51 protein-coding genes (2 of these 51 running past the window's edge) are annotated in these 56,819 nt (G+C 65.3%); 26 read left to right on the top strand and 25 right to left on the bottom strand.

From position 1 onward, the window contains the following. Both DX905_RS10165 and DX905_RS10160 read left to right on the top strand, forming a co-directional pair. Positions 1–2,690, top strand: the 3' portion of a protein-coding gene (locus DX905_RS10165) for an efflux RND transporter permease subunit (RefSeq protein ID WP_116091248.1). 496 nt of this gene lie to the left of the window's left edge; only the last 2,690 of its 3,186 coding nucleotides appear in the window; its start codon lies beyond the left edge, outside the window; it ends in the stop codon at positions 2,688–2,690. Beyond that, positions 2,687–4,153 carry an efflux transporter outer membrane subunit gene (locus DX905_RS10160; protein WP_116091247.1) on the top strand — a complete coding sequence of 489 codons (1,467 nt, stop codon included), beginning with the start codon at positions 2,687–2,689 and terminating at the stop codon, positions 4,151–4,153. The genes DX905_RS10165 and DX905_RS10160 overlap by 4 nt, the downstream gene beginning before the upstream one ends. Before the next feature lie 3 nt (positions 4,154–4,156). On the opposite strand, the gene DX905_RS10155 is transcribed toward DX905_RS10160, so the two are convergent. Beyond that, complete coding sequence (locus DX905_RS10155; protein WP_116091246.1) at positions 4,157–5,974, bottom strand: sensor domain-containing diguanylate cyclase; 1,818 nt, start codon at positions 5,972–5,974, stop codon at positions 4,157–4,159. 67 nt (positions 5,975–6,041) lie between these two features. Further along, a complete protein-coding gene (gene ppc, locus DX905_RS10150) occupies positions 6,042–8,711 on the bottom strand; it encodes a phosphoenolpyruvate carboxylase (RefSeq protein ID WP_116091245.1) in 2,670 nt (889 codons plus the stop codon). A gap of 109 nt (positions 8,712–8,820) precedes the next feature. On the opposite strand from ppc, the gene DX905_RS10145 reads away from it, so the two are divergent. Continuing rightward, complete coding sequence (locus tag DX905_RS10145) at positions 8,821–9,264, top strand: type II 3-dehydroquinate dehydratase (protein WP_116091244.1); 444 nt, start codon at positions 8,821–8,823, stop codon at positions 9,262–9,264. Positions 9,265–9,333: 69 nt separating this feature from the next. Here the strand turns inward: DX905_RS10145 and DX905_RS10140 are convergent, their stop codons facing one another. Further along, the gene (locus DX905_RS10140) at positions 9,334–12,318 is read right to left on the bottom strand and encodes a TonB-dependent receptor plug domain-containing protein (protein ID WP_116091243.1); all 2,985 of its coding nucleotides are present in this window, start codon (positions 12,316–12,318) and stop codon (positions 9,334–9,336) included. Between the two features lie 234 nt (positions 12,319–12,552). On the opposite strand from DX905_RS10140, the gene DX905_RS10135 reads away from it, so the two are divergent. Beyond that, positions 12,553–13,110, top strand: coding sequence for a gluconokinase (locus DX905_RS10135; RefSeq protein ID WP_240320811.1), 558 nt, complete (start codon positions 12,553–12,555; stop codon positions 13,108–13,110). Positions 13,111–13,126: 16 nt separating this feature from the next. On the opposite strand, the gene DX905_RS10130 is transcribed toward DX905_RS10135, so the two are convergent. Then, positions 13,127–13,816: a FadR/GntR family transcriptional regulator gene (locus DX905_RS10130; protein WP_116091241.1), complete on the bottom strand. Its 690-nt coding sequence runs from the start codon at positions 13,814–13,816 to the stop codon at positions 13,127–13,129. A 340-nt stretch (positions 13,817–14,156) separates the two neighbouring features. On the opposite strand from DX905_RS10130, the gene DX905_RS10125 reads away from it, so the two are divergent. After that, a complete protein-coding gene (locus DX905_RS10125) occupies positions 14,157–14,441 on the top strand; it encodes a helix-turn-helix domain-containing protein (RefSeq protein ID WP_275896067.1) in 285 nt (94 codons plus the stop codon). Positions 14,442–14,483: 42 nt separating this feature from the next. On the opposite strand, the gene DX905_RS10120 is transcribed toward DX905_RS10125, so the two are convergent. Next, positions 14,484–17,504, bottom strand: a complete 3,021-nt coding sequence (locus tag DX905_RS10120) for a glycosyl hydrolase family 28-related protein (RefSeq protein ID WP_240320810.1) — start codon at positions 17,502–17,504, stop codon at positions 14,484–14,486. Between the two features lie 122 nt (positions 17,505–17,626). Here DX905_RS10120 and DX905_RS10115 point away from each other — a divergent pair, with 122 nt between their 5' ends. The 3 genes from DX905_RS10115 to DX905_RS10105 are packed head-to-tail and all read left to right on the top strand — an operon-like array spanning position 17,627 to position 19,966. Beyond that, positions 17,627–18,487 carry an alpha/beta hydrolase gene (locus tag DX905_RS10115; RefSeq protein ID WP_162875553.1) on the top strand — a complete coding sequence of 287 codons (861 nt, stop codon included), beginning with the start codon at positions 17,627–17,629 and terminating at the stop codon, positions 18,485–18,487. A 53-nt stretch (positions 18,488–18,540) separates the two neighbouring features. Further along, on the top strand, positions 18,541–19,527 hold the full coding sequence (locus tag DX905_RS10110) for an Mrp/NBP35 family ATP-binding protein (protein ID WP_116091239.1): 987 nt from the start codon (positions 18,541–18,543) through the stop codon (positions 19,525–19,527). Positions 19,528–19,531: 4 nt separating this feature from the next. Further along, positions 19,532–19,966 carry a CoA-binding protein gene (locus DX905_RS10105; RefSeq protein ID WP_116091238.1) on the top strand — a complete coding sequence of 145 codons (435 nt, stop codon included), beginning with the start codon at positions 19,532–19,534 and terminating at the stop codon, positions 19,964–19,966. 187 nt (positions 19,967–20,153) lie between these two features. Here the strand turns inward: DX905_RS10105 and DX905_RS10100 are convergent, their stop codons facing one another. Genes DX905_RS10100 through DX905_RS10090 form a run of 3 tightly spaced genes read right to left on the bottom strand, consistent with a single transcriptional unit; the run spans position 20,154 to position 22,731 of the window. Further along, positions 20,154–20,939: a 3'(2'),5'-bisphosphate nucleotidase CysQ gene (locus DX905_RS10100; protein WP_116091237.1), complete on the bottom strand. Its 786-nt coding sequence runs from the start codon at positions 20,937–20,939 to the stop codon at positions 20,154–20,156. After that, entirely contained in the window at positions 20,932–22,278 is a 1,347-nt protein-coding gene (locus tag DX905_RS10095) for a TldD/PmbA family protein (protein WP_116091236.1), read from the bottom strand. The genes DX905_RS10100 and DX905_RS10095 overlap by 8 nt, the downstream gene beginning before the upstream one ends. Positions 22,279–22,287: 9 nt before the next feature. Then, entirely contained in the window at positions 22,288–22,731 is a 444-nt protein-coding gene (locus DX905_RS10090) for a winged helix-turn-helix transcriptional regulator (RefSeq protein ID WP_240320809.1), read from the bottom strand. Positions 22,732–22,811: 80 nt separating this feature from the next. On the opposite strand from DX905_RS10090, the gene DX905_RS10085 reads away from it, so the two are divergent. Further along, on the top strand, positions 22,812–23,378 hold the full coding sequence (locus tag DX905_RS10085; RefSeq protein ID WP_116091234.1) for an FMN-dependent NADH-azoreductase: 567 nt from the start codon (positions 22,812–22,814) through the stop codon (positions 23,376–23,378). A gap of 59 nt (positions 23,379–23,437) precedes the next feature. Here the strand turns inward: DX905_RS10085 and ubiA are convergent, their stop codons facing one another. Then, the gene (gene ubiA, locus DX905_RS10080; RefSeq protein ID WP_116091233.1) at positions 23,438–24,352 is read right to left on the bottom strand and encodes a 4-hydroxybenzoate octaprenyltransferase; all 915 of its coding nucleotides are present in this window, start codon (positions 24,350–24,352) and stop codon (positions 23,438–23,440) included. A 99-nt stretch (positions 24,353–24,451) separates the two neighbouring features. Between ubiA and DX905_RS10075 the strand changes: the two genes are divergently transcribed. From DX905_RS10075 to DX905_RS10060, 4 genes are all read left to right on the top strand, one after another. Further along, on the top strand, positions 24,452–24,874 hold the full coding sequence (locus DX905_RS10075) for an EF-hand domain-containing protein (protein ID WP_162875552.1): 423 nt from the start codon (positions 24,452–24,454) through the stop codon (positions 24,872–24,874). Between the two features lie 110 nt (positions 24,875–24,984). Then, positions 24,985–25,725 carry a 16S rRNA (uracil(1498)-N(3))-methyltransferase gene (locus DX905_RS10070; RefSeq protein WP_116091231.1) on the top strand — a complete coding sequence of 247 codons (741 nt, stop codon included), beginning with the start codon at positions 24,985–24,987 and terminating at the stop codon, positions 25,723–25,725. Between the two features lie 61 nt (positions 25,726–25,786). Beyond that, positions 25,787–27,160, top strand: a complete 1,374-nt coding sequence (locus tag DX905_RS10065; protein ID WP_116091230.1) for a glutamate--cysteine ligase — start codon at positions 25,787–25,789, stop codon at positions 27,158–27,160. 1 nt (position 27,161) lies between these two features. Then, positions 27,162–27,734, top strand: a complete 573-nt coding sequence (locus DX905_RS10060) for a dienelactone hydrolase family protein (protein ID WP_116091229.1) — start codon at positions 27,162–27,164, stop codon at positions 27,732–27,734. Between the two features lie 50 nt (positions 27,735–27,784). Here DX905_RS10060 and DX905_RS10055 read toward each other — a convergent pair whose 3' ends face one another. After that, the gene (locus tag DX905_RS10055) at positions 27,785–28,525 is read right to left on the bottom strand and encodes a Bax inhibitor-1/YccA family protein (protein ID WP_116092470.1); all 741 of its coding nucleotides are present in this window, start codon (positions 28,523–28,525) and stop codon (positions 27,785–27,787) included. 113 nt (positions 28,526–28,638) lie between these two features. On the opposite strand from DX905_RS10055, the gene thpR reads away from it, so the two are divergent. Then, on the top strand, positions 28,639–29,172 hold the full coding sequence (gene thpR, locus DX905_RS10050; RefSeq protein ID WP_116091228.1) for an RNA 2',3'-cyclic phosphodiesterase: 534 nt from the start codon (positions 28,639–28,641) through the stop codon (positions 29,170–29,172). A gap of 101 nt (positions 29,173–29,273) precedes the next feature. On the opposite strand, the gene DX905_RS10045 is transcribed toward thpR, so the two are convergent. The 5 genes from DX905_RS10045 to DX905_RS10025 all read right to left on the bottom strand — a co-directional run bounded on the left by DX905_RS10045 (position 29,274) and on the right by DX905_RS10025 (position 35,897). Then, on the bottom strand, positions 29,274–30,392 hold the full coding sequence (locus DX905_RS10045; protein ID WP_116092469.1) for an OmpA family protein: 1,119 nt from the start codon (positions 30,390–30,392) through the stop codon (positions 29,274–29,276). A 349-nt stretch (positions 30,393–30,741) separates the two neighbouring features. Then, a complete protein-coding gene (locus tag DX905_RS10040; protein WP_116091227.1) occupies positions 30,742–31,518 on the bottom strand; it encodes a TorF family putative porin in 777 nt (258 codons plus the stop codon). A 219-nt stretch (positions 31,519–31,737) separates the two neighbouring features. Then, positions 31,738–32,919: a cystathionine beta-lyase gene (metC, locus tag DX905_RS10035; RefSeq protein ID WP_116091226.1), complete on the bottom strand. Its 1,182-nt coding sequence runs from the start codon at positions 32,917–32,919 to the stop codon at positions 31,738–31,740. Positions 32,920–32,928: 9 nt separating this feature from the next. After that, the gene (locus DX905_RS10030; protein ID WP_240320808.1) at positions 32,929–34,470 is read right to left on the bottom strand and encodes a cryptochrome/photolyase family protein; all 1,542 of its coding nucleotides are present in this window, start codon (positions 34,468–34,470) and stop codon (positions 32,929–32,931) included. Between the two features lie 50 nt (positions 34,471–34,520). After that, positions 34,521–35,897 carry a methyltransferase domain-containing protein gene (locus tag DX905_RS10025; RefSeq protein ID WP_162875551.1) on the bottom strand — a complete coding sequence of 459 codons (1,377 nt, stop codon included), beginning with the start codon at positions 35,895–35,897 and terminating at the stop codon, positions 34,521–34,523. Positions 35,898–35,997: 100 nt separating this feature from the next. Here DX905_RS10025 and queF point away from each other — a divergent pair, with 100 nt between their 5' ends. Both queF and DX905_RS10015 read left to right on the top strand, forming a co-directional pair. Continuing rightward, positions 35,998–36,444, top strand: a complete 447-nt coding sequence (gene queF, locus DX905_RS10020) for a preQ(1) synthase (protein WP_116091223.1) — start codon at positions 35,998–36,000, stop codon at positions 36,442–36,444. Between the two features lie 22 nt (positions 36,445–36,466). Further along, entirely contained in the window at positions 36,467–36,835 is a 369-nt protein-coding gene (locus DX905_RS10015; protein ID WP_116091222.1) for a hypothetical protein, read from the top strand. On the opposite strand, the gene DX905_RS10010 is transcribed toward DX905_RS10015, so the two are convergent. The 4 genes from DX905_RS10010 to DX905_RS09995 all read right to left on the bottom strand — a co-directional run bounded on the left by DX905_RS10010 (position 36,807) and on the right by DX905_RS09995 (position 41,299). Then, on the bottom strand, positions 36,807–37,250 hold the full coding sequence (locus DX905_RS10010; RefSeq protein WP_116091221.1) for a hypothetical protein: 444 nt from the start codon (positions 37,248–37,250) through the stop codon (positions 36,807–36,809). The two genes, DX905_RS10015 and DX905_RS10010, sit on opposite strands and share 29 nt — an antisense overlap. Continuing rightward, positions 37,247–38,194: an isopenicillin N synthase family dioxygenase gene (locus DX905_RS10005; RefSeq protein WP_116091220.1), complete on the bottom strand. Its 948-nt coding sequence runs from the start codon at positions 38,192–38,194 to the stop codon at positions 37,247–37,249. Before DX905_RS10005 ends, DX905_RS10010 begins: the two co-directional genes overlap by 4 nt. A gap of 225 nt (positions 38,195–38,419) precedes the next feature. Further along, complete coding sequence (locus DX905_RS10000; RefSeq protein ID WP_116092468.1) at positions 38,420–40,051, bottom strand: helicase HerA-like domain-containing protein; 1,632 nt, start codon at positions 40,049–40,051, stop codon at positions 38,420–38,422. A gap of 27 nt (positions 40,052–40,078) precedes the next feature. Beyond that, positions 40,079–41,299: a PQQ-dependent sugar dehydrogenase gene (locus tag DX905_RS09995; RefSeq protein ID WP_116091219.1), complete on the bottom strand. Its 1,221-nt coding sequence runs from the start codon at positions 41,297–41,299 to the stop codon at positions 40,079–40,081. Positions 41,300–41,505: 206 nt separating this feature from the next. On the opposite strand from DX905_RS09995, the gene rimP reads away from it, so the two are divergent. The 7 genes from rimP (at position 41,506) to DX905_RS16055 (ending at position 48,026) form a co-directional block, all read left to right on the top strand. Further along, positions 41,506–42,030 carry a ribosome maturation protein RimP gene (gene rimP, locus DX905_RS09990; protein WP_116091218.1) on the top strand — a complete coding sequence of 175 codons (525 nt, stop codon included), beginning with the start codon at positions 41,506–41,508 and terminating at the stop codon, positions 42,028–42,030. Positions 42,031–42,039: 9 nt separating this feature from the next. Beyond that, positions 42,040–43,662 carry a transcription termination factor NusA gene (gene nusA / locus DX905_RS09985; protein WP_116091217.1) on the top strand — a complete coding sequence of 541 codons (1,623 nt, stop codon included), beginning with the start codon at positions 42,040–42,042 and terminating at the stop codon, positions 43,660–43,662. Beyond that, positions 43,662–43,892: a tautomerase family protein gene (locus DX905_RS09980; protein WP_116091216.1), complete on the top strand. Its 231-nt coding sequence runs from the start codon at positions 43,662–43,664 to the stop codon at positions 43,890–43,892. The genes nusA and DX905_RS09980 overlap by 1 nt, the downstream gene beginning before the upstream one ends. 79 nt (positions 43,893–43,971) lie before the next feature. Next, the gene (locus DX905_RS09975; RefSeq protein WP_240320950.1) at positions 43,972–44,634 is read left to right on the top strand and encodes an RNA-binding protein; all 663 of its coding nucleotides are present in this window, start codon (positions 43,972–43,974) and stop codon (positions 44,632–44,634) included. A gap of 65 nt (positions 44,635–44,699) precedes the next feature. Next, positions 44,700–47,249 (top strand): translation initiation factor IF-2, encoded by a 2,550-nt coding sequence (gene infB, locus DX905_RS09970; protein ID WP_116091214.1) that lies wholly within the window; start codon positions 44,700–44,702, stop codon positions 47,247–47,249. Positions 47,250–47,305: 56 nt separating this feature from the next. Further along, entirely contained in the window at positions 47,306–47,704 is a 399-nt protein-coding gene (rbfA, locus tag DX905_RS09965) for a 30S ribosome-binding factor RbfA (RefSeq protein ID WP_116091213.1), read from the top strand. 145 nt (positions 47,705–47,849) lie between these two features. Next, positions 47,850–48,026, top strand: a complete 177-nt coding sequence (locus DX905_RS16055) for a hypothetical protein (RefSeq protein ID WP_162875550.1) — start codon at positions 47,850–47,852, stop codon at positions 48,024–48,026. A gap of 861 nt (positions 48,027–48,887) precedes the next feature. Here DX905_RS16055 and DX905_RS09955 read toward each other — a convergent pair. Then, positions 48,888–49,103 (bottom strand): hypothetical protein, encoded by a 216-nt coding sequence (locus tag DX905_RS09955; protein WP_116091211.1) that lies wholly within the window; start codon positions 49,101–49,103, stop codon positions 48,888–48,890. Positions 49,104–49,214: 111 nt separating this feature from the next. Between DX905_RS09955 and DX905_RS09950 the strand changes: the two genes are divergently transcribed. Continuing rightward, positions 49,215–50,507: a homoserine dehydrogenase gene (locus DX905_RS09950; protein ID WP_116091210.1), complete on the top strand. Its 1,293-nt coding sequence runs from the start codon at positions 49,215–49,217 to the stop codon at positions 50,505–50,507. Positions 50,508–50,511: 4 nt separating this feature from the next. On the opposite strand, the gene DX905_RS09945 is transcribed toward DX905_RS09950, so the two are convergent. Next, complete coding sequence (locus DX905_RS09945) at positions 50,512–50,967, bottom strand: hypothetical protein (RefSeq protein ID WP_116091209.1); 456 nt, start codon at positions 50,965–50,967, stop codon at positions 50,512–50,514. A 182-nt stretch (positions 50,968–51,149) separates the two neighbouring features. Here DX905_RS09945 and glpX point away from each other — a divergent pair, with 182 nt between their 5' ends. Then, entirely contained in the window at positions 51,150–52,124 is a 975-nt protein-coding gene (gene glpX, locus DX905_RS09940) for a class II fructose-bisphosphatase (RefSeq protein ID WP_116091208.1), read from the top strand. 305 nt (positions 52,125–52,429) lie between these two features. Beyond that, entirely contained in the window at positions 52,430–52,624 is a 195-nt protein-coding gene (locus tag DX905_RS09935) for a hypothetical protein (RefSeq protein ID WP_116091207.1), read from the top strand. A gap of 7 nt (positions 52,625–52,631) precedes the next feature. Here DX905_RS09935 and DX905_RS09930 read toward each other — a convergent pair whose 3' ends face one another. The 4 genes in view from DX905_RS09930 to DX905_RS09915 are tightly spaced (at most 53 nt apart) and all read right to left on the bottom strand, a layout consistent with a single transcriptional unit that may run on beyond the window. Next, a complete protein-coding gene (locus DX905_RS09930) occupies positions 52,632–53,906 on the bottom strand; it encodes a dipeptidase (protein WP_116091206.1) in 1,275 nt (424 codons plus the stop codon). Positions 53,907–53,959: 53 nt separating this feature from the next. Next, positions 53,960–54,688, bottom strand: coding sequence for a metallophosphoesterase family protein (locus DX905_RS09925; protein WP_116091205.1), 729 nt, complete (start codon positions 54,686–54,688; stop codon positions 53,960–53,962). A gap of 16 nt (positions 54,689–54,704) precedes the next feature. After that, positions 54,705–55,727 carry a glycosyltransferase family 4 protein gene (locus tag DX905_RS09920; RefSeq protein ID WP_116091204.1) on the bottom strand — a complete coding sequence of 341 codons (1,023 nt, stop codon included), beginning with the start codon at positions 55,725–55,727 and terminating at the stop codon, positions 54,705–54,707. Beyond that, positions 55,727–56,819, bottom strand: partial view of an alpha-amylase family glycosyl hydrolase gene (locus DX905_RS09915; protein WP_116091203.1) — the 3' portion only. It continues 479 nt past the right edge of the window; the window shows 1,093 of its 1,572 coding nt (coding positions 480–1,572); its start codon lies beyond the right edge, outside the window — the gene reads right to left on this strand; its stop codon occupies positions 55,727–55,729. Before DX905_RS09915 ends, DX905_RS09920 begins: the two co-directional genes overlap by 1 nt.

The following is a 56,819-nucleotide window of genomic DNA, read 5'->3' as shown; positions in this document are numbered from 1 at the left end:
CGATCGGCCGCGTCCCCGGGGTGGGCGACGTCAACGTCTTCGGCACGCAATATGCGATGCGGATCTGGCTCGATCCCTACAAGCTTTCCAGCTTCCAGCTGATGCCAAGCGATGTCACGGCGGCATTGCAGGCGCAAAATACGCAAATCTCCGCGGGTCAGGTCGGCCAGCAGCCCATGCCGTCGAGCCAGATGCTCAACGCGATCGTCACCTCGCGGTCGCGGCTGACGTCGGTCGACGAATTCCGCAAGATCGTGGTCAAGGCGCAGCCGAACGGCTCCAACGTTCTGCTGGAAGACGTCGCCCGGGTCGAGCTCGGCGCTGAGAATTACAACAGCCTCAGCCGGCTGAACGGCCATCCAGGCGCGGGCATCGCGGTCTCGCTCGGGCCGGGGGCGGATGCGCTGAAGACATCCGAACTGGTGCGCAACCTGATCACGCAAAGCGCCAAGGCTTTCCCGGAGGGCTACACCTACGCCTTCCCGCTCGACAGCACGGCCTTCATCAAATTGTCGGTGCACGACGTGGTGATGACGCTGATCGAGGCGATCATCCTGGTCGTGATCGTGATGTTCCTGTTCCTGCAGAGCTGGCGCGCGACCCTTATCCCGGCGATCGCGGTGCCGGTCGTGCTGCTCGGCACGTTCGGCGTGCTGGCGGCGTTCGGTTTTTCGATCAACACGCTCACTTTGTTCGGCATGGTGCTCGCGATCGGCCTGCTGGTCGACGACGCGATCGTCGTGGTCGAGAATGTCGAGCGCGTGATGGAAGAGGAACCCGACATCTCGCCGCGCGATGCGACGGTGAAATCGATGAGCGAGATCAACGTCGCGCTGATCGCGATCGCGCTCGTCCTCTCGGCGGTGTTCCTGCCGATGGCTTTCTTCGGCGGATCGACCGGCGTCATCTATCGCCAATTCTCGATCACGATCGTGTCGTCGATGGTGTTGTCGGTGCTGGTCGCGCTGATCCTGTCGCCGGCACTGGCCGCAACCCTGCTCAAGCGGCCGGACAAGGAAGGCCGCGCCAACGGCAATGTCATAGTGCGCAAGGCGCATGATTATGGCGACCGGTTCAACGCCTGGTTTGCGCGCACGTCGGAACGCTATCGGGCCGCGGTGGCGTGGCTGGTGGACCGCATGCTCGCTGCGATGCTCGTGTTCGGCGCGATCCTGGCCTTGCTGGTCGTGCTGTTCATCAGGCTGCCGACCAGTTTCCTGCCGACCGAGGACCAGGGTTTCGCGCAGCTGCAATATACGCTGCCGCCGGGCGCGACCCAGGACAGGACCCTGCAAGTCGCCAAGGCGATCGAGGCTTATTTCACCGGCCCGGAGAAGGCGGAGACTGCGGCGATCTTCACCGTGATCGGCTCCAATCAGTCGGGCAACGGCCAGAATGTCGGCCGCGGCTTCCTCGCGCTGAAGCCGTGGGACGACCGCAAGGGCGCGGAGCATAGCGCGCAGGCGATCACGCGGCGCGCGACCCAGAAACTCGGCGCGCAATTGCGCGATGCCGAATTCTTCGCGCTCAATCCCCCGCCGGTGCGCGGACTGGGCCAGTCCACCGGCTTCACCATGGAGCTTCTCAATACCGGTGGGATCAGCCGCCTTGAATTCCAGGATCGCCTGAACCGGTTGATGGCCGACGCGCGCTCCGATCCCGGCCTCGCGTCGGTGCGCATGAACAGCCTGCCGGATCAGCCTTCGCTGTCGATCGACATCGATTCCGAAAAGGTCGGCGCGCTCGGCATCAGCCAGAGCGATGTCGATGCGACGCTGTCGACCGCTTGGGGTGGCAATTACGTCAACGACTTCGTCGACCGTGGCCGCGTGAAGCGGGTCTATGTCCAGGGCGACGCGCCCTTCCGCGCACGGCCCGAGGATATCGGCCAATGGTATGTGCGCAATGCGGCCGGCACCATGTCCCCTTTCTCGTCCTTCGCGCATGAAGCATGGGGCACCACACCCAATGTTTTGACGCGCTTCAACGGATCGCCGTCGTTCGAAATTCAGGGCCAGGCGGCGCCGGGCAAAAGCTCTGGAGACGCGATGGACCGTATTGCCGAGCTTGCCGGTAAATTGCCCGGAGTATCGGTCGCGTGGGCGGGGATTTCCTATCAGGAGCGGCTTTCCGGCGGACAGGCGCCGATCCTCTACGGTCTGTCGCTGCTGGTTGTATTCCTATGCCTCGCCGCCCTTTACGAAAGCTGGTCGATCCCACTGGCGGTGATGCTGGTCATGCCGCTGGGTCTGATCGGAGCCGTGCTGGCAGTGACCATCCGCGGCCTGGAGAACGATATCTATTTCCAGGTCGGCCTGCTGACGACGATGGGCCTCTCGGCCAAGAATGCGATCCTGATCGTCGAATTCGCAGAGCAGGCCGAGAAACAGGGAAAGAAGCCGCTGGACGCCGCGCTCGAAGCGGCCCGGGTTCGTTTGCGGCCGATCCTGATGACCAGTCTGGCGTTCATCTTCGGCGTGCTCCCGCTCGCCATCTCGACCGGGGCAGGCGCACGCAGCCGCGTCGAAATCGGCACGGCGGTGATCGGCGGCATGCTCACGGCGACAATGCTGGCGATCTTCTACATCCCGTTATTCTTCGTCCTCGTCCGCAAACTGTTTCGCGGCCGCCACAAGGAAGCAGCGGATGGCACCGACGGCGACGGTGCCCCGCAGCGGAAGCCGGCATGAAGCGCGCTGCCGCTCTCCTTGCGCTGAGCGCGCTCACGGCCTGCAGCATGGATCCGCATTATGTGCGGCCGACGCCGGCCGTGCCGCAAAGCTGGCCGGCCGGCCACGCCTATCTGCGCCAGACGGAGGCGGCGCTGCCGAGCGTGAGCTATCGCGACATATTCCGCGATCCGCGGCTGCAAGCGATCATCGAGCAAGCATTGGTCAACAACCAGGACTTGCGGGTGGCGCTGGCCAATATCGAATCGGCGCGTGCGCTGTACCGCGTCCAGCGCGCGACGATCCTGCCCGAGGTCGACGCCAGCGCCGGCGTCACCACCCGCCGTGGGACGAGCCAGGGCAATGGTGCGACAGGCGGCACGGGCAGCGGCGAAACGGGCAGCGGCAATGCCCGCCGCACCACCAGCTATGAACTCCAGGCCGGCACCACCGCGTGGGAGATCGACCTGTTCGGCCGGCTGCGCAGCCTCTCCCGCTCGGCCTTCAACCAATATCTGGCGACGGACGCGGCCGCTCGCGCGACCCGGCTGACGCTGGTCGCCGATGTCGCCGACGCCTGGCTGACCCTTGCGGCCGATCGCAGCCTGCTGCTGATCGCCGAAGACACTGCGAACAGTGCGCAGACGACCGTCCGCCTTACGCAATTGCGGCTCGATGGCGGGGTCGCGCCGCGCACCGACTTACGCCAGGCGCAAACCGTGCTTGCCACCGCCCAAGCGGATCGCGCCCGCCAGATGACTTTGGTGGCGCAGGACATGAATGCGCTGCAATTGCTGGTCGGCGCGCCGGTGGCGGAAACGCTGCTGCCCGCCGCGATCGAGGATGCCGACGGCAATTTGGCGGAGCTGCCGGCGGGGCTGGATTCCACGATCCTGCTGCGCCGTCCCGACGTGGTCGAGGCCGAATATCAGCTGCGCGCAGCCAACGCCCGCATCGGTGCCGCGCGTGCGGCATTCTTCCCGCGCATCTCGCTCACTGCCATCGCCGGCCTCGCCAGCACGGCTTTGTCAGGCCTGTTCACGGGCGGGGCGTTCAGCTGGACAGTGGCGCCATCGGCGAGCCTGCCGATTTTTGATGGCGGCGCCAATGCCGGCAATTTGGCTTACGCACGGGCGCAACGCGACGTTTACGTCGCGACCTATCAACGGGCGATCCAGACGGCCTTCCGCGAAGCCTCCGACGCCCTCGCCCGGCGTGGCACGATCCAGGCTGAGATGCAGGCCGACCAGCTTAACGTCACGGCCGCGCAGGATACGCTCAACCTGGAAAGCGCGCGCTACCGCGAGGGCGTCGACCCTTACCTGAACACGCTCGACGCGCAGCGCACCTTCTATGCCGCGCGCCAGACGGTCGTGAACGTGCGGCTGACCAAGGCACAGAATTTGGTCGATCTCTATCGGACATTGGGCGGAGATCAGTTGGTCGAGGCGCTGCCGCCGAAAAGCACCCCGTCGCGGCCTTAACGGTCAGGCGGCCACGCGCACCCGGTTACGGCCCTCACCTTTGGCTGCATAGAGCGCCATGTCGGCGTCCATGAGCAGACTCGCGGCATCGCTATGGGATTCCCGCATCGAAATCCCGACGCTCACGGTTACCTTCGGTAACGAATCGTCCCCATCGGCGGCCGCCTCCATCGCCTCCCGCAGCCGTTCGGCAACCAAGGTCGCTTCTTCGCGCGCAGCGCCAGGCATGAGAATACCAAATTCCTCGCCGCCAAGCCTGCCGACCATGTCGCCGCCACGCACTACCGCTGCTGCTCGTGCGGCGATCAGCTGCAGCACGCGATCTCCGACGGCATGGCCATAACAATCGTTGACCAGCTTGAAATGGTCGACGTCGAAAATGGCGACGGCGAGCGGCCACCCAAATTCCATCGCGCCTGCAATTTCGCGTTCCAGCTGGCTCATGAAGGCGCGACGATTGGCGATTCCGGTCAGTTCGTCGGTCGAGGCCAGGAGGGTGGCCTCGCGGGCGCGCTGCTCGGCACGGCGCTTGGCGGTGATGACATGCTCCTCGATTCGCTTGCGATCGTCGATGTCGCGCAGCGTGCCGGTCGCGCCGGCGATACGGCCGTCCTGGTCATGCAAGCCCTGGATGAACAATTCGACCCAGCGGAGCCCCTCCCGCATCTCCATGCGCACGATCCGGCGCGTGGACTGATCCTCGCCGCGCAAGACCGCAGCGGTACGTTCGGCCAGGCCGGCGCGTGCGTTCGGCTCGACCAGCTCCAGCCACGAGCGGCCCAGGCTTGTCGCGATCGGTCGCCCGGTCAGCGCTTCCCACGCCGGATTGAGATAGGTCCAGCGCGCGTGGCTATCGATGCGGAAGATGACTTCGCCGATATTCTCCACCACCGAGCGGAAATGCTCGGCGAAAGCGCGCGTCTCTTCCGCCCGCAGATCGCGTTCGGCCAGGATCGCCGCGACCGGCAATGCCGTCAGCAGCTGGGTCGCGATGAAGGTCTGCAACAGCAATACCTGGTCGCCGGGCCGCTGCAGCAGATGGGCAATCGAACCATGGCCCGCTGCCGTCGCGCATGCCGCAATGATCGCGACAATGGCGACGCCGGCCACCGCCCCGAGGGCGCGCAGGCGGAAGGTCGCGAGCAGCACGCAGGGAGCAACGATGAAGGTGGAGGGCACCCCCCTTTGAAAGAAAACGTAGATTGTCGCCGCCGCAATCAATCCCAATAGTGCCACCAGCTCGGCGCCGGCCGCGATCGAGATGTCACGCATGCGGCGCCCACGTACGATGTCCGCGATCACCACAATCGCCGGCGTGACGACGAGCTGACTCAACACGCCCGAGACATACCAGCTTTGCCAGGCGTCCCAGAAAGGCACCCGATGTCCCAGCCACAAGCCGAGCGCACCGAGGGTCGAAGAAACCATCGCGGCAGTCGCGCAGGCCATCACGAACGAGAAGAAATCGCCGACGCGGTCGACCAGCCCCGGGCCGAGGCGGATACGCTGAAGCAGAGCGAAGACCAGCAGGCTCTCGACGACATTGGCAACGCTCAGCGTGAGCGTGATCAATGCCGGATCATCGCGGAACAGGTGAAGCAGGATGCCCCCTGCCAGCTGGCCCACGGCGATGGCGAGCACCGCCGGACGATCGCGGCCGGCGAGGATCAGCAGGGCGAGCACGATCGCGTTGCTGGGCCACAACGCCTCCAGCCCGCTGCTCTGCAACGCAACCAGATGGCTACCATAGGCGCCGATCAGAAAGAGCGCCGCCGTTCCTGCACCCAGCAGGACACCGTGCAGCACCTTCGGTTTATCCACGCCTAGTTCAGCCCCTCGTTGATGGCCGACAATTTAACGCGTGTTAGAACCGATTAGGTCCCAATCTTCAACCGCTGTTGCGCAGGCCGGTAGCAATGGCGTTGATCGAAAGCTGGATGCCTTCGCGTACGCGATCGTCCTGCTCGCCGCCGCGCCAACGGCGGATCAATTCGATCTGCAACAGGTTGAGCGGTTCGATATAAGGCAGCCGCAATCGCACCGAGGCATCGAGCTGCGGCGTCCGTTCGAGCAAGCGCGATTGACCGGTCACGCCGAGCAGCCCCTCGCAGGTCTGCGTCCAACCGTGGCGAATGCGTTCGAAGATGGCGTCGCCTGCCGCGCGGTCCTCAACCAGGACGAGATAACGGCTCGCCAGCCCCATGTCCGACTTGGCCAATACCATTTCGAGGTTGGCGAGCGTTGCCTGGAAGAACGGCCAGCCCTGCGCCATGTCCCGAAGCAGGCCCTTGTCGGCGAAGCTGTCGAGCGCCGCACCTACCCCGTACCAGCCTGGCAGCATCACCCGCGACTGCGCCCAGCTGAATACCCAGGGGATAGCGCGCAAATCCTCGATCCGATCGGATTTGGTGCGGCTCGCCGGCCGCGAACCGATCTTCAGCGTCGCAATCTCGGCAATCGGGGTGAACTGGCGGAAGAAAGTACGGAAGCCCTCCGTCTCGTAAACCAGCGCGCGGTAATTCTTGAAGGCCGCCGCCGACAATTGCGACATGGCGTCAGCAAATCGGGCGCGGTCCGCCTCGGCGATCTCGCTCTGTTCGAGGCTCGCCAGCAACGTCGCGGCGGTCATCGCTTCGAGGTTGATGAGCGCGGCATCGCGAGTGCCATATTTGGCCGCGATCACTTCGCCCTGCTCGGTGATGCGGATGCGGCCGTGCACCGTGCCCGCAGGCTGCGCGCGGATCGCGGCAAAGGCGGAGCCGCCGCCGCGCCCGACCGCGCCGCCGCGCCCGTGGAACAATTGCATCGCCGCGCCAGCCTGATCGAACACCGGCTTGAGTGCGCGGCTCGCCTGATGCAGCGACCAGACCGAGGTCAGGTAGCCGCCATCCTTGTTGGAGTCCGAATAGCCGACCATCACCTCCTGATAGCCGCGCGTCGTGGTCAGCGCGGCGATTTCCGGCAGCGCGAAATAATCGCGCATCACACCCGGCCCGCGCTCGAGATCCTCGATGGTCTCGAACAACGGCACGACCATCACGTCGCAGCTCGGCTCGCCACCGGGGCGGTAGAGGCCCGCTTCCTTGAGCAGGATCATGACCTCCAACAGGTCGGAGACGGTCGCGGCCTTGGAGATGATGTAGGCGGTGATGGCCTGGCAGCCATATTGCCGGTGCGCTTTGGCCGCCGCATGCACGATGGCGAGCTCGGAGCGAGTCTCGTCGCCATAATCGGCATAGGCGCTGGCGAGCGGCCGCATCGTCGCCAATTCGGCGCGCAGGACCGCGACACGGGCAGGCTCGTCGAGCGCGAGATAGTCGGCCTCGACATCGGCGACCTTGAGCAGTTCGGCGACGACGCGTTCGTGCACATCGGCATTCTGGCGCAGATCGAGCGTGGCGAGATGGAAGCCGAACGTCTCGACCGCACGGATCAGGCGACCCAGCGCCCCGCCTGACGACAAGGCCCCGCCCCCGCCTTGGGCCAGCGCGCGCGCCAACACGCGCAGGTCGGCACGGAGCGCGGATGCATCGGCATAAGGCTCGGCGGCAACGCGTGCCGGTCGCGGCGGCGCGTGGCCGGCAACCCACTCATAGGTCGCCGCGACCCGGGCATAGATGCCCGTCATAGCGCGGCGATACGGCTCGTCGGATCGGGCCGGGCTTTCGTCATGGCCAGCGGCAGCGAGCGCTTCGACTTCCGGCGTCGTCGCCATCAATTCGGTGGAGATCGACAATTCCCCACCGATCGCATGCAGCAGCGAGAGATAATGGCCGAGCACGGTTTCCGCATTGCGGCGCGTCGCCAATTCGAGCGATTCGGCGGTGACGTTGGGATTGCCGTCGCGATCGCCGCCGATCCATGACCCCGCGCGCAGGAAGCTTTTGGGCCGCTTGCCGAGCACGCGCTCCCAACGCGCATAAAGCGCGGGCATCACCGGCAGGAAGATATCGCGCAGATAGGAGAGCGCCGTCTCGACCTCGTCGGCGACGTAGAGCCGCTCGCGCCGGAGCGGGCGCGTCTGCCATAAAAGGGCAATCTGACGGTAGATGGCCTGTTCCACCAGATCGCCTTCGGGCGTCTCCTCAGCACCCTGGTCGCGCAACTGCATCAGCTCGGCGATGCGGTTGCGATGATCGATCATGCTCTTGCGCCGGACCTCGGTCGGGTGGGCGGTCAGCACCGGCACGATCAGCCCATTGTCCAGAACGGCCGCGATCCCGGCGTCGTCCGCGCCCTGCCCGCGCAATTTCTCGACCGCGGCGGCAAGGTCCGCACCCGGTTCGGCCGTCACGCCCTGGCGATCCTCGGCGAGATTGGCGAGCATCGAGAACAGCATGAAGCCGCGGGTGAAGGCGAGCATCTCCTCCAGACTGAGCGCGTCCAGCCCCGGATCGACGTCGCCGCCGACGCCGCGGGCGCGATCGACCGAGGTCGAGCGGATATATTCAATCCGCCGATACAGCGCCTCGCCGCCATAGGCGCGGATCACGTCGCCCAGCAGGCGGCCGAGGAAGCGGATATCGGGATCCTGGGCGACGGGCGGAACGGCGTTCATCGCGCGCCTTGCTGCACCGCAACGTGCAGAGCGTCAACCTCTCTCATCGGGCATGCACCTTGCGCGAAAGCAGCAAACGCAGCAAGGAAATGTCCCGAGGGGAGACGCTATGGCCAAGCCTGTGCTGTTCGTGCTGAACGGGCCCAATCTGGAATTGCTGGGCGAACGCGAGCCGGAGATTTACGGCAGCACCACGCTTGCCGATGTCGAGGCGATGTGCCGTGCCGAGGCCGATAGTGCCGGCTTCGAATTGCGCTTCCATCAGACCAACGCCGAGCATGAGATGATCGGCTGGCTGCATGAGGCGCGCAAGGGAGCCGCCGGGATCGTCATAAATCCGGCCGCGTTCAGCTATGCCGGCTATCCGATATTCGACGCGCTCAAGATGTGCGCCTGCCCGATTGTCGAGGTGCACATTTCCAACATCCACCGCCGCGACGAAGCGTGGCGGGCGCATTCGCTGATGACGGCGGCGGCGACCGGAATGATTACCGGCCTCGGCGTCCATGGCTATGCGCTGGCGATCCGCCATCTGGCGCAGCTCGCAGGGTAAGAAAACGCCCCCCGGCAGAAGCCGGGAGGCGCAGGTGGGACTCCCCAAAAAGAGCGGGGAGGGTGAACGTCAGAAGTTGAAGCGCAACCCTACGCGGTAGAAGCGGCCCAGAAGGTCATAGAGGGCCGGGTTCACGTCGAGACCGGTGTTGGTCGCCGGAGACGGTGTCGGATCGCGGTTCAGCAGGTTGTCGATCTTGAAATAGGCTTCGAGCTTCGGCGTCAGCTTGTACGACCCGCCGACGTCGAAATAGAGCGCGCCCTGCATGTGATTATAGTCGATCGTCGGATGCTGCGACGTCGAGATCGGGCAAGTGCCGGGGCTGCATTCGACATAATCGGTCGTGGTCCCGCCATAACGTCCGTTGCTGAACCAGCGCTCCTGCAGGCTGAGACTGAACTTGTCGTTATCCCACGCCTGGATGGCGAGTATTTTCCACTTCGGCGTCGCGCCGCTATTCTGACCCGCACTATCGATCGGGATGGTGTTCGGCAGGCCCGGATCCGTGATGAAGTGGCGGACATTGGTCGCCAGGGCGCGCAGCGTGAAATTGCCCGGCAGGCCCATCGTGTCGAGGGACATGCGATAGCTGCCCTCGATGTCGAAGCCGCTGGTCTTGATCGAGGCGAGATTGAACGACTGGACGTTGACGAAGCCACGGCTGCCGTCGGTCGGGAACAGCACGAACGTGTCGCAGAACTGGTTGATATCCTTACAGAACTGGACCTGCTGTTGCGCCGAGAGCGAGGAGATCACCCCCTTCACCTTGATATGGTAATAATCGAAGGACAGGCTCAGGCCGGGAGCCCATTGCGGCCGCGAATATACGATGCCGAGTTCGGTATTACGCGCGATTTCAGGCTTGAGGTTCGGATTGCCGAGCGTGATCTGGTTGACGGTCCCGCTGGACGGCTGCCCGTTTTGCGGGGTCGCGAACGGATTGGTGAAGTTCGGCTGCGTCGTCGTCGTCGGCGCGGCGAACAGCTCCGAAAGATTGGGAGCGCGGACGTCGCGCGACGTCACCGCACGAAGACGGATACCGTCGATCGGCGTGTCCCAGGTGCCGCCCACCTTCCACGTATAGACCGTGCCGGAGGTGCTGTACTTCGTCCAGCGGCCGGCCGCGTTGAGGTTGGCCTTGCCCAGCGTGTCGGAGTTCAGGAGCGGCAGGTTCACTTCGAGGAACGCCTCGGTCACATGATATTGGCCGCGGCCCGCATGGTAATTGCCGGCATACCAATTGTTCCCGAGCGGCGCGTTGAGGACCGGATCGGCCGGATAGTCGGCGTCATAGGGGGTCTCGGTGGTGGCGCCATTGCCGTAAGGGTCGGCCGTCACATGATACCATTCGCGGCGATATTCACCGCCGAAGGCGACCGAAACCGGGCCGGCCCAAAGCGAGAAAGGCTCGCCGCTGAAGCTCAGGCTGGCCACGTCCTGCTTCTGGCGCGAATGCTGGAAGGGACCGTTCTCGGGCGCGACATAGGCCAGCGCGGCAGCGCTCGGCGTCTGCCCGCCGAAGGGGTTGAGCGGTGCGCAACCGGCGGCGCGAGCGACCGCATTGCCGCAAACGATCTTGCCGTTGAGCGATACGGCGTTGACCGCTTCGCGATAGCGCTGGTTCAGGATGATGTCGCGAACATGCAGGTTCGTGACGTTCTCACCATGCTCGTAATAAGCATCGTAAGTCCAGCTCGTGCCGCCAACGTTGAACTTGCCGTCCGCGCCGATCACGCCACGATATTGCGTGCGCGTCGGATGGACCGAAATGTTCGGCAGGATGGCGTTGCTGAGGCCGTAGCCAAAGGACGTGATGCCGTTCGCGGCGCACGCCGCCGTGATGGACGCGGGCAGATAGGGATTGCTGCACGCGATCGTGAGATTGGGAATCTGAGCGCCGGGGTTTGGCTGATTGCTGGTCTTGACCCGCGCGACGTTGAAGGTCGCATAGATCTCATTGTTGGGAGTGAGGTCGAAACCGACGCGCGTATAGCCGTCCATGCGTTGCAGCCGCGACTGGAGCGACGTGCCGATACCGACGTTACCCGAAACGTCGCCACCGACGCAGAAGCCGCCACTGGAATAACAGCCGGTTACCGCGCCGGCTGCGTTCTTCGCCGGGACACCCTGCACGCCATAGCCGTTGCCGCCATATTGAAACTGGAATGGATTGCCATTCTGGTCGAAGGCGGTGCCTTGCAGCGGGCCATTATTGATCAGGCCGTATTTGGTATATTGATAGGCTTGGGCGTGATCGACCCGCCGATATTGCGGCGAGCCGTCATTGGTGATGCCGCGGTTGACCAAGGTCGCGGTCTTGTACCAGTTGCGGCTGTCCGGCGCGTCTTCGCCGAAGCCGCCGGGGCCGACGCCCTGCTCATGATCATATTCGCCGCTGACCTGGATGTGCAGGCGATCGTCCAGGAGGGACACACCCGCGGCCGCCTGCAGCAGATATTGCTTGTCGTCGCCATAAGTGGTGACGCCGCCCGAGGCATTGGCCTTGAAGCCTTCGAATTTCTTGTTGGTGATGAAGTTGACGACGCCGCCGACCGCATCGGACCCATAGGAGGCGGAGGCGCCCCCGGTCACCACGTCGACGCGCTCGATCAGCAATTGCGGCAACAGGCTGATGTCCGGAACGCCGGTCACGTTGGCGGGCACGATACGCTGGCCGTCGATCAGGGTCAGGGTGCGAATCGTACCGAGGCCACGCAGCGAGAATGAGCTCAGGCCCTGCTGCCCGCTCGACGTGCTGAAGGTGTTGACGCTGGCGCCGGTCGAGCCTTGCAGCGACGGCAGTTGCGTGATGGTGGTGAAGATGTTCGGCTCGGCGTTGCGCGCAATATCGGCTGCGCCCAGAACCTGGGTCGGGGTCGGTGCGCTGAAGCCGCTCGAGCGGATGCGCGATCCCGTGACGATGACTTCGCCGACCGCCGCTGCGTCGGGTGCGGCCTGGATGCCGGCTGCCGCATCAGCCTGTTGCGCGACGGCCGGTGCCGCCAGCGTCAGCGCGACGATCGCCGCCGCGCTGGCCGAAAGCATCGCCCGCATTCCGACAGACGATGCCAGTCCTGTGTTCCGAAACCCCATCACAACCTCCCATTTGGCCCATCCGCCCGCCGGACGCTGGAACCGTTTTCTCTGACTCTTGCTTACGGCGGCACGGCGCGCAGAACGACCGCGACCATGGTCGTAATAGGCAGCGCCGCCCGGGTGCCGGATATGGCGAGGCACCCGCGGAGCCGTCCGGCCCTCCGGCAAGTGCAGGCTGGAGAGAGGAAGCTGATGCGGCAGCGAGGAGAGCAATTGTCCGCACAAGCGATCGTCATCATGGGCGTGAGCGGCTGCGGGAAATCGACCCTTGCGTCCCTGCTCGCGCAGCAACTCGCCTGTCCCTTCCTAGAGGGGGATGCGTTTCATTCGGACGCGAACGTGGCGAAGATGCGCGGTGGGGAGCCGCTCACCGATGCTGATCGCTGGCCGTGGCTGGACATGCTGGGCGGAGCGATCGCCGCCGCCGTGCAGGCCGAAGGCGTGGCCATTGCCGCCTGTTCGGCGCTGAAGCACGTCTATCGCGATCGGCTGCGTGCGGCGATTGGCCGGCCGACAGCCTTCGTCCTTCTGGAGACGGAGCGGGAGGAATTGCTCCGGCGGCTGAACAGCCGCCCTGCCCATTACATGCCGGGCAGCCTGCTCGACAGTCAGCTCGCCATTCTCGAAAGGCCGGACAGCAGCGAGCAGTCGCTCACGCTCGACAGCATGCTGCCGCCTTCCGAACTGGCGCGGCGAACGTTGGAATGGCTCGCGATCGGCCGGACGACTGCGGAGCGCAAATCCGCCTGACGGCGTGAAAAAACTGCTACGGCATCAGCCGCTTGCGGCCCTGACTAAGATGCCAGCGCATCGCGAGCGCCGCCCCGTCGCCATCGCCGGCGCGGATCGCCTCCACGATCATTTCGTGCTCGCGCATCATTTCCTGAATGGCCTCGGGCGGGCGCGAGCGTGAGATATCCACGCCGGCGCGGAGGATCTTCTCCACCTCGTCGTGCAGATGGTCGAACGTTGCCAGGAAAGCGGGATTGGCCGTCGCCTTCACGATCGCGCGATGCAGTGCCCAATCCTCGACATGGGCCGGTTCGGAGGAGAGCAGGTTTCTGCGCAGGTCCGCCAGTGCGTGACTGATTTCCGCCATCTGATCGGGTGACCGGCGCAACGCCGCCAGGCGGGCAGTCTCTGCCTCCAGCACGAAGCGGACTTCATAGGTGCCGAGCGTGGCGGACAATTCCGCCATGCTCATATGCGCGCCCCAGCGTTCGGACGGCCGGCTCTTGACGTAAGAACCGGCGCCACGACGAGCCTCGGTGATACCGTCGGCGGCCAGGCGGACCAGCGCCTCACGCACGATCGAGCGGGAGATACCGAACAAATCCGCCAGCCGCGATTCCGAGGGTAGGCGATCGGCGACCTGAAGTTGGTCGCGATTTATGATTTCGACGATGCCGGCATAGGCGCGATCCGCCAGCGTTCCTTCATTCGCCGCTATTCTCATGGCCAAAGATTGGCGCCCCCTCGCCAGCAACGACTAGCCCAAAGCAGGTCTAATCGCCAGTCCGACGGCGCAATCTGCGCCTGATCTGCCCCACTGACCGGATCGTCCGCGACCCGAGGCTGTCCAACAGGTTCTACGGCCATATCGGTTAAAATAGGCAGAAACGACCATTGACGAACGTTTTTCCTGCAATTAGCGTAAAAACCTGTCCAACTGATTTTAGCGGCTCCTTGCGGAGAATAGCTGGAACAGTCGCCAGGGTTTGGCCGCGCGAGACGCCGTTGGCATCATCTCGATCGGTCGCGGAGCGCATGCGTTCTGAACCGACGAGGGGGTGTTCATGGGTATCATTTCGCGAATCGAGGCATCGCCACTCCATTCGACGATCGGGCAGGCGCCGGCCGCGCTTGCCGACCTCACACCGACGCAGATGAAGGTTCTGCACGGCGTTCACTCGGGGTTGCTCAACAAGCAGATCGCCTTCGATCTCGGCATCGCGGAGGCGACCGTGAAGGCGCACATGACTGCGTTGATGCGCAAGCTGAACGTGCGTAACCGGACGCAGGTGGCGATCGCGGCGCAGGCCGCCTTCTGGTCGCAACAGGCGCACGAGGCCGCCGCTTAATCCCACGAAAAGCGGCCCTGGCGACGAACGCCAGGCGATCGGTCAGATCTTCACGGAATAAAGCGCATGGTGCGCGAGGATGAAGAGCGTGCGCTTGTCCGTGCCGCCGAACAGCAGCTGGAGCGGACGTTCCGGAACGTCGATGCGGCCGACCTCCTTACCGTCAGGCGCATAGACGAAAATCTGTCCGTTCGCGACATAGACGCGTCCGTCTGGCCCAACCGCGACGCTCTCGCCGCCGCGATTGGCGAAGGGCTTGAGATCGGTGACGGCACCGCCGAGGCCAACCACGCCGCTATAGGTCTTGCCCTCGGAGCCGTTGCTCAGGAACACGCGCTCGCCGGGCCCGGCAGTGACGAACCCGTAAGTGTCGAGCGTATCGGAAAAGCGCCATCCGATGAAATTGGCCGGCCCCTGCTGGTAGACGCGGAAGGCGGGCAGGACGAGGCTGCCATCGGGCGTGACATATTCGTGGCTTTTGGCGACGCCCATGTCGCGCGCGAACATTTCGGCCAGCGTGGTGAAGCGATAGCTGGCGGGATCGATCTGATCCCTGAACTCGCCATTGTTCCAGATGTTGCCGGGCAGCGCGATGCGCGCGTCGGCATGCTGCGCGACTGGCGTCGGCTCGATGCGCGTGATCGCGGCGCCGGGCGAACCGGGCCTGAAGGTGTAGACGGTCGCCGCCGCGCCTTCCGATGACAGCACGACGACGTTGCCCGATTTGTCGATCGCCAGGTTGACCGGGTCGAGCGCATTGTCGCGTTCGATCGACAGGCCCTTGCCCTCTTCCCAGCCGTAAATGGTCTGGAAGCGGCGATCGACGAAATAGAGCTTGCCGGCCGCATCGACCGCCGCACCCGCGATCGAATAGAAGCCGCTCTCCAGCTGTGCGACTGCGGGCCCCGCATAAGCCGGAGGCGCCGCCGGCCCGGCGGGAATGTCGAGCCGGGCGAATTCGCGGTCGCGCACGTCGATCTTGCGCGTCACGTCGCGGATCGCATTCTCGTAGGGATATTTGCTTGCGCGCAGATAGGTGCCGCAGCCCAGCGTGTCGCAGAAAGAGAAGCCGCTCTCGGCGTTGATATGCACGTTGCGGAAGCGGATCTCGCCCGAATTGATCAGTCGCACCGCATTCGCCGCAGGCTTGAGCGAGCGGGTGACGCGATAGCCGTGATAATTGGCGAACAGGATGTTGCGCGAATTGCGCACGTCGAGCGAGACCGTGTCCTGGCTTTCGCCGGCCTCTTCCTCGGTCTGCGGCGCCAGGAATTCCCAATTCTCGACATTGTCGAGCACGATCTCCGAGCGGAGATGATGCTCCGCCGACAATTCGTAGACGCGGCCGGGCGTCTTGGTGTTGGTGACCGCGAAACCGGATTGCGCGTAGGTGCTCGGGCTCCACACATCGGTGAAGGTGCCGCCGCCGCCATCGGTGACCCAGAAGCTGGGATATTGCGCGTCCCAGCGCTTGGCCGGATCGGCATCGGCCGAGTGATTGGCGTTGTAGGGATCGAAGCGTGTACCGTCGGCGAGATTGGTGCCGTGCCCGCCCTGCGCCTTCACATCCTGCACCAGCGAATCCTCGCCCGCACGCCACAGCAAGGCGGTCGCGCGCGGATTGATGCCGCCGGTGTTGAGCCCGAGGCCGGACACGATCGCGTCGCCGCCGCGCGCGCTTTCCACCAGCGCCTTGGGGCCGCCGATGCCGGCATAATTCGGACTGCCATCGGGCAGCACGATCTGGGTGAGGCTGGGGTGAAGCCCGATCAGGACGGTGTCGGGCTTGAGCTTGAGGGAATCGGTGGCGACGTACCGGCCGACCGGGAAATAGACGATGCGGTGCGTGTCGATCGCGCGCTGGATGGCGACCGTGTCGTCGCTGGCATTGTCCCCCTTGGCGCCGGCGTCGCGCACGTTGAACCAGCCGTTGACCGGCGGCAGCAGACGTATTGCGCGCTTGCCCGCCTGCGGCATTGTCGTGAGCTTGGCCGCCTGCATATCGGTGACGTACGTCCCCTGCTGACCGAGCCCGGGCAGGGTCAGGCCGTAGGTGAATGCCTTGACCCGGTAGATCGCGCCGGGGGCGGTCGCCGTCTTGCCGCTATCGCGGTAGCGGGCGAAGGTCGGGACGTTCCTGGCCAGCGCATTGTCGAAGCCGATCTGGGTATAGATATTGTCTTCGTTGCTGATGATGACGGCGGCGTTGGCGATATTCTCGAACCGTACGTCCTTGCCCCACAGCCAGTCACCATAGCCCTTGTCGATGTCGATCCCGACTGGGCTGTTGCGGATGGCGACATTGACCAGCGTCAGTCCCGCTTCATGTTCGCGGATCGCCGCATCGCGCTGGCCGTCGAACGTCGAATCGATGAGGGTGAATTGCCAGGCGGGCGAGGTCTTCTCGGCGAGGATGCCGTAGCGGCCGCCGAAGAAACGCAGATCCTCCGCCTCGTTGCCGACTTGATAGATGCCCGCCAGGCCGGAGCCGATGTGGAAATCGATGTGGCTGAGATAGGCATGCTGCGCGGTATGGAAGCGGACCGCGGTCGCGCCGGCATTGCCGCTGCCGATCTCGAAATCGACATTGCTCATCGCCGAGTAGAAGGTGCCCGAATTGGCATCGGCGATCTTGTCGTTGAACGGCACGCTTCCCAGCGGCGGCACGGGCACGCGGAACGGCCGCCCGCCGGGCAAGGTCTGGCCGGGCCGAAAGCCGGTGAAGATCACCATCGTGGCGATCCCCTTGTCGAAGCCGGGCGTGTCGTCGGCCAGCACGAATACCGGCCGGGTCTTGCCGACGCCGAACAGCCGCACGCCGGGCCACATGTAGAGCGTTCGGCTGACGCGGTAGCGGCCGGAGGGGAGGAAGACGATGCCCTCCCCGCTTTTACTGGAGGCGGCGGCGTCGATCGCGGCCTGGATGGCGGCGCTCGCATCGCTGCGGCCGTCGCTCGCGGCCCGTACCATGATCGCGCTCGGCTCGGCCGGGGCGGTCACGAAAGCGGAAGGGGACGCCGCCGAGGCGGCAACCGACAGGCAGGGCAGAGCAGCCGTTGCCATCAACCAGGATCCAATGCGCATTCCAAATCCTACCCCGCCGCGCGGCGACCGAAACCCGCGACCAAGGTCGTATGGCGGAGTGCGGCAATGCCGCAATAGGGAGGCGATGAGGGAGTCCGTCCATGCGCATGCCTTTGGCGATCGGCCTGCTGTTGCTGCTGTGTGCGCAGCCGGCCGCCGCAGCGGATCCGGCAGTCATGCCGATCTGGAGCCATGGTGCTCCCGGTGCCGAGGCGCGGGTTCATGAACCGGAAGTCGTCGAGAATAGCTATGTCAGGAGCGTCCATAACCCGAACCTGACCGTCTTCCCCGCCGACCCGGCCCACGCCAACGGCGCCGCAATAATCGTGATACCCGGCGGCGGGCATCGCATGCTGGTGTTCGTCAACGAGGGCATCATGCCCGCACGCACGCTGAACCGCTTCGGTGTGACGGTGTTCGTCCTCAAATATCGCCTCGCGCGCGAGGCCGGCTCGACCTACTCGATCGAAGGCGATGCCGCCGCCGACGCTCGCCGCGCGGTCCGCTGGGTCAGGGCCCATGCGGCGGATTATGGCGTGGACCCGCAGCGTATCGGGCTCATGGGCTTTTCGGCCGGCGGAGAGTTGGTGTCGCTGGTCGCGGACAATCCTGAGCCGCCCCGCGGCTGGACGCCCGACGCGATCGACCGGCAAAGCGCGCGGCCCGATTTCCAGATCCTCATCTATCCCGGGCCGTTAGCAATCCCCGGCAAGGCGGTGGCAGGAGCGCCGCCCGCCTTCATCGCTGCCGGCACGCTCGACCAATGCTGCGCGCCGCCGGCGCTGTCGCTGTACAGCCAGTTGCGTGAGGCCAAGGTGTCGGCCGAGCTGCACCTGTTCGCGAGCACCGATCATGGCTTCAACGTCGCGATGCATAATGAGCGGATATCGATCCAGCATTGGCCCGATCGGCTGTTCGATTGGCTGAGCGACGAAGGCTGGCTGCTGCCGCGCAGGCGCTGAGCCGCGCCGCGCGGCGGCTTTCGCCGCCGACGATCACGCTCTAGGGCCAGTCTATGGCCGCACTCAATCCTCTCGCCGCCGCGCTCGACCGCGTGATCGATCCCATTTCCGGCAAAGGCCTGATCGCCGCAGGCCGCGCGTCGGCGCCGCGCCAGGCCGGCGGGACGATCGATGCGGTGATCGACGTGAGCGGGCTGGATGCGGCGGCACGCGACGCGATCGAGCAGCATGCCCGCGCCGAGCTGCTCGCCTTGGCTGGCGTCGAGGCGGTGCGCGTCCTGCTTACCGCCGAACGCTCGGTCCGGGCGCGCCTGATCGCGGTGGCGAGCGGCAAGGGCGGGGTCGGTAAATCGACTGTTGCCGCCAACCTGGCGATCGCCTTGCTCGCGCGTGGCGTGAAGGTCGGGCTGGTCGACGCCGATATTTACGGGCCGTCGCAACCGCGCCTGCTCGACGCGGACGTCAAGCCCGAAGCCTATGACGGCAAGCTCGTGCCGGTGCAGACCCGCTCCGGCGTCCCGATGCTCTCGCTCGGGCAATTGGTTGCGCCCGGCCAGGCGGTGGCGTGGCGCGGGCCGATGGCGGGCAAGGCACTCGATCAACTGGTCGACGCGCATTGGGGCGCGGCCGAAGTGCTGATCGTCGACATGCCGCCCGGCACCGGCGACGTGCAATTGTCGATGATCCAGAAGCATAAGCCGGCCGCCGCGGTGATCGTCTCGACGCCGCAGGATCTCGCGCTGATCGATGCCGAGCGCGCGATCGATCTGTTCACCAAGGCCAATGTCCCGATCATCGGGCTGGTCGAGAATATGGCGGGCTATGCCTGCCCCAAGTGCGGCGAGATTTCCGATCCGTTCGGGCAGGGCGGCGCGGAGGCGGAGGCGGCGCGGCTGGGGCTCCCCTTCATCGGCCGAATCCCCCTGTCGATCGCGATCCGCAAGGCGTCCGACGCGGGGCTGCCCGATGCAACGCCGTTCGAAGCCATTGCCGATGCCGTTGTGCGCTGGCTGAACCCTTCCTCCGCTGCATCGTTCTAGCGTCATGCCGCTGACCGTCGACGCCGACATCGCCCAGCTCCTGACGGAGACCCGCACGATCGCACTGGTCGGCGCATCCGACCGGCCCGACCGTCCAAGCTATCGCGTGATGCGCGTGTTGCAGGATTGGGGCTATCGCGTGCTGCCCGTGAACCCGCAGATCACCGGCGAGCATGTCCATGGCGAATATGTCTGGCGCGAGTTGAGCCAGATCGGGGAGCCGATCGACATGGTCGATATCTTCCGCCGGCCGCTGGCCGCGGGTGAGGCCGTGGACGAAGCGATCGCGGCCGGCGCCAAATCGGTATGGCTGCAGATCGGGGTGATCAACGAGGAAGCCGCCGCCCGCGCCGAAGCCGCCGGGTTGAAGGTGGTGATGAACCGCTGCCCGGCGATCGATCTGCCGCGTCTAGGCGTGCCGAAGATCGCGCGCGCCTGAGACGCGCTCCTGGTTAACAGGGAATGCGATATTCCCTGTTATTGCCCAAACGGGTGGGAACAGGGGAAGGTTGGGCCGCTATTTGCCGCAGCGCCCTTCCCACCGTCATTGCGAGGGACGAAACGTGCCGCGGCAATCCAGGCCCGGACGGGATTGCTCGGCTTCGCTCGCAATGACATCTCACCAATTAACGGGGCTTGGTGCTCGCGGCGCTCGCGCGTTCGGCAAGCCGCGCCACCGCGGCGGTGTGGATGGCGGGCGCGCTCGCCAGTACGCCGAACGCCTCGGCATGTTCGCTATTATATTGGATCGGCATGCCGAGCGCGTTGGTGACGACCGCCCCCGCTTCCTGCGCGATCAGCGCGGCGGCGGCGATGTCCCATTCATTGCCCCAGCGCAGGCTCGCGCACAGATCGGCCTCGTCGGCGGCGACCATGGCGATGCGCAGTGCAATCGAATTGGCACGGGGCACCGCGATCAGATCCTCGTCGATGCGCGGCAAGGTATCGGCCGGCACGCGCGAGCCGGGCAGTTCAAGCCGCATCGAGGTGCGCAATGCCACCCCATTGCGGGTCGCCCCCGCCCCGGCCGAGGCAAGCCAATGTTCGCCCCGCGCCGGCGCATCGAGCACGCCGATCACCGGCACGCCATCCTCGACCAACGCGACCGAGACGCACCACCCCGGGCGTCCGCGCAGATAATCGCGCGTGCCGTCGATCGGATCGACCACCCACAGGCGCCTGTTACCGAGGCGCGCATCGGTGTCGGCGGTTTCTTCCGACAGCCAGCCGGCGGTGGGGTCGATCGCGTTCAGTCGCAGCTTGAGCAATTCGTCGACGGCCAGATCGATCTCGCAGACGGGGCTGCCGGCGGCCTTTTCCCAGCGACGGAAGTCTGTCTCCCAGCGATCGAAGGCGAGCCTGCCAGCTTCGGCGGCGGCGGCGGCGACCGCATCGATCAGCCCGTCAGGCACCGGCGATCGTCATCCCGTCGATCCGCAAGGTCGGTACGTCGATCGCACGGCGGAAGACCAGATCGTCGGCCGGCGTCAGCGCGAGGAACATGTTGGCAAGATTGCCGGCGATGGTGATCTCCGCGACCGGCTCGGCCAATTGACCGTCGCGGATCGCAAAGCCGGAGGCGCCGCGGCTGTAATCGCCGGTGATGCCATTGACGCCCTGGCCGATCAGCTCGGTCACGAACACGCCGAGCTTGATGTCGGCGATGAGGTCCGACGGCGTGACGGTGCCCGCCTCGAGGAACATGTTGCTGGTACCGGCGCCGGGCGCGCCGCTGCCGCCGCGCGTGGCGTGCCCGGTCGGTTGCTCGCCCAGCTGACGCGCCGATGCACTGTCGAGCAGCCAGGTCTGGAGCACGCCGTCGGCGACGACGTCGATCGGCAGGGTCGGCAAGCCTTCGCCATCGAAGGCGCGGCTGCGCAGCCCCCGCAGGCGGTGCGGATCGTCGCGGATGGTGATGCCGGGCGCGAACACGCGCTCGCCCCGCTTGTCGAGCAGGAAGCTGGTCTTGCGCGCGATGGCGGCGCCGGTGATCGCGCCGGCGAGATGGCCGATCAGGCTGGCGCCGACACGCGGATCGAACACGACCGGCATGGGGCCGGACGCGAGCTTGCCCGGGTTCAGCCGCTTGACCGCACGTTCGCCCGCGCGGCGGCCGATGGCGCCCGCATCCTCCAGGTCGCTGACATGGCGGGTGGAATGATAGGCATAGTCGCGCTGCATGCCGGCGCCCTCGCCCGCGATCACGCTGGCCGAACAGCCATAGCCGGACGTCACGAAGCCTCGCGCGAAGCCGGTCGAGGTCGCGAGCGCCATCAGCGTACGGCCCGCGCTCGCCCCCGCGCCTTCGCTGTTGGTGACGCCTGCGACCGCGCGCGCGGCGTCTTCGGCGGCAAGTGCGCGCTCCTTGAGCGCGGCCGGCGCGGGATCGGCGCCATCGTCGCCGTCGATCGGCACCGCCTCGCCCGTCAGCAGGCGGTCTTCAGGCGCCAGCCCGGCATATTCGTCTTCGGGTGCCTCGCGCGCCATCGCCACGGCGCGCTCGATCAGCGCCCCCAGCCCTTCGTGGGAGAGATCGGACGCGGAGACGCTCGCCGATCTTTTGCCGACGAACAGGCGCAGACCAATTTCTTCGCCATCGGAACGACCGACATCCTCGAGCGCGCCCAGGCGCACTTGCACCTCGGTCGAGGCATTACGGAAATAGACGGCATCGGCGGCATCGGCGCCGGCGCGCCTGGCGGCGGCGACGAGATCGGCGACGCGAGTTTCGGCATCAGGGATAGAGAACATCGTCCGCACTTAGGCACGAAGCGAGGTAAACGGAAGCGCATCATCCGCGCCATCGCGTGCATCGAATTCGTGCCGTGCCGCCTCGATCGCATCGAAATTCTGCTCCGCCCATTGGCCGAGCGCGATGACGTGCGCACGCAGCGACTCGCCGAGATCGGTCAGCGCATATTCGACCTTGGGCGGGATGGTCGGGTAGATCGTGCGGCTGATCAGACCCTCGCGTTCGAGCCCGCGCAGGTTGAGCGTGAGCATGCGCTGCGAGATGCCTTCGACCAGCCGCTTCAGCTCGTTGAACCGCTGCGGCCCGCGCGCCAGCATCATCACGATCAGGATGCTCCATTTATCGCCGATCCGCTGCAGGATCGGGGTGATGCTGCGGCAGCGCACATTGTGCGGTGCCATCGCCTCCAGCGGAGCATTGGCGAAGGTTACATCCGTGTGCGCGGGTGACAAAATAGTGCCTCCTTGCGAGCCCGATTCAGTGGTTACATATCGTGCCCCGGTTACAAAGTGATACCGGAAAGGCTTCCTATATGAAACTGCTCCATCTCGATTCAAGCATCACGGGCGAGGATTCGGTCAGCCGCCAGCTTACGGCGGGCATCGTCGATCACCTGCGCGCCGCCGACCCCTCGCTTGAGGTGAGCTACCGCGATCTGGTGGCGGATCCGATCGCGCACCTGACGATGGGGCTGCTGCCGGCGGCTTCGCCCGATAGCCGCGCCGTGCTCGACCAGTTCCTCGCCAGCGACGTGGTCGTGATCGGCGCGCCCATGTATAATTTCACGCTGCCGAGCCAGCTCAAGGCCTGGCTCGACCGTATCCTGATCCGGGGCGAGACCTTCGCCTACGGGCCCGAAGGCCCGGTTGGCCTGGCGGCGGGCAAGCGCGCCATCATCGCGCTGTCGCGCGGCGGTGTGTATAGCGGGGGCGCGCCCTATGCGCAGTATGAGCATGCCGAAACCTATTTGAAGGCGGTGTTCGGCTTCATCGGCATCACGCCCGAAATCGTCGTCGCCGAGGGGCTCGCGGTCGGCCCCGAACAGCGCGCCGAAGCGGTGGACAGCGCCAATGCCACGATCGATCGGCTGGCGGCTTAGGTAAGGTCGCCATGATGGATTGCCGCGGCGCGTCCCGCGCCTCGTAATGACGGCACCGTCTAGGACGCGGTGCCGACCACCAGGCAGGCGAGGAAGATGAGCAGGCCGGCGAAGCGGTTGGAGCGGAAGCGCATCAGCGCGTCCGCTCCGTTCCCGCGTTGCAGACCTGCCACCTGCCACAGCAGATGGCCCGCGGCGGGCAGCAGGGCGACCAGCGCCAGCGGCTCGGGACGCACGCTCCAGATCGCTGCCGCCCACAGCAGCACCGCCACCAGATAGAAGCCCGCCACGCCTGCTCGTGCGTGCGTACCGAGCGCGCGCGCGGAGGATTTGACGCCGACGAGCATGTCATCCTCGACATCCTGCAGCGCGTAGATCGTGTCGTAGCCGATGACCCAGGCGATCGATCCCGCATAGAGCCACAGCATCGGCGCCTCGATCCGCCCCGCCGCCGCCGGCCACCCGACCAGAGCCGCCCAGGAAAAGACGATGCCGAGCCACGCCTGCGGCCACCAGGTGATACGCTTCATGAAGGGATAGGCGGCGACCGGCGCGAGGCTCGCCAGCGCGACGATCTGCGCGAGGCGGTCCAGCTGGAACAGCACGACCAGGCCGATCAGGCACAAGCCGATCAGCCAACCCCAGGCCAGCCGCAACGAAACGCGTCCACTGGCGAGCGGGCGCTCGCGCGTCCGCGCGACGCGCGCGTCGAGATCGCGATCGACGATATCGTTATAGACGCAGCCGGCGCCGCGCATCGCCACCGCGCCGAGGAAGAACCACAAGATCAGCTCCCAACGGGCAAAGGCCCGGCCGGACAGCGCGATCGCCCATGCGCCCGGCCAGAAGAGCAGCCACGCGCCGATCGGGCGATCGAAGCGCGCAAGCTGGACGAGGTCGCGGCCACGCTGCGGCAGCGCCCCGAGCAATCCGCGATGCTCGCTGTCGGGAACGATATCGGTCGGTCCGGTCATGGCATTGCCCTGCCCCAATCGCCGAGGCGGCGAAAGCCGTTCATCGCCGGTTTCGCCTCCTCCCTCTATGGGCGCCACGCTCTCAAGAGGATGCAGCCCATGAACCGCTTGCTCGTCGCCGCTTTGCCGATGCTGATCGTTACCCCCGTCCTTGCCCAGGAAAGCGGGGGCAATCCACGTCCCAGCTGGAATGCGTCGCAGACCAAGGCCGAAGCCGAGCAGCGCGCCAGCATGATCTTCGGCCAGCTCGATCGCAATCAGGACGGGGCGATCACGCAGGACGAGATCGACACTTTCACCAAAGCGATGGGCGACAATCCGCGCGTCGTCGGCCGCGTGACCAAGATGTTCAGCAGCGCCGACACCAATCACGATGGCAAGGTCTCGGCCGACGAGGCCAAGGCGCAGGCCGACGCGGCGTTCGATCTGGTCGACACCAACCATGATGGCGTCCTCACGCCGGAAGAGCGCCAGGCGGCACGGAATGCCGCGGGCGCCAGCGCGACACCGCAAGCGCAATAAGCCCATCGCCATGCCGGCGCAGGCTGGCATCTCAGGCGGATTGCGGCTTCCGCCTGAGGCCGAGCTTTCGCCAGGGTGACGTGGTCAGGCGAAGGCCGTAGACACGCATCATGCCCGCCACCCCCGCCTGGCCGCCCGCGAGCACGCCGCGGCTGTTCGTCGATCAGACGCTGAGCGCCGGGCTGACGCTCGCGCTCGACGGGGCGCAGGCCAATTATCTCGGCAACGTCATGCGGCTGAAGGCGGGCGATCCGGTGCGCCTGTTCGACGACCGAACCGGCGAGTGGCTGGCAGAGGTCAGCGACAGCGCCAAGCGCCGCGTGACGTTGCGCCTGACCGGGAAGTTGCGCGCGCGCGAAAGCGTGCCCGATCTGTGGCTGCTGTTCGCGCCGATCAAGAAAGGGCCGATCGACTGGCTGGTCGAGAAGGCGACCGAGCTCGGCGCGGCGCGGCTGCAGCCGGTCATCACCCAGCGCACGATCGTCGACCGGCTCAACCTCGACCGCCTGCGCGCCAACATCATCGAGGCGAGCGAGCAATGCGACCGCACCGCCTTGCCGGAACTGGCCGAACCGGTGAAGCTGACGGCGTTGCTCCGCGATTGGGATGCCGGGCGGGCTTTGATCTTCGCCGACGAGACCGGCGGATCGCCCTTTGCCCAGGTCGCCAGGCCCGGGCCGGCGGCGATCCTGATCGGGCCGGAGGGCGGCTTCACGCCGGGCGAGCGCGATGCGATCCGGGCGACACCGGGGGCGATCGGCGCCTCGCTGGGGCCGCGCATCCTGCGGGCGGAGACGGCGGCGGCGGCAGCGATCGCGGCATGGATGACGATGGCGGGCGACTGGCGCTAGCTTCCGGGCGCGTGCAGACACCGCTGGTATCCGCCTGACAGCATCGCTATCTGCGCCGGCGATGACGACGCGCACGGCAGAGGCCGGTCCCGACCCCCTGATCGAAAGCCGCGCCGATTTGATCGGCGTGTTCGCCGGCGGCGAGAAGCCCAAGGACAAATGGCGGATCGGCACCGAGCATGAGAAATTCGTCTATGCGCTCGGCGATCACCACGCCCCCTCCTATGAGGAAAAAGGCGGCATCCATGCGCTGCTGATCGGCCTCACCAAGTTCGGCTGGGAGCCGATCACCGAGGGCGACAATATCATCGCGCTGGCCGGGCCGGACGGTAATGTCAGCCTCGAGCCGGCCGGACAGTTCGAACTGTCCGGCGCGCCGCTCGACAATCTCCACCAGACCTGCGCCGAAACCGGCCGCCACCTCAAGCAGGTCAAGGAGATTGGCGACAAGCTCGGCATGGGCTTTCTCGGCATGGGCTTCTGGCCCGACAAGACCCGCGCCGACCTGCCGGTCATGCCCAAGGGCCGCTACGAAATCATGCTGCGCCACATGCCGCGCGTCGGCCAGCTCGGGCTCGACATGATGCTGCGCACCTGCACCATCCAGACCAACCTCGATTATGCGAGCGAGGCGGACATGGTGAAGAAGTTCCGGGTCAGCCTGGCGCTGCAGCCGCTGGCCACCGCTTTGTTCGCCAATTCGCCTTTCACCGAAGGCAAGCCCAACGGCTTCCTGTCCTATCGCAGCCACATCTGGACCGACACCGATCCGCACCGCACCGGCATGCTGCCGTTCGTGTTCGAAGACGGCTTCGGCTATGAGCGCTACGCCGATTATATGCTCGACGTGCCGATGTATTTCGCCTTCCGCAACGGCGGCTATGTCGATGCATCCGGCCTGTCGTTCCGCGACTTCCTCGACGGCAAGCTTTCGGTCCTCCCCGGCGAGAAGCCGCGCATAGCCGATTGGGTGGATCATTTGTCGACCGCCTTTCCCGAGGTGCGGCTCAAGAGCTTCCTGGAAATGCGCGGCGCCGACGGCGGCCCGTGGAATACGATCTGTGCGCTGCCCGCTTTCTGGGTCGGCCTGCTCTATGACGACGATGCGCTCGATGCCGCCTGGCAGGAGGTGAAGCATTGGACGATCGAGGACCATCATCGCATCCGCGCCGAAGTGCCGACGCTCGGCCTGGCGGCGCGCGGTCCGCGCGGTCGCACCTTCCAGCAACTGGGCGGCGAGATCCTCGAGATCGCGCACAAGGGGCTGGCGGCGCGCAAGCGGCTCAACGCGGCGGGGGATGACGAAACCGGATTTCTCGAGCCGCTGCGCGAGATCGTCGCGACCGGCAAGGTGCCGGCCCAGCGCCTGCTCGATCGCTATCATGGCGCGTGGAATGGCGATATCAGCCGCATCTATGACGAGATGAGCTTCTAGCATGCACGCGCGCCGCGCTTTCGTCCTGCAGACGATCGCGCTGGCGGCCTTCCCGGCGGCCGCGGCCAAACGCCCCCCGCCACCGAAAACGGCGAATATCCGTTGGCCCGGCCCGGGCCATGCCCTGCACGGCTATATGGCCATTCCAGGCGGCGCCCGTGGCGCGCAGCCCGCAGTGCTGGTGGTCCATGATGCGGGCGGCGCCGACGCCTTCACGCGCAGCCTCACCGATGCGCTGGCGCTGGCCGGGTTCGTCGCCTGCGCGCCCCACCAATTGGCATCGCTGGAGGAGGCGGTGGCGACGGTACGGTGGCTCGCCACCAACGCCTATGCGACTGGCCGGGTCGGCGCGATCGGCCTGGGCTGGGGCGGTGCGCTGGTCGAGCGTGTCGCCGCGGCCCCGCAAACGCAGCTGTCCGCGGCGATCACATTCGGCGCATCGGAGGCCGCAAGCGCCGGTGCGTCTGTGCCGTCGCTCCGGCTGAATGCGATCGGCCAGTTGAGCGGCGAGAGCTATGCGCAGACCTTGTCGCAGGCGATCGCCTTCCTCGACCGGCATTTGCGCGGCTCATAAAAAAAGGCCCCGCCGAAGCGGGGCCTTCCATGCAGTGTCTGCAGCGTCGCTCAGCGGCGGTCGCCGAACAGGCGCAGCAGGAACAGGAACATGTTGATGAAGTCGAGGTAGAGCGTCAGCGCGCCCATGATCACCGACTTGCCGGCGAAATCCGAGCCCTGCACCGCGAAGTACATGCCCTTGATCCGCTGCGTATCGTAGGCGGTCAGGCCCGCGAACAGCAGCACGCCGAGGATGCTGATCACCAGCGCCAGCCCGTTGGACTGGAAGAACAGGTTGAGCAGGCTCGCGACGAGGATGCCGACCACGCCCATGATCAGGAAGCTGCCGAAGCCCGACAGATCCTTCTTGGTGGTATAGCCCCACAGGCTGAGGCCGGCGAAGGCCGCCGCGCTGGCGAAGAAGGTCTGCGCCACCGACGTGCCGGTATAGACCAGCAGCAGGGTCGACAGCGACAGGCCCATCAGCACCGCATAAGCCCAGAACAGCGCCTTGGCGCCGGTCTCGCTGATGCGGTTGATGCCGAAGCTGAGCGCGAACACCACGCCGAGCGGCGCGAGCATCACGATCCAGCCGAGGCCCGACGGACGGCCCTGCGGCGAAAATAGCAGCGCCATATAGGGGCTGTTGGCGAACAGCAGGGCGACGATGCCCGTCAGCAGCACGCCCGACGCCATGTAATTGTAAACCGAAAGCATGTAGGACCTGAGACCCGCGTCGTAGGACGCGGTCCGCGTGCCGACCGTTGCGGTCGCAGCGCCGTTCGCCCAGGGGTCGGACCAGTTTGCCATCTCGAAATAGCTCCTCAAGCGCCACATTGGCGCGCGGCGAATATCGGCGCTGTATCGGACCTTTTCAAGCGAAAGCGGTCGCGATTTGTCGCATCCCCGCCTAAGGGCGCACCATGCACCGCCTGTTCGTCGCGCTGAGGCCGCCTTATGCGATGCGCGCGCAGTTGATCGGGCTGATGGGCGGGGTGCAGAATGCGCGCTGGCAAAGCGACGATCAGCTCCATCTGACGCTGCGGTTCATCGGCGAAGTGGATGGCCGCAAAGCGGACGACATCGCGCTGGCGCTGCATGCGATCGATCGCCCGCGGCCGACGATCGCGCTGGCGGGTGCGGGCAGTTTCGATCGGCGCGGGCAGGTCCATACTTTGTGGGCGGGGGTCGCCGCCGACGACGCGCTCAAGCTGTTGCACGACCGGGTCGAACGGGCGCTGGCGCGCGCCGGCGTCGCCCCGGACGAGCGTGCCTATAAGCCGCATATCACCATGGCGCGCCTCTCGCGCGATGCCGGCCCGGTCGAGCCCTTCGTCGCGCGGGCGGCGGGACTGACGAGCCCCCCGGCCACGATCGACGCCTTCATCCTGTTTGAAAGCAGCCTGGGCAGCGAAGGCGCCGCCTATCACGCGGTCGCGCGCTACCCGCTGACCTGAGACGCGGGGGGCCGACGCTCTCCGCCGGCGATACGTGAAACACAAAGAAAAAGGGCCGGCCATTGCTGGCCGACCCCAATTCTTTGCAGAAGAGACTTTCCTTACTGACCCGAATTCGGGCCGAAGGTGATCTCCACGCGACGGTTCTGCGGTTCGCGAACACCGTCGGCGGTCTGGACGAGAAGCTTGGTCTCGCCGAATGCCGAAGTGGTCATCGCACCGTCCGGCACGCCCTTGCCAGCAAGGTATGCCTTCACCGAGTCAGCGCGACGCTGCGACAGACCCTGGTTGTAGTTCGCCGAACCCGACGTGTCGGTGTAGCCGGCGAGCATGACCTGGGCGGAGCCCGTCGTGCTGTAGGCCTGAGCCGCATTGTCGAGGATCGAAGCCGCTTCAGGCGTGATATCCGACTTGTTCCAGTCGAAGAACACGATGAACGGTCCAGGCGTCACTGCCGGCGGAGGCGGCGGCGGCGGCGGGGGCGGAGGAGGCGGCGGCGGGGGCGGAGGCGGCGGCGGCGGCGGCGGAGCTGCCGGTTCGCCGAAATTGTACACTAGGCTCGCCAGCAAGCTGTTCGAGCGATAGCGCGCCGTGGACTGGCCACCAGCCAAAGCATTGGCGGTGCTGCCGCGAACCCGAACGCCGAAGGCGTTGAAGAAGCGGTACTTGACGCCGACATCGACGTGGTCGTTGACCGGGAACAGCAGGCCGGCGATGCCCTGGAAGGCAAAGCGGGAGTCGCTGCCGTCGAGGAACCAATTGCCGCCGTTCAGGCGATAGATGCCGTAGTGAACGCGGGCGATACCCGCACCACCGCCGACATAACCCTGGACACCATCATCGTCGCCGAAGTTCAGGAGCGCGTTGCCCATGAAGCTCAGGACCGACGTGTTGCCGCTGGCGGAGCTCTTATACGTGCCAGGAGGCGACAGGTTCAGCGTCGTCGTCGTCTGGTGCGACTTCACCTCGGTATGCTTGTAACCGACCTCGGCTTCGAGGCGGAGCATGCCCAGGTCATAGCCGACAATCGCGTCGACATCGAACAGACCGTTCTTATGACGGGCAGTATCGGCATTATCGACCGCGCCAATATTGATATGGGTCTTCTCGACGATGATGCCACCGCCTTCAATACCAACATACCAAGCCTTGTCTTTTGACAAAGCGGGCGATGCGAGCGCCGAAGATGCCAGTATGGCCATCATGGCTAATTTACGCATTTGTATCCCCTTTTCCTTCATAGGAGCGTGCAAGGTACTCAAAACCCCTAAACACTGCCCTGGTTCTACGCAAGCGCGCAAAAATGTGGACTGTTGCCGAAATGTCTCGGATTAGAACTCGTGAGTATCGGACGCTCCAACCGCTCTGACGTGCGGGTAAACTCCAAAAACACCATTCGGTTTCAACCGTCGTAAATTTTTTGCGCCAACTTGGTTTTTTCTTCCGCGATGCGGCATGGCGTAGGTGGGGACGGAATGCTGCAGCGCCAGAGGCTGGCGACGCAAAAAGGCCGGGTGCGACCCAAAGGTCACACCCGGCCCCGTTGAGAATTTCCGGAACGCTCTGCGATCAGAAGGCGACGGCGATGGCGCCGACGACGCCGCCCTTCACCTCGTTGCGGCCATTGACCGTGAATTCGCCCTTCTTGAAGTCGGTATCGACATAAGCGAGGCTGAAGGTGATCGCCTTCCAGGTATAGGCCGCGGTCACGCTCCAGTCGGTGTAATTCTTGAGGCCGTTGGTCAGATAGGACCGGCCCCAGCTTTCGCCGAGATGGCCGGTGACCGTCACGCCGGTACCGGGAATGCCGCCGGAGAGCTCTCCATAGGTGTAGAGGCTGTCCTCCTTGGCCTTGTTGCCGCAACGGGGATCATAGGAGCAGGACTGACCCTTCTGCTTCCAGGCATAATTGAGCCCCACCTTGGCGCCGACCGGCCCGAACGTGTGCGAAGCATTGAGATAGGGTTCGAAGAAGTCGGTGTTGGCACCGCCCGAACCGGGATAATAATAATAAAGCAGGCCGCCATCGATGGTCGTGCCGTCGACGGTGGTTTTGTAGCCGCCGTACAGATCGATTTCCTGGTCGCTGCCGGCCGCGACATAATCGTCGATCGAGCTGCCCCAGGTGCCGACGTAGAAGCCGGACGAATGGCTGACGCCGATCGTGCCCTGCAGCGCGAAGCGCTTGTTGGTCTGCGATACGCCGCGGAAACGATAGTCGCTGGTCAAAGCGGCGCCGCCGGTTACGGTGAATTCGCTGGCAGGAGCGGCGGCGTCTTGGGCCAGTGCAGGTGCGGCCACCGCGACCGCGGCAAAGAGAGAGAGCCCGACTAGGGTGGTGCGCATGGAAAGTCCTTCTCGCGATTGCGTCAAGTTCCACTGCGCGCCGGCTGCGCCCGCTCCTCTGCCTCTCTTGCGAGAGCGGGGGGGCTACTGACCGGCCCGGGATTAGTGGCCGATTGTGCTGCAAAGCACAATGATAAAGAGGCCGATCGCGCCACTGCGCCGGCTTCCTGTTGCGCCATGGCAACAGCGCGCGCAACATCCCTGCTGGACGACGTAAGCTTATTGCGCCGCTTGCGCGAAAGCCTGTTCCAGGTCCGCGATGAGATCGGCGGGGTCTTCGAGGCCGATCTGCAGCCGCACCATCTTGCCGGGTGACTGCCATGGCACGGCGGAGCGGATCCGTTCGGGATCGATCGGCAAAGCAAGGCTTTCGAAGCCGCCCCACGAGAAACCAATGCCGAAATGCCGCAGCGCATCAATCAGTCTCGTGCGCGCTGCATCATCGCCGTCGATCGCGAGTGCGAACAGGCCGGCGGGGCCGACGAAGTCACGCTGAAACAAGGCAAATTGGGGACTGTCGGGCAGCGCCGGATGAAGTATTGCAGTCACGCGCGGATGCTGTCGCAGCCAGCGCGCCACCTCGAGCGAAGCCGCACCGTGCTGCGCGAGGCGGACGCCCATCGTGCGCAGCCCGCGGCTGACAAGAAAGCTATCATCCGGGCTGACGCACTGACCCATGACCTGCGCGGTCTTGCGCACGCGTTCGAACAGCCCCGGCACGGCCGTCGCCGACCCCATCATCACGTCCGAATGGCCCGCGACATATTTGGTGCAGGACAGGATCGAGATATCGACGCCGCGCGAGATGGCAGGGAACAGCAAGGGCGTCGCCCAGGTATTGTCGATCAGGCTGACCGCGCCGCGTGCCCGGGCGGCGGCGCAGATCGCCGGCACGTCCTGCACCTCGAACGTCAGACTGCCCGGGCTTTCGAGGAACACGGCCTTGGTGCGCGGGCCGAACAGGGCATCGATATCGGCACCGCTGACCAACGGATCATAATAGCGCGTGGTGATGCCGAGCCGCTTGAGCATGCCATCGCAGAACACCCGCGTCGGCTCATAGGTGGAATCGGTCATCAGCAATTCGTCGCCGGGCTCCAGCACCGCCAGCAAGGCGGTGGTGATCGCGGCCGTGCCCGACGCATGTAGCGTGGTGCCGGCGGCGCCGGGCTCGAGCTCGGTCAGCGCGTCGGCGAGCGACCATTGGGTAGGGCTGCCGCGCCGGCCATAATAAAGCACTTCGTCGGCGCGGCGCGTGGCATCGCGCAAGGCGTCGACATCGTCGAACAGCACGGTCGAGGCGCGCCACACCGGGGGGCTGACGATTCCTTGCGTCCACGCCTTGCGGCGACCCGCCTCGGCGAGCCTGGTGGCGGGACCCTTGCTCTGCTCTTCGCTCATGCGCCCCGCCTAATAGTCCGGCGGCGCCGCGTCGAGTTTCGCGAGAAACTTAGCCGCCTGGCCGCGCACCGCCGCCTGCTCTTGCGCGGGCATGCGATCCCAATTGGCGTAGGGCATGGCCAGCCGCCGGTTGTCGCCGAGGCGCGGCCGGTGGCGCGCGAGGAAATCCCAGTAGAGCGCGTTGAACGGGCAGGCATCCTCGCCGACGCGCTGGCTGACGTCATAACGGCAGTGCCGGCAATAATCCGACATGCGGTTGATATAGGCGCCGGACGCGGCATAGGGCTTGGACCCGAGCAGGCCGCCGTCGCCATATTGGCTCATGCCGAGCGTGTTGGGCAGTTCGACCCATTCATAAGCGTCGACATAGATTTCGAGATACCAACGATGGACCTCGGCCGGATCCGCCCCGATCAGCAAGGCGAAATTGCCCGCCACCATCAGCCGCTGGATATGATGGGCGTGGCCGCTGGCGAGCGTCTGGCCGACCACCTCGCGCAGGCAATGCTGGTCCGTGTCCCCAGTCCAGTAGAAAGCGGGCAGCGGGCGGCGATGGTCGAGGAAGTTGCGGCGGACATAGTCCGGCCCCTCACGCCAATAAATGCCACGAACATATTCGCGCCAGCCTATGATCTGACGGATATAGCCCTCGGCGGAATTGAGCGGGACGCGGCCGGCGCGATATTCGGCCTCCGCACGGCGGCATAAGGCAAGCGGATCGAGCAGGCCCGAATTGATGTAGGGCGACAGGATCGAGTGCCACAGATGGCGCTCGCCGCTCACCATCGCATCCTCGTAACGGCCGAAATCGGGCAGGGCATGGCGGAAAAAATGGTACGCCTGCAGCTCCGCTTCGCGCGCCGTAACGGCATAATCGAAATGCGCGAGGCTCCCGGGATTGTCGGGAAAGCGGCTTTCGACCATCGCCAGCACCTGTTGCGTGATGGGGTCGGGCTGAAAAGCGTGCGGGCGTGGCATCAGCATGTCCGCCTTGGCAGGGCGGCGATTGTCGGCATCGAAGTTCCAGCGACCGCCGGCGGGCCGACCGCCCTCCATCAGCAGGCCGGTCCTGCGCCGCATCACCCGGTAGAAATTCTCCATCACCAGCGCATCGCGCCCGTCCGCCCATTCGGCGAATTCGGCATGGCTGACGAGGAACCGGCCATCCGCGCGGATCTCGACCGGCAGGCCGAACAATGTCTCCCACGCGTCCAGCATCGCCGCCACGCGCCACTCTCCGGCTTCGGTGACGATGATGCGGTCGGGAGCGTGGCGGCCTATCGCGCGGGCGATCTCGCCGGTGAAGCTGCCGCTGTTGGCAGGATCGTCGAGCGTGACATAGTCGACCCTCCAGCCGGCCTCGCGCAACGCCGCGGCATGGTGGCGCATCGCCGAGAAGATGTAGGCCAGCTTGGCCTTATGATGGCGGACATAGCTCGCCTCCTCCCTCACCTCCATCATCAGGATGGTGGCGGCGGCGGGATCGGCGTCGACAAGCGCGGAAATCCGCGGCGACAATTGATCGCCGAGAATGGGAATCAGCGTCGGCATGCCACGCATTTGTTCTTAGTTCGTTCGCCTGTCCAGCGTCGCGCCCGCGCTCAGCGCCCCGCGTAGCGAACCACCACACCCTTGAATTTCGGCTTTGCCTCGGACGTGGTGCCGCCGATGTAGGTGCGGAATTCGAAGATCTCGCCATTCTTGGGATTGGTGAAGGGCAGTTCGATTATGCCGCTGCTGAAATCGCGTCCGTCCTTCTTGAGCTCGATCATGGTCAGCCGCTCGGCGAACATGCCGATGTCGAGGATAAGGTCGGGCACGGGCCCGCCTTCCCAATCGAAGTGGAATTCCGCGATATAATCGGAGGCGCCAAGCCCGATATAGGGACCGAAAATCTGGCATTCATGCTTGCGCGTGAGGTCGAGCGTCAGCTCCCACGGATTGGTCTTGGGCAGCGACGTGCGGAAATCGCCGGCAGGATAAGCGCGCACCGAGCCATCGTCGGGATGCCAGAACGGCTTCACGATCTTCTCGATCACCAGCTCGATCTCATAGCAGCCGTCGGTGCCCTGATAGGGCATGATCGAATAATCGAAGCCGGCATCGTTCTCGACGAAATGGCGGATGCGGTAGCTATTCTCCTCGAACGCCGCCTCGATCTCCGCGAGCAGCGTCATCGGCGTATAGAAACGCTTGTGATCGGGGTTGATCGGCGAGGGCAGATGCCGCTTGCGCTCGAACAGCAATTGATGCGGCACGACGATCACCAGAAAGCCGCCAACCTTGAGCGCGCGATACCAGTCGCGCAGCACGCCGAGCCAATCGTCGATATGCTCGAAGCAATGGCTGGAATAGATTGCGTCGAAGCTCTCGTCGGCGAACGGGAAGGTCGCCCCTTCGTAGCCGGGATAACCGACGTCGACGCCAATCGCCTGCGGCACGATTGGGACCGTGGCGCCCAGATAGCCCTTATAGCCGATCTCCATCACGTTCGGCCCGGACATGTATTTTTCGAAGAAGCCGCTCTTTATCTTGTCGGCATAACTCTTCTTGGATTCGAAGCCGATTGGCCGGTCAGGATGAAGCGCCTCGGTCGGCATGACACGATCGAGATCAATCTCGACCCGAAGTATCTCTATGTCGACGCGCCCCTTGGCGAAGAGCCGCACCTCGCAATCGGGTGTATAGTCGGGAATGGTCGCAGTGAGCTCAAGAGCCCTGCCGCCGGCGGTATCGAACGTGTCAGCCGCCAGCACGGATGTGCCCTTCGCGGCGGATATCTCCATCTTGACCAGGCCCTTGCCGGGGCCGGCGAGAATGACGCGGGCGGTACAATGGCCGGGCGGCAGCTCCAGATAGGGACCGTGGAGCACACAACCCGATGTGGCGCCGACCTTCATCCGCCCGCCCGCTTTTTCGCCAACCGTCGAGAGCAATGCCTCGCCGCCGCCAGGGAAGCGCCACTGAATCACCGACATCCTTGTCCCCCATGAAACCGATTGTGCGCCCATAGCCGATCCGCCGCGCGACGCTACTGCCAGGTTGTGAAGCCCGACGCTCGATCCTAAGTCCAACGCCATGACAATCACCCATCTCGGTCAGCCATCGGCGCTGCCCGCCTCCCCCGACGCCGCGACGTTGGACTATGTCCCCAATCCCCGTCCCGGCCGGCTTTATCTGGTGCGCTTCACCGCGCCTGAATTCACGTCGCTTTGCCCGGTCACCGGTCAGCCCGACTTCGCCCACCTCGTTATCGATTATGCCCCGGGGGAGACGATCGTCGAATCCAAGTCGCTCAAGCTCTTCCTCGGGTCGTTCCGCAATCACGCTGCCTTCCACGAGGATTGCACCGTCGGCATCGGCGAACGTCTGGTGGCGGAGATGAAGCCGAAATGGCTGCGCATCGGCGGCTATTGGTATCCGCGCGGCGGCATTCCGATCGACGTCTTCTGGCAAACCGGGGCGCCGCCCGCCGACCTGTGGCTGCCCGATCAGGGCGTGCCGTCCTATCGCGGCCGCGGCTGACATATTCATTGAGGAGAGAGATATGAAGCGCCTCGCACTCCCCCTGGCCGGCCTGGTTCTGGTGGCGACGCCGCTCCAGGCGGTCACCATTGCCAATCCGGCCAGCGACCAGCTCGCCAAATTGACGAGCCTGCAGCGGCGCGGCGCCCTGCGCGGCGCATTGCTCGATTCGGGCTATGCCTGCACGCGGGTGGAAAAGGCGGCCATCCAGGGACCTTGGAAGAATATGATCATGTGGCGCGCGCAATGTTCGGCCACCGATCCACGCTACGATTACGCGGTCTTCGTCGGCCCGGATAGATCGATCCAGGCACGGCCCTGCGCCGATCTGGCCGAATTGAAGCTGCCCCGCTGCCGCCCCTTCAGCGCGACGAAACCATCGCGCCGATAGTCGGCTCTTTCGCCTCCGACAGCTGAACCCAGTAACGGCCGGGCTTCAGATCATATTCGACGATTTTAGCGATCCCGGAGCAGGCGGGACCATGGCTATGCGCCGCGGTCTTCAACCGCTTGCCATGATCGACAAGGTTCATCCAGGCATCGGATGAGAGCGCGAACCGATAGCGGCCGGCGCGGCTGGCGGTGATCGGGAAGTAGCCGCCATAGGTGCCCGCCTTGGCGGGCCGGAGCAAGGCGGGTTCGAAGTGAACCCCGGTCGCGGGCTTGAGCGGCAGCGTCGCCTCTTTTCCGATGGCAAGCGTCGAACCGGCGCCATGGCCCCAGCCTTCGAAGCCGGCCACCGGCTGCATGCGAATGCAGACGGGCTGGGCGGTTGCAGCGGCCCCTGCCAGCAACAATGCGATCATATCAATTTGATCTCCCTCAGGCGTTGCAGAAGATAATCGTGGGCGGTGATCGGCTCGGGATAAAGATTGGGCCGCTCCGGAGAGATGCACTGCGGCAGCGTCTCGATCAGATAATCGGGCCGGAAGTGCAGAAAGAAGGGCATCGAATAGCGCGCGACGCCGCGCCGCTCCGGCGCCGGATTCATCACGCGGTGGGTGGTCGAGCGCAGCACATTGTTGGTCAGCCGCTGCAGCATGTCGCCGACATTGACGGCGAGCTCCCCTTCGCGCGGTTGGACGGGCAGCCAATTGCCGTCGCGATCGAGCAATTGCAGGCCGGCCTCTTCGGCGCCGAGCAGCAGGGTGATGGTGTTGATGTCCTCGTGCGCGCCGGCGCGGATCGAAGGTCCGTCCGCGCCCATCGGCGGATAATGAAGCAGCCGCAGGACGCTGTTGCCGTCGCGGACGGTATCTTCGAAGAAGTCCGGCGCGAGCTTCAGGTAGCGCGCGATCGCGCGCAGCAGCCGCGCCCCGGCCGCGTCCAGCGCGTTGAACAAGGCAAGCTCGGCCTGCTTGAAGTCGGCAAGTTCGTCCGGCCACAGATTGGGCGCCATCATATCGGCGAAAGGATGGCCCTCGGGCAATTCACGCCCGACGTGCCAGAATTCCTTGAGATCGTGCGCCTTGGCATCCTTGGCGGTTTCAATCCCGAACGGCGTGTAGCCGCGCGCGCCGCCTTTGCCGGTATGGTAAGCGCGCTTTGCCTCCTCAGGCAGCGCGAAGAACTTCTTCGCCTGCGCCTCCGCCTCGGCGATCACCTCGGTCGGCACCCCATGGTCCGAGACGATCGCGAAGCCGTACCGCTCAAACGATCCGCCGAGCGCCTGGGCGAAACCTTCGGGGTCGTCCGCCTCCTGCGCGAGTGAGACGGTCGGGACGGCGGGTCGGTCTAGAGTCGTGGCCATAAGCCGGTTCTAATCGGCCCGGGATGCAAAATCACGGGATGATTCAACCCAAGCCATAGCCCGAAAAAAATGTCCAGCATGGCGCGTAAAGCCCTTTTCCATGTTGCGCCCGCCGGCGCCCGGCACTATATGTTCGCTAAATGTTCCACGTGAAACGCGGCTCGTCAAGCACAATCATCAAGTTCGTTTCTGGTGTTTTTTTAATTTCGGGGGGCAAGAGCCGCGTCACCGCCCCTTGAACAGTCCGCCCAGCAAGCCGCGCAGCAACTGGCCGCCGAGCTGGCCCGCGACTTGCCGCCCGACGGACGACGCGACCGACCGCGCCGCCGATTGAAGCATCTTGTCGGTCAGCGTCGGCTTGGCTGCCTCCCGTGCTGCCGCCGCCTCGGCACGCGCTTCCGCCTGCGCCTGTAGCTGCGCGGTACGGGCTGCTTCGCGGTCGCGCCGCGCCTGCTCCTGGGCATCTAGCCGGGCCTGTGCGGCGGCGGCCTTGGCCTGCTCCGCCTGCGCCTTGGCCGCTACGGCCTGCGCCTGCGCCTGCGCTGCCGCCGCCCTGGCGTCGCCAGCCTTGGCCGCAAGCATTTCCGCCGCGCTTTCGCGGTTGATGAGCGTGTCATATTTGCCCGCCAGCGGCGAGGTCGAGACGATGATCGCGCGCTCCTTGTCGGTCAGCGGCCCGGCGCGGGAGAAGGGCGGCCGGATCAGCGTGCGCGCCACCGGGCTCGGCGCGCCGTCCGCCTGCAGCAGCGACACCAATGCCTCGCCGACCTTCAGCTCGGTGATCGCGGTCGCGACGTCCACGCCCGGGCTCGCCCGGAACGTCGTCGCGGCCGACTGGACCGCTTTCTGCTCGCGCGGGGTAAAGGCGTTCAACTTGTGCTGGATGCGATTGCCAAGCTGGCCGGCGACATCGTCGGGAACATCGATCGGGTTCTGCGTGATGAAATAGACGCCGACACCCTTCGAGCGGATCAAGCGCACGACCTGCTCGATCTTGTCGAGCAATGCCGGGGCCGCGTCGTCGAACAGCAGGTGCGCCTCGTCGAAGAAGAAGACGAGCTTGGGTTTATCGGGATCGCCGACCTCGGGCAGCGTCTCGAACAACTCGCTCAGCAGCCACAGCAGGAAGGTGGCATAGAGCTTGGGCGCGGCCATCAACTTGTCGGCGGCGAGTATGTTGACGATACCCTTCCCGTCTTCGCCGACGATCAGCATGTCGTGAATGTCGAGCGCGGGCTCACCGAAGAAATTGTCGCCGCCCTGCGCCTCGAGCTGCAGCAATTGCCGCTGGATCGTGCCGACCGTGGCGCGGGTGACGTTGCCATAATGCGCGGATAGATCGGCCGCATTCTCCGCCGCCCAGGCCAGCATCGCCTGCAGATCGGCAAGATCGAGCAGCAGCATGCCCTGTTCGTCGGCAGCCTTGAATACCAGCTGCAATACGCCTTCCTGGACCTCGTTGAGGTCCATCAGCCGCGCGAGCAATAACGGCCCCATCTCGCTGATCGTCGTGCGGATGGGATGGCCTTGCCGACCGAACAAATCCCAGAAGATCACCGGATTGTCGGCATAGGCCCAGTCGGTCATGCCGATATCGGCCGCACGCTGCGCGAAGGCGGCATGGGTCGGCGCCATCGCCGATCCCGGCATGGCCAGCCCCGACAGATCGCCCTTCACGTCGGCGACGAACACCGGCACCCCGGCGCGACTGAAGCCTTCGGCAATCCCCTGCAGCGTCACCGTCTTGCCGGTGCCGGTGGCGCCGGCGATCAGACCATGGCGATTGGCACGCTTGAGATTGAGCTCCTCGCGCTCGCCACCCGCAGTCGCGCCGACGAAAATGCTGCCGTCCGCCAAGATCACGCTCCTCTTACTGTGCCAGGCTTATTGCTTGGGCGTCAGGCGCAGCAGGCGACCGTCCTTGCCGTCTTCGAGCAGCCACAATGCGCCGTCGGGGCCGGCCACTACGTCGCGGATGCGCTTGCCCATGGCGAAGCGTTCCGCCTCGCGCGGGGTGCCGCCATCGAACGAGACGCGGATCAGCGATTGCGCCGCCATACCGCCGATGAACGCCGATCCCTTCCACTGCGGGAAAAGCGAGCCGTAATAAAAGGTCAGCCCACCCGGCGCGATTACCGGCGTCCAGTAAAGCGTGGGCTTCTGGAACTCGGGATGGCCTTCGGGGCTCGGAATCGGCTTGCCATTGTAGTTCATGCCGTAGCTGACGAGCGGCCAGCCGTAATTTTTGCCGGGCTCGATCAGGTTGAGCTCGTCACCCCCCTTGGGACCCATTTCGGTTTCCCACAATTTGCCGGCGGCATCGAACGCCAGGCCATATTGATTGCGGTGCCCGCTGGTCCAGGTTTCCGCAGGCACAAGATTGGGGGCGGGCACCTTGACCTGGCGCGCAGGCGCGGTTTTGGCCGCGATCGTGTCGGACGGCGGATCGAAGACGGAGAGCGTGGTCGCGCCCGTCCTGCCGGCGCCCGGATTATTGGCCGCAGGTTTTCCGTCGAGCGTGAGGTGCAGAATCTTGCCTAGCGCCGAATTGGGATCCTGTGCCGGCGTGAAGCGCTGCCGCTCGCCGGACGACAGGAACAGACTTTTGCCGTTGGGCGCAAAAGCGATGTAGGCGCCGAACTGGCCACCCTTGCCCTTGGCCCAGTCGCGCCAGATCACCTTCATTCCCTCGAGTCGCGCCGTGCCGTTGCCGATCACCAATTTTCCGCGTGCCAGCGCCAGGCTCGATCCGCCCTCGCCCGGCTCCGAATAGGTTAGATAGACTATACCGTCTTTGGCAAAGGTCGGCGCGGTTGCAATCGAGAGCAGGCCGCCCTGGCCGGCATAGGCGACCGCGGGCACGCCGGTGACTTCGATCTTGTTCATGCCCGGCGTGACCAGCCAGACCTTGCCGGGCTTTTCGGTGACGAGAATGCGCTGGTCGGGCAGGAAAGCGAGCTTCCACGGCACGTCGAAGGTGGCCACCGGGGTTGCCGTGAACGGCTGATCGGCAGTGGGCTTGGTATCGCCATAATTGATCTGGGCGGAGCCGTAGGCCGGCAACAGGGCGAACAAGGCGGCAGCGGTCAGTGCATGACGGAGCATCGATCATCCTCAAGACGTGTTATTTTGCTCGGGATAGCGCCTCACCGCCTCCGCTCCTAGCGGAGATGCGACCGACTATCGCAGCGACTTGCAGCCGCGGGCGCGACCGCCTATGTGGCCATCGTCTTCTCGACATTGGAAACTCTGCCGAGGCCGGCGCCGCAAGGCACCGGCGCGAAGGCGCTTAGGATTTTCAGATAGAGACCATGACGGACATTGCCGCGCTGACGAAGTTGATCGAGCCCGAGGCGCAAGCGCTCGGATTCGCACTCGTGCGCGTCGCGATGTTCGGCGGCCGGACCGATCCGACGCTGCAGGTGATGGCCGAGCGGCCCGATACCCGCCAGCTGGGACTGGAGGATTGCGAGGCATTGTCGCGTCGTATTTCCGACGTGCTCGACGCGAGCGATCCGATCGAGGAGGCGTATCGCCTCGAAGTATCGTCGCCAGGCATCGATCGCCCGCTCACCCGGGGGCAGGATTATACTGACTGGGCGGGCTTCGACGCGCGCATCCGGCTCGCGGCACCGCTTAATGGCCGCAAGCAATTCGACGCGAAGATCGTCGGACTCGAAGGCGACACCGTGAAGGTGTATGCTGACAAGGTCGGCGAAATAGAGATTCCGTTCGGCCAGATCGCCAGCGCCAAGCTGTTGCTGACCGACGAACTAATCAAGGCAACCGCGCCGCTCTCGACCGAGGGCGCGGACCGGATTTCACAGGAAGGATGAGTTAAGTCCATGGCTACTGCCATTTCCGCCAACAAGGCCGAGCTGCTTGCCATCGCCGACGCCGTCGCGCGTGAGAAGCTGATCGACAAGGCGATCGTGATCGAGGCGATGGAGGACGCGATCCAGCGCGCCGCCAAGGCCCGTTATGGCGCCGAGAACGACATTCGCGCCAAGATCGATACCAGCGCCGGCGACGTCCGCTTGTGGCGCGTCGTCGAGGTCGTCGAAGAGGTCGAGAATTACTTCACCCAGGTGTCGGTTGCCGAGGCGCAGAAATTGCAGCCGGGCGCGGTATTGGGCGATTATATCGTCGATCCGCTGCCGAACATCGAGTTTGGCCGCATCGCCGCCCAGGCCGCCAAGCAAGTGATCTTCCAGAAGGTCCGCGATGCCGAGCGCGAGCGTCAATATGAGGAATTCAAGGATCGCGCGGGCGAGATCATCGTCGGCACGGTCAAGTCGGTCGAGTTCGGCCATGTCGTTGTCAATCTCGGCCGCGCCGAGGGTGTAATCCGGCGCGACCAGCAAATCCCGCGCGAAGTGCTGCGCAAGGACGATCGCGTGCGCGCTTTGATCATGAAGGTCGTCCGCGAGAATCGCGGGCCGCAGATCTTCCTGAGCCGCGCGCATCCGGACTTCATGAAGAAGTTGTTCGCGCAGGAAGTGCCCGAAATCTACGACGGCATCATCGAGATCAAGGCCGCCGCCCGCGACCCGGGCTCGCGTGCCAAGATCGGCGTGATCAGCCGCGACAGCTCGATCGACCCGGTCGGCGCCTGCGTCGGCATGAAGGGCAGCCGCGTCCAGGCGGTCGTGCAGGAGCTCCAGGGCGAGAAGATCGACATCATTCCCTGGTCGCCCGACAATGCGACCTTCGTCGTGAACGCACTGCAGCCGGCTCAAGTCGCGCGCGTCATGATCGACGAGGAAGAAGAGCGGATCGAAGTGGTCGTTCCCGACGATCAGCTCAGCCTCGCCATCGGCCGTCGCGGCCAGAATGTCCGTCTCGCCAGCCAACTGACCGGCAAGGCGATCGACATCCTGACCGAGGCGGATGCGAGCGAGAAGCGCCAGCGCGAATTCGTCCAGAATAGCGAGATCTTCCAGAACGAGCTCGACGTCGACGAGACGCTCGCGCAGTTGCTGGTCGCCGAGGGCTTCACCAGCCTTGAGGAAGTCGCTTATGTCGAGCCAGAGGAACTGGCCCAGATCGAAGGCCTCGATACCGAGATTGCCGGTGAGCTCCAGAATCGCGCGGCCGAGGCGATCGATCGCCGCGAGCAGGCGAATCGCGCAGAGCGCACCGCGCTTGGCGTCGAGGATGCCGTCGGCGAATTGCCGCACATCACCGAAGCGATGATGGTCACGCTCGGCAAGGCGGGCATCAAGACGCTCGACGATGTCGGCGATCTTTCGACCGACGAACTGATCGAGAAGCCGCGCGCTGAGCCGCGCCGCCGCAAGGAAGGCGCGCCTGCGCCGAAGCCCGACAAGGGCGGCGTGCTCTCTTCCTACGGTTTGACGATGGACCAGGGCCAGGAGATCATCATGGCGGCGCGTCAGGCCGCCGGCTGGTTCGGCGACGAGGAAGCACCGGAAGCCGAAGCCGACACGACGGAGGCCGACGCCTGATGCCGTTCATCGCGATCGAACTGGCGGGATCCGCAACGCGCGAGCAGAAGGCGGCCATCGTCGCCGATATCACGCGTTCGATGGTCGAGCGGTTGGGGAAGCCCGCCGCCGCCGTCCAGGTCGTGATCAACGAGCATAGCCCCGAAAATTATGGCGCGAACGGCATTCTCATCGCCGACCGCCCCGCCGCTCCTGCACAGGAGGTCGCGAACGCGAATGGCGGACAATGATCGGCAGGGTTTAGACGCCGGGCACCCCCCTCTCCCGCGGGCGGGAGAGGCTGAGGGCACGATTGTGCCCGCAGCAGATATTATCGCGGGGGAGGACGACACCCCAATTCTTCCGCCGCACGGGAAGGCGGACCCGGAACGCACCTGCGTGCTATCCGGCAAGAAGGCATCGCGCGACGAGCTGATCCGGCTGGCGCTCGGCCCCGACGGAATCGTCGCGCCCGATGTTCGTGCCAAGGCGCCCGGCCGCGGCGCCTGGATCGGGGTCGATCGGGCCACGCTGGAAGAGGCCATCACCAAGGGCAAGCTCGGTAAGGCGCTGTCGCGCGCGTTCAAGACCGCGGTCAATGTTCCGGCCGATCTCGCCGATCAGATCGAGCGCGCGCTGGAGCGCGCGACGCTCGATCGGCTCGGGCTCGAGGCGCGCGCCGGCCAGATCGTGACCGGTACCGAAAAGATCATCGACACCGCGCGCAAGGGCGGGGTCGAGCTGCTGCTTCACGCGCGGGACGCCGCGGCAGACGGCACGCGCAAGCTGGACCAGGCGCTGCGCGTCGGGCTGGACGCCGAAGGTTCTGACCTGCGTGGTCTGGCAATCCCGGCAACGCGCGCCATATTGTCGATGGCGCTTGGGCGCGAGAATGTGGTACATCTTGCGTTGATCGCGCCGGCCGCCGCCGCGCGCGTCAACCAGGCGCTCGGCCGGTGGCGCGGCTTTATTGGACTGGATGGTGTGTCTTAGCCCTTGCGAGGCTTTCGCAAGGTGCGTTCGACGCACAGTGATTTTATGAGGGTTCGGGTTACTAGATGAGCGATAACGAAAAGCCGAAACTGGGTCTTAGCGTGCCGCTGGGCGTGCGCCGTACGGTTGAGACGGGCAAGGTGAAGCAGAGCTTCTCCCATGGCCGCTCGAACACGGTCATCGTCGAGACCAAGAAGGCTCGCATCCTGCGCAAGCCGGGGGATCCCGCGCCTGCTCCGGAGCCAGAAGTTGAAGCCGCGGTCGAAGCCCCTGCCCCGGTCGCAGCGCCTGTGGCGCCGCGCCCGCAGCCGGCGGCGCCGGTTCCGCCCGCGCGCGCGATGACGCCGCTCGAACGGCGCGAGCAGCAGGAACGCCTGCTGCGCGAAGCCGAAGAGGCGCGCATGAACGCGCTGGAGGAAGCGCGCCGCCGCCAGGACAATGCCGCCCGCGAGGCGACCGAGGAAGAAAAGCGCCGCGCCGAGGAAAATCGCCGCGCGGCCGAAGAGGCTGCTGCCAATCCGCCCGCGGAGCCTGTCACGGCGCCTGCCCCGGAACCGGAAGCCGCTGCCGAAACGCCACTGCCTGCCGCCGAAGCCGGTGACGAGGAAGCGGAACGCCGCCCCGGTGGCGAGCCGCCGCCGCGCCGTTTCACGCCGGTTATTGCGCCCAAGCGTCCCGAACCGCCGGCGCGTCCGTCACGCGGTCGCCAGGGCGATGATCGCCGCCAATCGGGCAAGCTTACCGTCACCCGCGCACTGGACGATGGCGACGGCGGCGCGCGCGCACGCAGCCTCGCCGCGCTCAAGCGGGCGCGTGAAAAGGACAAGCGCGCCCATCAGGCGGGCGGGCCTACCGTCAAGCAGGTGCGCGACGTGGTCGTGCCGGAAGCCATCACCGTCGCCGAACTCGCCAATCGTATGGCGGAGCGTACCGCGGATCTGGTGAAGGCGTTATTCAAGATGGGCACGCCGGTCACCTCCAATCAGGTGATCGACCAGGACACGGCCGAGCTGATGGTCAGCGAATTCGGCCATAATATCCGCCGCGTTTCCGAAAGCGATGTCGACATTGTCACCGAGGTCGACGTCGATCCCGCCGACACGCTGCAGCCCCGTGCGCCGGTCGTCACGATCATGGGCCATGTCGATCACGGCAAGACGAGCCTGCTCGATGCGCTGCGCGGTACTGATGTCGCCGCTGGCGAGGCGGGCGGAATCACCCAGCATATCGGCGCTTATGTCGTGACGCAGAAGGACGGATCGAAGATCACCTTCCTCGACACGCCGGGCCACGAAGCCTTCAGCTCGATGCGCGCACGTGGTGCCGATGTGACTGACATCGTCGTGATCGTGGTGGCGGGTGACGACGGCATCCGTCCGCAGACGATCGAGGCGATCCAGCACACCAAGGCTGCCGAAAAGCCGATGATCGTGGCCATCAACAAGATGGATAAGCCGGGCTCCAACGCCCAGCGCGTGCGGGAAGCCCTGCTGCAATATGACGTCCAGGTCGAAGAGATGGGCGGCGACGTTCAGGATGTGGAGGTTTCCGCCACCGCCAAGACCGGGCTTGACGAACTGATCGAGAAGATCCAGCTCCAGGCGGAACTGCTCGAACTGACGGCAAACCCCGACCGCGCCGCCGAGGGTGTCGTGATCGAGGCACAGCTCGACAAGGGCCGTGGCCCGGTCGCGACCGTGCTCGTCCGCCGCGGCACGCTCCGAACCGGCGACATTTTCGTCGTCGGTGCCGAGAGCGGCAAGGTCCGCGCCCTGGTCGACGACAAGGGCAAGCAGGTGAAGACTGCCGGCCCCTCCACCCCGGTGGAGATCCTCGGCATGTCCGGCGTTCCGTCGGCGGCCGATCAGCTGACCGTGGTCGAGAATGAGGCGCGCGCGCGCGAGGTCGCTTCCTATCGGGCCAGCGTCATCCAGCAGAAGCGTACCACCAGCGCGCCCGCGTCGCTCGAATCGATGTTCTCGGCGCTGCGCGACAAGCAGGCGCAGCAATATCCCGTCGTCATCAAGGCCGACGCTCAAGGCTCGGTCGAAGCGATCGTCGGTTCGCTCAACAAGATCTCGACGGACGATATCCAGGTCCGCATCCTCAGCGCGGGCGTGGGCGGCATTACGGAAAGCGACGTCAGCCTGGCGTCGGCATCGAAGGCGCCGATCATCGGCTTCAACGTCCGCGCCAATGCCAAGGCGCGCGAGATCGCCACGCGGGACGGGGTCGCGCTTAAATATTACGACGTGATCTACGATCTGCTCGATGAGATCCGGGCGGCCATGGCGGGCCAGCTCGGCCCGGAATATTTCGAGACGGTCGTCGGCCGCGCCGAAATCCGCGAGGTCTTCTCCGCCGGCAAGCACGGCAAGGCGGCAGGCCTGCTCGTTACCGAAGGCTATATCCGCAAGGCCTTGCGGGCGCGCGTCACGCGGGACGACGTCATCATCTACACCGGCGCCATCGCGTCGCTCCGACGCTTCAAGGATGACGTGGCCGAAGTCCGCGCCGGCCTGGAATGCGGCGTCACGCTCGAAGGATCGATCGACATCAAGGCGGGCGATTTCCTTGAGACGTTCGAAGTCGAAGAGCGCGAGCGCACGCTGTAAGTTGTTCGTCGCCCCCGCGGTTGTCGGGGTGACGCAACCTTGGGAAGGCCGGCGTCATGCGGCACAATGAGAGCCCTGAAGGAAAATCGGTCCGCATCCTGCGGGTGGGCGAGCAGGTGCGCCATATCCTTGCCGAGATATTGATGCGCGGCGACGTCCATGACGAGGTGCTCGCCTCGCATCTTGTGTCGGTGACCGAGGTGCGGATGTCGCCTGACCTGAAACATGCGATCGTATTCGTGAAGCCCTTGCTCGGTGCGGACGAGGAAAAGGTGCTCAAGGCGCTGCGCACCAACACGGCCTATTTCCAGAGTGAAGTCGCCAAGCGCGTGAATCTCAAATATGCCGCCAAAATCCGGTTTCGCCCGGACGAAAGCTTTGACGAGGGTGCGCGCATCGACGAGTTGCTGCGCAAGCCAGCGGTCGCGCGCGACCTCGATCCGGGCGACGTCTGACCGGTTACGAGAACGCTCGAGCGAATCGATTCCGCGACTCACCCCGACTCATGATATGCGAGTCGCGCGACCGGCCCGTGAGCCAGGGTTCGGTGAGACTCGAGCGACAGAACGGCTCCCGCTTTTGGCGTGAAGGAGACCGGCTATGGACCTGATCGACCTATATCATCGTCGCGGCATATCGTTGGTGCGCTCGAAGCTTGGACGGTCGCCGGCTGCGCGCCGCGGTTATTGCAAGCTGGCGCGACTTTATGCCGAGCAGATCGAGCGCCAGCGCGCCGAACGCAGCCCGGACGCGATCGAGTTCATTCCAGCGCTCTGACCGCGATCAAGGTTGGTCGCTCTCGGAGCTGCTGAGTCCGAGAGTTGCGGCTGCACGTAGGCGGTCTCCCGACACTGTAGTGCGCGCATGAATTGGGGCAGCAGGCTTTCGGCGCACACCTGATCGGGCGACCGCTCAACAACGAAAATGGGGGCTGGTGTCTCCACCAGCCCCCACTGCGCCGAGCTGGCTCCGGTCTCCAAAGATCCCTTGCGGGCTCTGGTCCTTGATCGCTCAGGCGTCGCTGCTTTGCCTCGGGCCGAAGCCTCCAGCTGGTCAGCGGCCCTTCTTGGAGCATCGATCGCTGACGTTAGCCTTGCGGCCCCATCTGCCATCGCTGCTCTTCCGGCGCCCTCCGCAACTTCCGTTCCGCGTCTCCCCGAAGGGTTTCGCGGTCCTTCCGCTTCGGATGTCCTCTAGGTTCTGGCTCTTCCGTTTCCGTCCGAGCCCGTCTCCCGAGCACATCCAGAAGCTCTCATGCCCGGCCGAGTCGCGCCAGCGGAAAATAGGGGGGCAGCCCTGTGGATAACGAGGATAACGGGGGTCTTTTCATGCAAACGTCACATAATTCGATACGGGCGAATTGCTTCGGGCAGCGGCGAATCGGATATTGAGCCAAACCACGCCCCAACAGCCTTTAGCGGCTGCCATGACTGGGCGCGTCGGCGCCTGTGCCCGGTCGGGGAGGCTGGCGAGGTTCAAGGTCGCCCGTGTCGCCGCCGGCGGCGTCTGAGTCGAAATCCTCAGGCGTACCACCACCACCGGCGCCCGCGCCGGAGCCATGGACGCTGCCATCCTTCGCAACCGACGCCCGGTGGCCGCGCTCTGCGCCCCCCGGATCGCCTTGGTTGGGATCATCGATCATTGACCGGAAACGTCCACCGGCTGGCTCTGCTTCGATATATCGGGGCCCGACCCAGCGGCTCCGGCGCCGCCCATATGGCCCATCGTCTGATCGACACGATCGCCCGACTGTCCGAATTGCTCGCGCTTGGCGAAGTCTTTCGCCTCGATAGCGGCGCGCTCTTCCTCGGTCAGCGTACCGGTCTCGTCCAGCGGGGTCTGTTCGTCGGCCATGATCACTCTCCTTACAAATCACAGGCAGAACGAAGGGGAGCGCGCACCCGTTCCAGGCAATGCGGCGGGCCGCGGGCTTGCAACGTCGGACTGCACAGCTAGGGGGAAAAGATGGCAGAGAAGCTCCGTATCGCCCTCGCAGGGCTCGGCACCGTCGGCGCGGGCGTGGTCAAGGTTCTGGCGCAGAATGCGGCGCTGATCGAGCGCCGCGCCGGACGAGGGCTGGAAATCGTGGCGGTCTCCGCGCGCGACCGCACGCGCGACCGCGGCATCGATCTTACCGGCGTGGATTGGGTCGACGACACGGCCAGCCTGGCCGCGCGCGACGATGTCGACGCGGTGGTGGAACTAATCGGTGGGTCCGACGGCCCGGCGCTGACGCTGGCGCGCGCGACACTTGCCCATGGCAAGGCGCTCGTCACGGCCAACAAGGCCATGCTTGCCCACCACGGCCTCGAACTTGCCGCGGCGGCGGAAGCGGCGGGCACCGCGCTCAAATATGAAGCCGCGGTCGCCGGCGGTGTGCCCGTGATCAAGGGCCTGCGCGAGGGTGCGGCCGCCAATGTGATCGACCATGTCTATGGCGTGCTCAACGGCACCTGCAATTACATCCTGACGACGATGGAAGCCGAAGGCCGCGACTTTACCGAGGTCCTCGGCGAGGCGCAGGCGCTCGGCTTTGCCGAGGCCGATCCCAGTTTCGACATTGATGGTATCGATGCCGCGCACAAGCTGGCCATCCTCTCCAGCCTGGCGTTCGGCACGGAGATCGATTTCGGCGCGGTCGCGATCACCGGCATCCGCCATGTGCTGGCAGCCGACATCGCGGAAGCTGCGGCGCTCGGTTTCCGGGTGCGCCTGGTCGGGTTCGGCGAGGCCAATGCCAAGGGGCTGTTCCAGCGGGTCCATCCCTGCCTCGTCCCGCTCGGCCATCCCCTCGCCCACGTCACCGGATCGTTGAATGCGGTTGTGGCCGAGGGCAATTTCGTCGGCCGCTTGCTGTTCCAGGGACGCGGCGCAGGCGAGGGGCCGACGGCAAGTGCCGTCGTCGCCGATCTCATCGACATTGCGCGGCGCGAATATGGCCCCGCCTTTGCCATGCCGGTAAAGAGCTTGATCAAAGCGAACGCTGCCCCCGCCGGCGAGCGTCGCGGCCGCGCCTATCTGCGCTTCACGGTCAGCGACCGTCCGGGCGTATTGGCCGAGCTGACCGCCGCGATGCGGGATGCAGGCGTGTCGATCGAAAGCCTGATCCAGCGCGGTGCGACAGCCGACGGCAGCGTGCTGCTGGTGATGGTCACCCATGAGGGGCCTGAGCGCTGCGTCATCGCCGCGCTCGACAAGCTTGAGGGCTCACCCAGTCTGCTGGGCGCGCCGATGCTGATGCATATTCTGGAAGGCTAACGGGTCACCGCTGTCCCGGATGCTGACGATCGGCATGATCGGAGGCAGCCTCCGGATCGACGATCGCGCGGACGAGCTGTACGCCCGCGGCCGCTGCGGCGATCAAGTTGACCGGGCCGCCGCCGCCGCAATCGACCGGTCCGCATGAATCGGGGTTTGCAAGTCCGCCCGATGCGCCCGGAATTTCCCCGGTAGCCGTGCGCGGACCGGCACGCGGCCCGCGCTCGTCCGGTAACGGCAGGCGGTTGGCGGAACCACCCCGTCCATTGCCGCACACGACTACTTCGTTCGCGTGTGTCGGCACCGGGCATGGTGCGTAGCCATGGCGATATTGATCTCGATAAAGCGCGATGGCCTGCTGCGCGGGAGTGGTCCTTGAATTGGGCGGAATCTCCGGGCCGATTGGCGCTGCGAAGGCCGGGCCGGCTCCAATGACAATCGCGGCAAGGATCAGGCGCATGTGCGTCTCCGTCGGCGATTCGCAACATGCGTAAAAATCGGCATTTTGGCCATAGATCGAGCGCGACCGTGGTCACGGCCGGCTGGTGTCCGCAAAATGCAAAGCGCTACCAGCGTGTTTCTCGACAAGGTCACATGCCCAGCCTATCGCGCCGTCACCCCAATAGAGGAACAGGCACGACGATGGCGGTGAAGGCTTCAAAGACGCTCGATCGCGTGCTTGTGTTGGAAATGGTGCGGGTGACGGAGGCCGCGGCGATCGCCGCCTCCGGCCTGGTCGGGCGTGGCGACGAGAAGGCTGCCGACGCCGCGGCGGTGGAGGCGATGCGCCAGGCATTCAACGAACTGGATTTCGACGGCACCGTGGTGATCGGCGAGGGCGAACGCGACGAGGCGCCGATGCTCTATATCGGCGAGAAGGTCGGTAGGGGCACCGGTCCCAAGATCGACATCGCGCTCGACCCGCTCGAGGGAACCACGATCACCGCCAAGGCCGGACCCAATGCGCTCGCGGTGCTCGCCATCGCCGAGGAGGGCTGTCTGCTCAACGCGCCCGACGTCTATATGGAAAAGATCGCGATCGGCCCCGGCTTCGCCAAGAACCTCGTCAGCCTGAAGCGCACCCCGACCGAAAACGTCCACGCTTTGGCCAAGGCCAAGGGCGTCGCCCCGAATGAGATCATCGCCTGCGTGCTCGACCGGCCGCGCCATGACAAATTGATCGCAGAGCTGCGCGCCATCGGTTGCGGCGTGATGCTGATCCCCGATGGCGACGTCGCCGGCGTGATCGCGGTCAGCAACCCCGAGACGACGATCGATATTTATATGGGCTCCGGCGGTGCGCCGGAAGGCGTGCTGGCGGCGGCGGCGCTCGCCTGTGTCGGCGGCCAGTTCGAAGGACGTCTGTTGTTCCGCAACGACGACGAGCGCGCGCGCGCGGGCAAATGGGGGGTGACCGATCTCGATCGCATCTATCAGCTGCAGGATCTGGTGCGCGGCGACGCGATCTTTGCCGCCACGGGCGTTACCGACGGCTCGCTGCTACAGGGCGTGAAGCGCCGGGCGGGCAAGATGACGACCGACAGCGTCGTGATGCGCGCCAGTTCCGGAACTGTGCGCTGGGTGAAGGGCGAGCACCGGCGCGGGATTATCGACTGATACTTCCCGAACTTGTCGTAATTTACGCCACCGGTTGGCGATCCTCGCCATCTCCGCGGCACATTTCGCCCGGAAACGCCTCTTGCAGGCAATTGGCACGCTCCCTGCAAAGTGTTTTGCATCGCCGGAATGGTTCGGCGACATGACACTTCAGGGAGACCTACAATGCTCAACAATGCTTCTTCGCTCGTGACCCAGCTCGGCGTCGGCTTCTTCGCTTTCGTCGTTAGCGCGACCTGCATCCTCGCCGCCGTTGGCCCCGTCCACGTCGCATGATCGGCTTCCACTCTAAGAAGGAGAGGAACATGATCCGAGAAGACTATAATCCCCAGGTGCCGAGCCGCGGCCTGCTGTTCGGCACCTGCGCGGAAATCAGCCAGTCGAGCGGCGTGCCGGCTCTGGCAGTCCGTGCCGCCGCGGTCATCGCGCTGTGCGTCTGGTTCAAGCTGACTTTGCTCGCTTATTGCGGCATCGCGATTTACTACCGCTTCCGGCGCTGACGCGGGATCACTTCCCGCCGTCCAGCACCGGTTGCGTCGCCGTCGCGGGCAATTCGCTTTTCATCGACGCCGCGACCTTCTCCGCCGCTTCCATCACCCTCAGCACATTGCCGCCGGCGAGCTTCGCCGCATCGGCATCGCTCCAGCCGCGCCGCAGCAACTCCGCCAACAGCGCGGGATAGGTGGCGACGCTTTCGAGCCCCTCCGGCAGGCTGTTGCCGACGCCATCATAATCCGAGCCGAGCCCGACATGGTCGATTCCGGCCACTTTGACGATATGATCGATGTGATCGGCGACCTGGGCCAAGGTTACCTGCGGCTCGGGGTGCGCCTTGTGCCATTGCTCCAGAGCGGCAGCAGCCTTATCGGGCTGGCCGATATACAGCCCCGCATAGGGCGGCGCATTCATGCGCGTCTTTTCCGCGGCTTCGTCCGCGGCCCAGCGGCGATACGCATCGGACACGTAGGACCGCGAGTAGTTAACCATCACCACACCCCCGTTGGCGGCGACGAGTTTGAGCAGCGTGTCCGATACGTTACGCGGATGATCGTCGACGCCGCGGGCTCCGGAATGCGAGAAGATGACCGGCGCCTTGGTGACGCGCAGTGCATCCTGCATCGTATCTTCATTGACGTGGCTGAGGTCGACCAGCATTCCCAGCCGGTTGAGTTCATGGACCACCGCCTCGCCGAACGGGGTCAGCCCGCCATGCTTCGGATCGTCGGTCGCCGAATCCGCCCACTCGATCGTCTTGGCGTGCGTGAGTGTCAGATAGCCGGCACCAAACGCCTTGTAGGCGCGCAACACGGAAAAGCTGTTGTCGATCTGGTTGCCGCCCTCGACGCCAATCATGCTTGCGATCCGGCCGGCCTTATGGATGCGACGCACATCGGCAGCGGTGACTGCGAGCTCGAACGTTTGCGGATAACGGGCGACGATGGTCCGGATGAGATCGATCTCCTCCAGCGTCTCCTTGACCTGTTCGAGCGGCGGCAGACTGGCCGACACCCACGCCGACCAGAATTGCCCGCCGACCATGCCCTGCCGCAGCCGGGTGATATCGGTGTTATATGGCACCGCGCGCTGCCCGAGGCCGTTCGTCAGATCGATCGTCCACCGCCTCTCGCCTTCGCGCTCGCGCAGCGATTCCGCCCAGTCATTGTGACCGTCGATCAGCGGCGTCGCCTTGAGAATGCGCGCGACGCGGGCGGCAATCGCGTCCGGTGGTGCGGCGACCGAGGGTGTGGCGAGCAGAATGGCGGCGAGGATCGTGAAGCGCATCAGTGGACGATGGCGCGGAACCGCGCCTGCGACAAGCTCAGCCGCTCAGCCACTCAGCCGCCCATCAGGCGGTTCACGACTTCCATCTGCCCGTCTTCGACATGGAGTTCGTTGAACGAAGGCCGCGTCGTGCGCAGCCGTTCCGATAGCGTGCCGGCGCCCAGCAGGCGCACCTTCCTGCCGGATTGCTCGTGCAGCACGTCGAAAGCATCGTGAATGTGCCCGCTCACCACCGCATCCGCGCCGGCTTCGGCCAGCAAAGCCAGCGCATCCTTTCCGCGCCGCGTGTCGCCGTGTCCGACGAAGCCGGTGCGGATCAGCGGGTGGTGGCAGGCAACGATCGCGACCGCCCCCGCCGGCTTGTTGGCCAGCATCTCCAGCGCGACCTTCAATCCCGAATGCGACACGCGTCCGTACGACAGATTGCGGAACTGGAAGCGCGCCGTCGTCTTGAGCGGGACGATCAGGACACCCGGCAGCTCGAGCGGGCGCTCGATCGCTGCTTCGACGATATGATAACGACGGTAAGGGTCGAGCATCCGCGCAAGCGGGTTGAAATACGGAAGGTCGTGATTGCCCGGCTCCACCGTCACCGGCACGTTCAGGCTCTTAAGCCATTCCGCGGCGGCGACGAATTCCGCCTTGCGCGCGCGCATCGTCAGGTCGCCGGTGCAGATCACGGCGTCCGGCTGTTCGGCTTGCACCAAGTCCGCAAACCAGCGCACCGCCGCCTGATCCTCGCGGCCGAAATGCAAATCCGAAACATGAAACAGCCGCGCCATGACGGACAAGCGTTCCTCAGCCTGCGACGGTTCCGTCGATGATTTCGCGGTACAATTCCAGATATCGATCCGCCATCCGCTGGACGGTGAACCGTGTTTCGACTGCTTTACGGCACGCCGAACGGTCGATCTCGCCAATGCGGCTGATCGCCTCGAGCGCCTCGTCGAAGGTCTCGACCAGGAAGCCGGTCACGCCATGCTCGATCAGCTCCGGCATCGATCCGCGATTATAGGCGATTACCGGCGTGCCGCACGCCATCGCCTCGACGACCGACAAGCCGAAGGGCTCGTCGAAATGGATCAGGTGCAAGAGCGCCTTGGCGTGGCCCAGCGCCCTCGTCCGTGCGGCACCGCCGACCGGGCCGTTGAAGATGATCTGCTCGCCATCGATATGCGGTTCGACCTCGCGCGCATAATAACCCTCATCCTGGATGATCCCGGCCATCAGCAGGCGATCGCCGGTCGCCAGCGCAGCCTGGATCGCGTCGGCCGCCCCTTTGTCGGGGTGAATACGCCCGAAGAAGAGAAGATCGCTGCTGCCTTCGACATCGAACGGGAATTCATCGAGGCGGATGCCGTGGTGGATCGTCGCAGCATATTTCAGGTCGGCATGGCGATCGGCGTCGGAAATCGCGACATAATGAACCCGGTCTTCATAGCGCTTGAACACCGGCACGATCCGTTCGGATGAGAAGCCGTGGATGGTTGTCACCTGCGGCACGTCGACCAGCCGTGAAAAGGCGAGCGGTACGAAATCAGCCTGGTTGTGGATCAGGTCGAACTCGCCCGCGCGTTCGAACACATGGGAGACGTGGAGCATCTCCATCACCTTCGCGTCGAGGGTGCGGTCTTCCGAATAACCCGCCGGCACCACTGCCGCGAGCGTCCCTGCCGTTTCGCTATCGGCCGTAGCGAAGAGGGTCACGTCCACGCCCTTCGCCACCAGCGCCTCGGTCAACAGGCTGGTGACCAGCTCCCACGGGCCATAATGGCGCGGCGGAGTCCGCCACGAAATCGGTGCGAGCATCGCGATGCGCATCAGGCGAATTCCGCCGCCAGGATAACGCCTTGGTTGGGCGCGAGCATATTCGGCACATAATCTTCCGTGACGGTCGACAGCAGCAATCGGCCGGTCGGCAAGCTGGTTGGGTGCGCTTCGGCACTTAGGTTCAACGCAATCACGATCCGCTCCCCCTGATGCACGCGTTCGTACGCGAGCACGTCGCCATCGACCTCTATCAACCGCAGCGCTCCCACGCTCAACGCGGCATGCGCGCGCCGCAGCAGTAGCAGGTTGCGGTATAGTGTGAGCATCGATCCGGGATCGCGCCTTTCCACGTCGACATTACGCTCCCCCCAGTCGGCATTGAGCGGTAGCCACGGGTGGCCGCTGGTAAAGCCGGCATTGGGCGATCCGTCCCACGGCATAGGCGTGCGCGCCGGGTCGCGCCCGAAACCAAGCCCGGGTTCGCGCAGCTCGCGCGGATCCTGCACGTCGGCGGCAGGAATCAGGACGTCGGACAGGCCGAGTTCGTCCCCATAATAAACGGTCGGGGTGCCGCGCATCGTCAGCAGCAGCATCGCCGCTACGCGCGCCTGCGCAAGGCCGATGCGGGAGGCGATGCGCGGGCGATCATGATTGCCGAGCACCCAATTGGGCCACCCCCCCGGGGGAAGCGCGGCTTCATATTCCGCAACCATCGCGTGCAGCGTGCGGGCATGCCACGGCGCCTCAATCAGCTGAAAGTTGAAGGGCAGGTGCACGCCTCCCCCCCGCTTCCCGTAATAGGCCATCAGCCGCTCAATCGGCAGGTAGATCTCCCCGATCAGGACGCGGTTGCCATAGCTGTCGGCCAGCGCGCGCATTTCGGCGGCGATGTCGAACACTTCCGGCTGATCCGTGGAATGGAGCTGAAGCACGCGCTCCTTATCGGCCATTCCGGCGTGCCATTGCGGGTTCACCGGATTGTCGGGAAAGGCGGCCGCTTTGATCATATGCCACAGTATATCGACGCGGAATCCGTCAACGCCGCGATCGAACCAGAAGCGCATCGCATCCAGCATCGCCGCCTTCAATTCGGGATTGCGCCAGTTGAGGTCGGGCTGCTCGCGCAACATGGCGTGATAATAA

Origin of the sequence: Sphingomonas crusticola, assembly GCF_003391115.1 — a bacterium.
In the GTDB taxonomy this organism is placed as follows: domain Bacteria; phylum Pseudomonadota; class Alphaproteobacteria; order Sphingomonadales; family Sphingomonadaceae; genus Sphingomonas_I; species Sphingomonas_I crusticola.
This window is presented reverse-complemented; position numbering and strand designations above follow the sequence as displayed.

Excerpts from the sequence above, each read along its gene's own strand:
- DX905_RS10095 (WP_116091236.1), bottom strand. The coding sequence starts at position 22,278 with ATGTTCTCTATCCCTGATGCCGAAACTCGCGTCGCCGATCTCGTCGCC.
- DX905_RS10140 (WP_116091243.1), bottom strand. The coding sequence starts at position 12,318 with ATGCGGGCGATGCTTTCGGCCAGCGCGGCGGCGATCGTCGCGCTGACG.
- DX905_RS10005 (WP_116091220.1), bottom strand. The coding sequence starts at position 38,194 with ATGGCCACGACTCTAGACCGACCCGCCGTCCCGACCGTCTCACTCGCG.
- nusA (WP_116091217.1), top strand. The coding sequence starts at position 42,040 with ATGGCTACTGCCATTTCCGCCAACAAGGCCGAGCTGCTTGCCATCGCC.
- DX905_RS10105 (WP_116091238.1), top strand. The coding sequence starts at position 19,532 with ATGCCGCTGACCGTCGACGCCGACATCGCCCAGCTCCTGACGGAGACC.
- DX905_RS10110 (WP_116091239.1), top strand. The coding sequence starts at position 18,541 with ATGGCCGCACTCAATCCTCTCGCCGCCGCGCTCGACCGCGTGATCGAT.
- ubiA (WP_116091233.1), bottom strand. The coding sequence starts at position 24,352 with ATGACCGGACCGACCGATATCGTTCCCGACAGCGAGCATCGCGGATTG.
- DX905_RS10025 (WP_162875551.1), bottom strand. The coding sequence starts at position 35,897 with ATGTCGGTGATTCAGTGGCGCTTCCCTGGCGGCGGCGAGGCATTGCTC.
- DX905_RS10075 (WP_162875552.1), top strand. The coding sequence starts at position 24,452 with ATGAACCGCTTGCTCGTCGCCGCTTTGCCGATGCTGATCGTTACCCCC.
- DX905_RS09945 (WP_116091209.1), bottom strand. The coding sequence starts at position 50,967 with ATGCGCCTGATCCTTGCCGCGATTGTCATTGGAGCCGGCCCGGCCTTC.
- DX905_RS09930 (WP_116091206.1), bottom strand. The coding sequence starts at position 53,906 with ATGCGCTTCACGATCCTCGCCGCCATTCTGCTCGCCACACCCTCGGTC.
- DX905_RS10045 (WP_116092469.1), bottom strand. The coding sequence starts at position 30,392 with ATGCGTAAATTAGCCATGATGGCCATACTGGCATCTTCGGCGCTCGCA.
- DX905_RS09955 (WP_116091211.1), bottom strand. The coding sequence starts at position 49,103 with ATGGCCGACGAACAGACCCCGCTGGACGAGACCGGTACGCTGACCGAG.
- infB (WP_116091214.1), top strand. The coding sequence starts at position 44,700 with ATGAGCGATAACGAAAAGCCGAAACTGGGTCTTAGCGTGCCGCTGGGC.
- queF (WP_116091223.1), top strand. The coding sequence starts at position 35,998 with ATGACAATCACCCATCTCGGTCAGCCATCGGCGCTGCCCGCCTCCCCC.
- rbfA (WP_116091213.1), top strand. The coding sequence starts at position 47,306 with ATGCGGCACAATGAGAGCCCTGAAGGAAAATCGGTCCGCATCCTGCGG.
- DX905_RS10030 (WP_240320808.1), bottom strand. The coding sequence starts at position 34,470 with ATGCCGACGCTGATTCCCATTCTCGGCGATCAATTGTCGCCGCGGATT.
- DX905_RS10015 (WP_116091222.1), top strand. The coding sequence starts at position 36,467 with ATGAAGCGCCTCGCACTCCCCCTGGCCGGCCTGGTTCTGGTGGCGACG.
- DX905_RS10060 (WP_116091229.1), top strand. The coding sequence starts at position 27,162 with ATGCACGCGCGCCGCGCTTTCGTCCTGCAGACGATCGCGCTGGCGGCC.
- DX905_RS10125 (WP_275896067.1), top strand. The coding sequence starts at position 14,157 with ATGGGTATCATTTCGCGAATCGAGGCATCGCCACTCCATTCGACGATC.
- DX905_RS09925 (WP_116091205.1), bottom strand. The coding sequence starts at position 54,688 with ATGGCGCGGCTGTTTCATGTTTCGGATTTGCATTTCGGCCGCGAGGAT.
- ppc (WP_116091245.1), bottom strand. The coding sequence starts at position 8,711 with ATGAACGCCGTTCCGCCCGTCGCCCAGGATCCCGATATCCGCTTCCTC.
- DX905_RS09935 (WP_116091207.1), top strand. The coding sequence starts at position 52,430 with ATGATCCGAGAAGACTATAATCCCCAGGTGCCGAGCCGCGGCCTGCTG.
- DX905_RS10085 (WP_116091234.1), top strand. The coding sequence starts at position 22,812 with ATGAAACTGCTCCATCTCGATTCAAGCATCACGGGCGAGGATTCGGTC.
- DX905_RS10160 (WP_116091247.1), top strand. The coding sequence starts at position 2,687 with ATGAAGCGCGCTGCCGCTCTCCTTGCGCTGAGCGCGCTCACGGCCTGC.
- DX905_RS09980 (WP_116091216.1), top strand. The coding sequence starts at position 43,662 with ATGCCGTTCATCGCGATCGAACTGGCGGGATCCGCAACGCGCGAGCAG.
- thpR (WP_116091228.1), top strand. The coding sequence starts at position 28,639 with ATGCACCGCCTGTTCGTCGCGCTGAGGCCGCCTTATGCGATGCGCGCG.
- DX905_RS10135 (WP_240320811.1), top strand. The coding sequence starts at position 12,553 with ATGCGGCAGCGAGGAGAGCAATTGTCCGCACAAGCGATCGTCATCATG.
- metC (WP_116091226.1), bottom strand. The coding sequence starts at position 32,919 with ATGAGCGAAGAGCAGAGCAAGGGTCCCGCCACCAGGCTCGCCGAGGCG.
- DX905_RS09920 (WP_116091204.1), bottom strand. The coding sequence starts at position 55,727 with ATGCGCATCGCGATGCTCGCACCGATTTCGTGGCGGACTCCGCCGCGC.
- DX905_RS10040 (WP_116091227.1), bottom strand. The coding sequence starts at position 31,518 with ATGCGCACCACCCTAGTCGGGCTCTCTCTCTTTGCCGCGGTCGCGGTG.
- rimP (WP_116091218.1), top strand. The coding sequence starts at position 41,506 with ATGACGGACATTGCCGCGCTGACGAAGTTGATCGAGCCCGAGGCGCAA.
- DX905_RS10070 (WP_116091231.1), top strand. The coding sequence starts at position 24,985 with ATGCCCGCCACCCCCGCCTGGCCGCCCGCGAGCACGCCGCGGCTGTTC.
- DX905_RS09950 (WP_116091210.1), top strand. The coding sequence starts at position 49,215 with ATGGCAGAGAAGCTCCGTATCGCCCTCGCAGGGCTCGGCACCGTCGGC.
- glpX (WP_116091208.1), top strand. The coding sequence starts at position 51,150 with ATGGCGGTGAAGGCTTCAAAGACGCTCGATCGCGTGCTTGTGTTGGAA.
- DX905_RS10010 (WP_116091221.1), bottom strand. The coding sequence starts at position 37,250 with ATGATCGCATTGTTGCTGGCAGGGGCCGCTGCAACCGCCCAGCCCGTC.
- DX905_RS09995 (WP_116091219.1), bottom strand. The coding sequence starts at position 41,299 with ATGCTCCGTCATGCACTGACCGCTGCCGCCTTGTTCGCCCTGTTGCCG.
- DX905_RS10065 (WP_116091230.1), top strand. The coding sequence starts at position 25,787 with ATGACGACGCGCACGGCAGAGGCCGGTCCCGACCCCCTGATCGAAAGC.
- DX905_RS10130 (WP_116091241.1), bottom strand. The coding sequence starts at position 13,816 with ATGAGAATAGCGGCGAATGAAGGAACGCTGGCGGATCGCGCCTATGCC.
- DX905_RS10145 (WP_116091244.1), top strand. The coding sequence starts at position 8,821 with ATGGCCAAGCCTGTGCTGTTCGTGCTGAACGGGCCCAATCTGGAATTG.
- DX905_RS10115 (WP_162875553.1), top strand. The coding sequence starts at position 17,627 with ATGCGCATGCCTTTGGCGATCGGCCTGCTGTTGCTGCTGTGTGCGCAG.
- DX905_RS16055 (WP_162875550.1), top strand. The coding sequence starts at position 47,850 with ATGGACCTGATCGACCTATATCATCGTCGCGGCATATCGTTGGTGCGC.
- DX905_RS10055 (WP_116092470.1), bottom strand. The coding sequence starts at position 28,525 with ATGGCAAACTGGTCCGACCCCTGGGCGAACGGCGCTGCGACCGCAACG.
- DX905_RS10120 (WP_240320810.1), bottom strand. The coding sequence starts at position 17,504 with ATGGCAACGGCTGCTCTGCCCTGCCTGTCGGTTGCCGCCTCGGCGGCG.